We start from the raw sequence: 57,671 nt of genomic DNA, 5'->3' as shown, positions 1-57,671 counted from the left end.
TCACGGTGAACGCTGGTATTGACCTCAATCGGTCCGGCCTGTCCGGTGACTTCAGTCTTGATGAGGACAGCCTGACCAACCGGCTCGGCGGCGGGCGACGCCTGGGCGCTGCAAAACGCGATGAGAAGCGCGTGGAAGAATGAACGCTGACCCCACATGATACAAGAACCCTGGCAAGGGGGGAGAGTTAACATTTTAGTAACTGCTTGTCTTCTCGCCCTCTTGGGTGAGGGCTAGCCGGCGGCCCCGATCGATTGCAGGTTGTGCCAATGCCGGAGGAAGCGGAGCGCGTGTCCTGGAAAACAGGGCGCTTTTCGACATCATGTCGCTCAGTGTCAAAACCAAAGCTCTCGCGCGTCGCAAAAGAGCCGTTGTGCCGCATTTGGATTTGCGATTTGTATGGGCACGGAGAATAGTCCTTGCCCGAAGGAGAAGAAGGCGGATGCGGAAATATTCGGTTTTTGCCGTGGCGCGAGAGGCCCTTCGTGGCCACAGAGGCTGGGAGAAGCAGTGGACTTCACCAGAACCGCGCGCCGAATACGACGTCGTCATCATCGGCGCCGGCGGGCACGGCCTGGGAGCCGCCTATTACCTCGCCAAGGAGCATGGCATCACCAATGTTGCGGTGATCGAGAAGGGCTGGCTCGGCGGCGGCAATACGGGGCGCAACACCACCATCATCCGCTCGAACTATCTCTATGAAGAGAGCATGCACATTTACGAGCATTCGATGAAGCTCTGGGAGGGGCTTTCGCAGGAGCTCAACTACAATGTGATGTATTCGCCGCGCGGCGTGATGATGCTCTCGCACAATATTCACGACCAGCAGTCCTTCAAGCGGCATATCCACGCCAACCGGCTCTACGGCATCGACAATGAATGGCTGACGCCGGAACAGGCGAAGGCCTATTGCCCGCCGCTCGATATCTCCGCCAGCGCGCGCTACCCGATCAACGGTGCGGCACTGCAGCGGCGCGGCGGCACGGCGCGGCATGATGCGGTCGCCTGGGGTTATGCGCGTGCAGCATCGGACCGCGGTGTTCACATCATCCAGAATTGCGAAGTGACCGGGATCCGCCGTGCGCCCGATGGACGCGTGACCGGCGTCGAGACCACGCGCGGCTTCATCGGCGCCAGAAAAGTCGGCGTGTCGGCGGCCGGCCACACCACGACGATCATGAAGATGGCCGATGTGCGGGTGCCGCTGCAGTCGAGCCCGCTGCAGGCGCTGGTTTCCGAGCCGCTGAAGCCGATCTTCCCCTGTGTTGTCATGTCGAACACGGTGCACGCCTATATCTCCCAGTCCGACAAGGGAGAACTCGTCATCGGCGCCGGCACCGACCAGTACAATTCCTACTCGCAGACCGGCGGGCTGCAGATCATCACCCATACGCTTGATGCCATCTGCGAACTCTTCCCGATGTTCCGGCGCGTCAAGATGATGCGCCAATGGGGCGGCATCGTCGACAACACGCCGGATCGTTCGGCGATTCAGTCGAAGACGCCGGTTCCCGGGCTTTACGTCAATTGCGGCTGGGGCACCGGTGGCTTCAAGGCAACGCCGGGCTCGGCCAATCTTTTTGCCCATCTGATTGCCCGCGACGAACCGCACAAGTTCAATGCCGGCCTGACGCTGGAGCGTTTCCGCAGCGGCCGGCTGATCGACGAGGCTGCTGCGGCGGCGGTGGCGCACTGACGATGGGTGTTTTCGTGCTCACGCTCGCTGCTTTCGTCGCTCACCCCCTCATCCGTCTTTCAGGCACCTTCTCCCCGCTGGGGAGAAGTGGAGGAGAAGGAAATCCTACATGCTGCTGATCCATTGCCCTTACTGCCAGGAAGAGCGCTCCGAGCTCGAATTCCGCGGCGCGGGTGACGCGCATATTGCGCGGCCCGCAGATATCGCCTCGATCTCGGACGCGGAATTCGAAGCCTATTTCTTTCTGCGCGACAATCCGAAGGGGCTGATATTCGAACGCTGGCGGCACATCCATGGCTGCGGACGTTTCTTCAATGCAGTCCGCGACACGGTGAGCGACAAGTTCCTCATGACCTATCAGGCCGGTGAGCCGAAGCCTGTGGTCGGCGCTGCTGCCGAGAAGCATGCGCCTGTCGAGACATATGAAGCACTGGAAGGAGAGGCGCAATGAGCGGCGTCAATCGTATCGCCGGCAAGGGGCGCCTGACGCCGGCCAAAACCGCGCGCTTCAGCTTCGACGGCAAGACCTACACGGCGCTCGAAGGCGATAGCGTCGCCTCGGCGCTGATCGCCCACGGCGTGCACCTTGTCGGCCGTTCGTTCAAATATCACCGGCCGCGCGGCATTCTTTCAGCCGGCGCCGAGGAGCCGAACGCCCTGATCGACGTCGCTCGCGATGCAGCACGCAAGCAGCCGAACGTGCGCGCCACCGTGCAGGAAGTCTTCGACGGCATGATCGTCAGCTCGCAGAACCGCTGGCCCTCGCTTGCCCGCGATGTCGGGGCCATCAACAATCTGATGTCGCCGTTCTTCGCCGCCGGCTTTTACTACAAAACCTTCATGTGGCCGCGCGCTGCCTGGAAGCACGTCTATGAACCGCTCATCCGTCGCGCCGCCGGCCTCGGTGTTGCCCCGACGGAAGGCGATCCGGACCATTATACCAGCCGTTACGCTCATTGCGACGTGCTGGTGGTTGGCGGCGGCGTTGCCGGGCTTTCTGCGGCGCTGGCCGCGGCCCGGACTGGCGTCAGGGTGATCCTCTGCGACGAGCAGGCGGAGGCGGGTGGCGCGTTGCGCCATGATGCCGGCGCCAAGATCGATGGGCAGGACGGCTTCACCTGGGCGCAGAAGGCCGTGGCGCAGCTGAAGGCGATGGACAATGTCCAAGTGCTGTTGCGCACGACTGCCTTCGGCTACTACAACCACAATTTTGTCGGCCTGGCCGAGCGCGTCACCGACCATCTCGCCAATCCCGCCCATGATCTGCCGCGCGAACGGCTCTGGCAGGTCCGGGCCAAGCGGGTGATCCTCGCCAACGGCGCGATCGAACGGCACATGGTATTTCCGAATAACGACCGGCCGGGCATCATGCTGGCCTCGGCGGCGCGGACCTATCTCAATCATTACGGCGTCGCCGTCGGCAAGAATGTCGGCATCTACACGGCGCATGACTCGGCTTATGAAACGGCCTTCGATCTGAAGCGCGCCGGCGTTTCGATCGCCGCCATCGTCGATTGCCGGCAGGCGCCGGGCGCGGTGGTGCTGGCGGAGGCGCGCGCGCTCGGCATCGACGTGCTGGTCGGCCAGTCGGTGATCAACACCGCGGGGCGGCTGCGCATCTCGTCGATGACGGTGGCGCGCAACGGCGGCGGTTCGCCGCGCAAGATCGCCGTCGATGCGCTGCTGGTTTCGGCCGGCTGGACACCGTCCGTGCATCTGTTCTCGCAGTCGCGCGGCAAAGTGGCCTTCGACGCTGAAAGCCAGCGTTTCCTGCCCGGCTCCTACGCGCAGGATTGCCTGTCGGTCGGCGCCTGCAACGGCACTGACGACTTGCAGCGGACGATCGAGGAATCGCTTGCCGCCGGCGAACTGATGGCGCAGGCCACCGGCGGAAGCAGCGGCGAGAAGATCGCAATGTCGGCCGAGCAGGCCTTTGAATGGACGGGCGGCATGATCGGTGCCGCCGAAGGCGCCGGGCCGAAAACCAACGGCAAGGCCTTTATCGACTTCCAGCACGATGTCTGTGCCAAGGATATCCGCCTTGCCGTGCGCGAGGGCATGCATTCGATCGAGCACATCAAGCGCTTTACGACTAACGGCATGGCCTCGGACCAGGGCAAGCTTTCCAACATGCATGGCTTGGCGATCGCCGCCGAAATGCTCGGCAAGGAAATCCCGCAGGTCGGCCTCACCACCTTCCGCGCGCCCTACACGCCGGTCACCTACGGCACGCTGATCGGCCATTCGCGCGGAGAGTTGTTCGATCCGACGCGCAAAACGCCGCTGCATGGCTGGGAAGAAGCCCATGGTGCCGTTTTCGAGGATGTCGGCAACTGGAAACGCGCCTGGTTCTATCCGCGTGCCGGCGAGAACATGCATCAGGCGGTCGCGCGCGAATGCCGCACAGCCCGAGAGTCGGCCGGTATTTTCGACGCTTCGACGCTTGGCAAGATCGAGGTGGTGGGCCCGGATGCGGCGAAGTTCCTCAACCTCATCTACACCAATGCCTGGGATACGCTGAAGCCGGGCAAGGCTCGCTACGGGATCATGACCCGCGAAGACGGCTTCGTATATGACGACGGCGTCGTCGGGCGACTGGCCGAGGACCGTTTCCATGTCACGACGACGACCGGCGGAGCGCCGCGCGTTCTTCACCACATGGAAGATTACCTGCAGACGGAATTCCCGGACCTGAAGGTATGGCTGACCTCGGTCACCGAGCAATGGGCAGTCATTGCCGTACAGGGACCGAAGGCGCGCGCGATCGTCGAGCCGCTGGTCGAAGGGGTCGACCTCTCAAACGAGGCCTTCCCGCATATGAGCGTTGCCGAATGCACGGTCTGCGGCGTGCCCGCACGGCTCTTCCGCGTCTCCTTCACCGGCGAAATCGGTTTCGAAATCAACGTGCCGGCCGATTATGGCCAGTCGGTGCTGGAAGCGGTGTGGGCCAATGCCGAGCCGCTCGGCGCCTGCGTCTACGGTACCGAGACGATGCACGTGCTGCGCGCCGAAAAGGGCTACATCATTGTCGGCCAGGATACTGACGGGACGGTTACGCCTGATGACGCGGGCGTTGCCTGGGCTGTTTCGAAGAAGAAGAAGGACTTTGTCGGCATTCGCGGCCTGCAGCGGCCGGACCTCGTGAAGGAGGGACGCAAGCAGCTTGTCGGACTTGTCACTAAGGATCCGAAGCTGGTGCTCGAAGAAGGCGCGCAGGTCGTCGCGAACCCGAACGAGCCGAAGCCGATGACGATGCTCGGCCACGTCACCTCGGCCTATTGGTCGGAAAACTGCGGCCGGTCGATCGCCTTCGCGCTCGTCGCCGGTGGCCGGGCGCGGATGGGCGAGACGCTCTACGTGCCGATGCCGGACCGGACGATCGCCGTCGAGGTGACGGATCTGGTATTCTTTGACAAGGAAGGAGGCCGCATCCATGGCTGATGTCGCAATTCGCAAGCCAGTGCTTGCCGGCCGTCTCGGCGGCTCCGCAACGGTACGGCTGACGGTGGCACCGGCAGCGAGCCGGGTGGCACTGCGCGCCCCGGCGGAATCGCTTGCCGCGCTTACCAAAGCGCTCGGTCTCACCGTGCCGAACGCTCCGAAGACCTCCAGTCGGGCCGGCGTGCGCTCAGCGCTCTGGATCGGGCCGGACGAATGGCTGGTAATCGACGAGGATGGCGCCGATCTGATGGCGGTGCTTTCCGGCCTCCGTGCCGTGCATTCGGCGACCGACGTTTCCCACCGCAATGTCGCGATCATCGTCTCGGGACCGGGCGCGGAAAAGACGCTTGCCGCCGGCTGCCCGCAGGATCTGTCGCTTTCTTCGTTTCCGGTCGGGGCTGCGTCTCGCACGATCTTCGGCAAGGCGGAAATCGTGCTTCTGCGCACGGATGAACAGACGTTCCGGGTCGAATGCTGGCGGTCGTTTTCCGACTTCGTCTTCGGGCTGCTCAACGAGGCGGCTCATGATGCCGGCCATTGAGCCCGGATCAGTCCTGCCGGTATTGGGCGCTCATTCGAAGGAGGACGGATGCTGCATCATGCCTCCCTCGGCGTTTCCGATATAGAGCGGTCGGCGGCATTTTACGATGCCGCCCTCGGCGCTCTCGGTTATGTCAGGGTCTGGGATGACATCGATCCGGACAGCCACGCTCTTGAAGCGGTCTTCAATTCTGCGAAATCATAGCCGCATCTTACGCGTCCTCGGGACGATCCTTCGGGTCGAACTGGATGATGGTGATCCATTTTGCCGTCAGGGCCGGCTTCTTCTCGTTTTCGATTTCGATTGTGACGTCGTAGGTGGTCATCAGCATGCCGCCGCCACGGAAGCGGGCGTCGGAGAGCAGGAAGCGGCCGCGCACGCGGGCGCCGCTTTTGACCGGCGTCATGAAGCGGACGCGGTCGAAGCCGTAATTGATGCCCATGGTCTGCTCGCGCACTTTCGGCAGGCAGTTGTAATTCATCGCCGAGAGCAGAGACAGTGTCAGGAAGCCATGGGCGATGGTGCCGCCGAAGGGGCTTTCGGCGGCGGCGCGCTCGGGATCGACGTGAATGAACTGGTGGTCATCCGTTGCCCCCGCAAAGGCATCGATCATCGTCTGGTCGACGGTGATCCAATCCGAAAGGCCCGTTTCCATGCCGATCAATCCCCGCACGTCGGAGAGTGAAATTTCCGTGCCCATGCATTCCCTCGTCAGATAAGCCCGCCGCGCCAAAGCCTTATCGTGCATTTATGACGATTGCGACAAGGATTTGCGCCAATGGGAGGCGCCGGTCATTTTTCTATGAAAAAGGCGACGGAGCGTGGCTCGACGGTAACTCGGGGGCCGGCCTTCTTCACGCCCGCCGGCGTCAATTGACGCCAGCAAGCTTCGCCTTCCGACGGAAGCGTAAAGAGCTCGCGGGTTTCGGAACGATTGAGGAGCACGGCAAGCCGGGTGCGTTTGCCTTTCGAGGCCTGGTCGCCGGTTGCCAGCAGCATGCCGAGGACGGCGAGCGACGGCGTCTCCCATTCGGCGACCGTCATCGGTTCGCCCGAAACCGAAATCCATTCGACGTCGCCATTTCCCGACAGGAAATCCGTTTCGGAAAAGACGGTGAAGCGGCGGCGCAGCCCGGCAACGAAGGCGGTATGGGCGATGAGATCCTCATTCAATGTCTTCCAGTCGAGCCAGGTGATCTCGTTGTCCTGGCAATAGGCATTGTTGTTGCCGCGCTGGCTGCGTCCGCCTTCGTCGCCGGCCGTCAGCATGATGCTGCCGCGGGTGACAAAGAGCGTTGATATCAGCGCCATCACATCGTTTATCCGGCGCTTGCGGATCGAGGGGTAAAGGGTTTCGCCTTCGACGCCATTGTTCCACGAGTGGTTCTCATTATGGCCGTCGCGATTGTGCTCGCCATTGGCGTCGTTGTGCTTTCCGGCATAGGAGACGAGATCGATCAGCGTGAAGCCGTCATGGGCGGCAAGGAAATTGACGCTGCGCGTCCCTTTGCCGTCATTGCGGGCGAAGATGTCGGAAGAACCGGCAAGCGCGGTTGCCAGCGCGCCGGTCTTCCACTGGTCGCCGCGCCAATAGCAGCGCAAATCGTCGCGAACCCGGTCGTTCCATTCGAGGAAGGGCGGCGGGAAGTTGCCGAGCTGGTAACCGCCGGGACCGATGTCCCAGGGTTCGGCGATCATGATCCGGTCGGCGAGCACATTATCGGCCAGAATCGCGGCAAGCGTTCCGCCATCGCGCTCGAAGCCGGTCGCGGTTCGGCCGAGGACGGGCGCAAGATCGAAGCGAAAACCGTCGACGCCGGCGTTGAGCACGAAATGGCGCAGGCTGTCGATGACGAGACGGCGAACTTCGGGATGGTCGCAGGCGAGCGTGTTGCCGGTTCCCGTATCGTTGACCAGTTCGCCCGGGCCATTCTGGACATGGCGAAAATAATGTAGGTTGTCGAGGCCGCGCAGCGACAGCGTTGTGCCGTACCGGTCGCTCTCGCCGGTATGGTTGAAGACGAGGTCGAGGATAACCGCGATGCCCTCGGCATGCAGGGCGGCGACCGTCTCGCGCAGCTCGGTCATGCCGCCGGGGGCGAGCCGAGGATCGAGCGCCATGAAGGCGACCGGATTGTAGCCCCAGCCATTGGTGAGGCCGAGCGGTGGCAGGTGGCGTTCGTCGACCCAGGCGGTGATCGGCATCAGTTCGACGGCATCGACACCGATCCGCTTCAGGTGGGCGATGACCGAGGGATGGGCTAGGGCGGCGATGGTGCCGCGCTGGCGGTCCGGTATGTCGGGATGAAGAATGGTGAAGGGCCGCACCGCCACTTCGTAGATGAAGCCGCCCGGTTTGAAGAGCGGCTTGGCAATGGCGGCGCGCGTATCTGAGGTGACGATCGCCTTCGGCATCAGATCCTGGCTGTCTTCGCCGTAGATGCCGAGGCGGGGATCGTAACGGAACGGCCGGTCGATCTCCTTGGCATAGGGGTCGATCAGCAATTTCGACGGATCGAACCAGAGGCCGTTGTCCGGCGCGTAGATACCGTCGGCACGATAGCCGAAGCGGGCGCCTTGCCTGAGGCCATCGACGAAGAGGCGATGGACCTGGTTGCCGTCGCGCGCCATCGGCAGGCGCGCGAATTCCCTGTTGCCGTCATTGTCGAACAGGCAGAGCTCGACCTGCGCGGCATGATGCGACCAGACGGCAAATTCGACGCCGGTGTCGAAGACGATCGCGCCGGCCTGCGCCGCATTGTTCCCGCGCATGTTTCCCCCGGATCAGGTGATCACGGTTGGCGCGTCGCGTCCCGTGCGTTCCCGAATGCTGGCAACGCTGTCGGCTGCCGCGATGAGATCGGCGAGCGCTTCCTGCGTTTCGATGTTGTGGCGAGTCGAATCCGGCTCGTAACGCTCGATATAGACACGCAAGGTTGCGCCAGACGTGCCGGTGCCGGAGAGACGGAAGACGACGCGGGAGCCGCCTTCGAAGAGGACGCGGATGCCCTGGTGCTCGCTCACCGATTTGTCGATCGGATCGTGATAGGCGAAATCGTCGGCTTTCTCGACCTTAAGGCTGCCGAAACTCTTGCCGGGCAGGGTGGAAAGCTGGCTGCGGAGATTGTCCATCAGTCCGTTCGCCGCATCGGTGTCGAGGCCTTCGTAATCGTGGCGCGAATAATAGTTGCGGCCGTAGGTCTGCCAGTGCTGGGTGACGACATCGGCGACGCTCTCGCCGCGCACGGCAAGAATATTCAGCCAGAGCAGCACCGCCCAGAGGCCATCCTTTTCGCGGACGTGGCTGGATCCGGTGCCGGAGCTTTCCTCGCCGCAGATCGTCGCCATGCCGGCGTCGAGCAGGTTGCCGAAGAACTTCCAGCCGGTCGGCGTCTCATACATGCCGATGCCGCGTCTTTCGGCGACGCGGTCGGCAGCACCCGAGGTCGGCATCGAACGGGCGATGCCGGCGAGGCCGCCGGAGTAGCCGGGGGCGAGATTGGCGTTGGCGGCAAGAATCGCCAGGCTGTCGGAGGGAGTGACGAAGATGCCGCGGCCGATGATCAGATTGCGGTCGCCGTCGCCATCGGAAGCAGCGCCGAAATCGGGCGCGTCATCACCCATCATCTCATCGAAGAGTTCCTTGCAGTGAACCGGGTTCGGATCCGGGTGATGACCGCCGAAATCCGGCAGCGGCATGAAATTGCGCACAGATCCAGAGGGAGCGCCGAGGCGATTTTCGAAGATTTCCTTGGCATAGGGGCCGGTGACGGCGCTCATCCCATCGAAGGCGATGCGGAAGCCGAGGCTGATCAGATTGCGGATGGCGCCGAAATCGAACAGCTCTTCCATCAGTGCGGCATAGTCCTCGACCGGGTCGATGACCGAGAGGATCATACCGCCGGGAAGTTCGTCCTTGCCGATGCGATCGAGATTGACGTCGGCGAAATCAGCGATCTTGTAGCTGTCGATCGTCTTGGAACGGGCATAGATCGCGTCGGTGATCTTTTCCGGGGCCGGACCGCCATTGTTGATGTTGTACTTGATGCCGAAATCTTCCGTCGGGCCGCCGGGATTGTGGCTGGCAGACAGAATGATGCCGCCGAAAGCCTTGTATTTGCGGATGATGTGGGAGGCGGCCGGCGTCGACAGAATGCCGCCCTTGCCGACCATCACCTTGCCGAATCCATTGGCGGCGGCCATCTTGACCGCCTTCTGGATGACTTCGCGATTGTAATAGCGTCCGTCGCCGCCGATGACGAGGCACTTGCCCTGGTAGCCTTCCAGCGAATCGAAGATCGACTGGATGAAGTTCTCCGCATAATTCGGCTGCTGGAAGACCGGAACCTTCTTGCGCAGGCCCGACGTGCCGGGCTTCTGGTCCAGGTAGGGCGTGGTGGGTACGGACTTGATCATTTTAGGTCACATGCCTTTCGAGACGAGGCTTGAATAGAGGGCAGCGTAGCGTTCGGCGCTCTTCTCCCAGGAGACATCCGATTTCATGCCCTGCTTTTGCAATTGGGTCCAGAGTTTTCGGTCCGCGTAAAAATGCATCGCACGGCGGATTGCCTGCAGCATGCCCGTTTCCGTCACGGGTGAGAATTGTATGCCGGTTGCCACTTTCGCCGCAAGGGCGGCGTGATTGGCATCGATCACCGTGTCATTCAGCCCGCCGGTGCGCGCCACGATCGGCACGCAGCCATAGCGTAGACCGTAAAGCTGGGTCAGGCCGCAGGGCTCGAAGCGCGAGGGGATGATGATCGCGTCGCAGCCGGCCTGCATCAGATGAGACATCGGCTCGTTATAGCCGATCGAGACGCCGATGCGGCCGGGATGACGGCTGGCGGAAGCGAGCAGCGCGCCCTCAAGTGCGGCTTCGCCGGAGCCGAGCACGACGAGCTTGCCGCCCATGCCGACGATCTCGTCGGCGACGTTGGCGACGAGATCCATGCCCTTCTGCCAGGTGAGACGGCTGATGACGCAGAAGATCGGGGCATCGTCATTGTCGAGATGGAAGAATTCGGCGATCGAGCGGCGATTCTCGTCGCGGTTCCTCAGCGTCGTCGGGCCGTAATGGGTGTGGACGACGGGATCGGTTGCCGGATTCCAGATATCGGTGTCAATGCCGTTGACGATGCCGTGCAGATTGTCGATGCGGGTGGCAATCACGCCTTCGAGCCCCATGCCGAATTCCGGCGTCAGGATCTCGTCGGCATAGGTGGGGCTGACAGTGGTGATCGCATGGGCGGTTTGCAGGCCGCCTTTCAGAAAGCCGGTCGTGCCGTAATATTCGACGCCGTCGATGGCGAAGGCATGATCGGGCAGGCGCAGGCCTGGAAAGATCTCGGAGCCGAACTGGCCCTGGAAGGCGATGTTGTGGATCGTCAGCACGCTCGGCAGTTCCGGCGTCGGATAATAGCGCATGTAGACGGAGGTCAGCGCCGCTTGCCAATCGTGCGTGTGGACCAGATCCGGCCGCCAGCCGGGCAGCAGACCGGCGGCGATCTCGGAGGCGGCGAGCGACAGAGCGGCGAAACGGCGCCAATTGTCGGGATAGTCCTTGCCGAGCGGATCGAGATAGGGGCCGCCCGGCCTGTCGTAATAGGCCGGGGCATGGAGGACGAGAAGATCGAGGCCCTCGTGCCGGACCTCGAGCACGGTCGCCTTTTCTCCGAGCAGGTCCGCGAATTCGAGCCTGACGACCGGGTCGCGAATGACCTTCATGACGGCGGGATAGCCGGGCAGGAGAGTCTTGGTTTCGACCCCGAAGGCGTTCAGAGCAATCGGCAGGGCGCCTGACACATCGGCCAGGCCCCCTGTCTTGATCAAAGGGAAGACTTCGGACGAAACCGAAAGAACTTTCATACGTCAGATATCCAGCTTGTCGATCATCGGTTGCGTGATCAGGCAAATGCCGCTTTCCGTCCGCCGGAAGCGCTTGGCGTCGAGTTCGGCATCCTCACCGACAACAAGACCTTCCGGAATGACGACGCCGTGGTCGATCACCACATTCTTGAGCTGCGCCCTCCGGCCGATCTTCACGTTCGGCAGGATGACCGCCCCTTCCAGCTTGGAGAAGGAGTTGGCCCTGACGCCGGTAAAGAGCAGGCTGTTGTTGAGGCTGGCGCCCGAGATGATGCAGTCGCCCGACACAACGGAGGAGGTTGCCGAGCCGCGGCGGTCTTCGTCGTCATGGACGAATTTCGCCGGCGGGGTGATCTCGGCATAGGTCCAGATCGGCCAGGACTTGTCGTAGATGTCGAGTTCCGGAACGATCGCCGTAAGGTCGATATTGGCCTGCCAGTAGGCGTCGATCGTGCCGACATCGCGCCAATAGGGCTCGTGCTCGAAATCGGAGCGGACGCAGGATTTGGCGAAGCGGTGAGCGACCGCCTTACCATGCTGGACGATATAGGGGATGATGTCCTTGCCGAAATCGCGGCTCGAGGTCGGATCGGCGGCATCGCGGCGCAGCGCATCGAGCAGGAACTTGGTGTGGAAGACGTAGATGCCCATCGAGGCGAGCGCGAAATCCGGCTTGTCGGGAATGGGCGGCGGATCGGCCGGCTTCTCGACGAAGGCGATGATCTCGTCCTTCTCGTTGACATGCATGACGCCGAAGCCCACTGCCTCCATGCGCGGCACTTCCAGGCAGCCGATGGTGACGTCGGCGCCGGAATCGACGTGCTGCTGCAGCATCCACTCGTAGTCCATCTTATAGACGTGGTCGCCAGCGAGAATGACCATGTATTCGACACCGTAATCCTCGATGATGTCGATGTTCTGGTAGACGGCGTCGGCAGTGCCCTCATACCACTGCGTTTCCGAGACGCGCTGGCTGGCAGGCAGGATGTCGAAGCTTTCGTTGCGCTCAGGGCGGAAGAAGTTCCAGCCGCGCTGCATGTGACGGATCAGCGAGTGCGCCTTGTATTGCGTGGCGACGCCGATGCGACGGATGCCGGAGTTCAGGGCGTTCGACAGGGCGAAATCGATGATACGGGCCTTGCCGCCGAAATAGACGGCAGGCTTGGCACGCCGGTCGGTGAGTTCCTTGAGACGGCTCCCCCTGCCGCCGGCCAGAACATAAGCCATTGCATCGCGGGCAAGTGGCTGAACACGCTTTTCTACCATTTTCTCCTCCCACCAGTCACTAATTTTCAGGTTCAAGCATGATTGTCGCCAAGGGCGGCAAGGTGATCGAGCAGGTGATGTCGCCGCCGGCATCGACGGCCTGCACGCGCCCGCCATTGCCCTTGCCGCTGCCGCCGTAGATGTCGGCATCGGTGTTCAGGATTTCCCGCCAGCGGCCTGCGGACGGCAGGCGGATCGTATAGTTCTCGCGATAGACGGGGGTGAAATTGGTGATGACGGCAACCGGTTTCTGGCCCGGCGCCTTGCGCAGCCATGCAAAGACGGAATTCTGGTGGTCGTCGGCGACCAGCCATTCAAATCCCTCGCCCTCGCAGTCACGCTCATGCAGCGCCGGCTTGCTGCGGTAGGTGAAGTTGAGGTCGCGCACCAGGCGCCGCATGCCCTCGTGCATACGATACTGAAGCAGGTTCCAGTCGAGCGATTTCGCCTCGCTCCACTCGCTCCACTGGGCAAATTCCTGGCCCATGAACAACAGCTTCTTGCCGGGATAGCCCCACATATAGGCGTAGTAGGCACGCAGATTGGCAAATTTCTGCCAGTCGTCACCCGGCATCTTGGCGATCAGCGAGCCTTTGCCATGGACCACCTCGTCATGCGAGAGCGGCAGGACGAAATTTTCCGAATAGGCGTAGAGCAGGCCGAAGGTGAGTTCGTTGTGATGGTGCCTGCGGTGGATCGGATCGCGTTTCATGTAGCTCAGCGTGTCGTGCATGAAGCCCATGTTCCACTTGAAGCCGAAGCCGAGGCCGCCCTCGTGCACGGGCTGCGAGACCTTCGGCCAGGAGGTCGATTCTTCGGCGATGGTCATGACGTTGGAATGATTGCCGTAGAGGCGGATGTTCAAATCCTGCAGGAAGCGGACCGCTTCGAGGTTCTCGTTGCCGCCATATTCGTTCGGAATCCATTCGCCGTGCTTGCGCGAATAATCGAGGTAGAGCATCGAGGCGACGGCATCGACGCGCAGACCGTCGAGATGGAATTTCTCGGCCCAGTAGAGCGCGTTGTTGACGAGATAGGAAACGACCTCGGTGCGGCCGAAATTATAGATCGCCGTGCTCCAGTCGGGGTGGAAGCCCTTGCGCGGGTCTTCGTGCTCGTAGAGTGCGGTGCCGTCGAACCAGCCGAGGCCGTGTTCATCGGTCGGGAAATGCGCCGGCACCCAGTCGAGAATGACGCCGATGCCAACCTTGTGGCAGCCATTGACGAAACGGGCAAAACCTTCCGGCTCGCCGAAACGGGCGGTCGGGGCGTACAGACCGGTCGTCTGGTAACCCCAGGAGGGGTCGTAGGGATGCTCCGTGATCGGCAGGAATTCGATATGGGTGAAGCCCATGTCGGCGCAATAGGGGATGAGGCTGGAGGCGAGCTCATCCCAGGACAGCATCGTGCCGTCCTGACGTCGCTGCCAGGAGGCGGCATGCACCTCGTAGATCGAGATCGGCTGCCGGCGCTTGTCGGTCTCGCGCCAGTGCTTCAGATGGGCTTCGTCCTCCCAATCCTGCTCCAGAGCGGCGGCGGTGATGGAGGCGGTCTTCGGCCGGAGCTCGCTGCGGCGGGCGAAGGGATCGGCCTTCAGCGGCAGCAGTACGCCGTCCTGGCCGCGGATCTCGAATTTGTAGGCAACGCCGATCGGCACGTCGGGGGCGAAGATTTCCCAGATGCCGCTATCGGAGCGGAAGCGCATGACGTGGCGGCGGCCGTCCCAATTGTTGAAATCGCCGACGACGGAGACACGCTGCGCGTTCGGGGCCCAGACGGCGAAATGGATGCCCTGGGCGCCATCATGCTTGATGAGGTGGGCGCCCATCTTGTCGAACAGGCGCAGATGCGAGCCTTCGCGGGCGAAATAATCGTCCATCGGCCCAAGCACCGGCCCGAAGCTGTAGGGGTCGGTGACGGCCCATTCGGCATCGCCGCGCCGGGCGCGGTAGCGCACCGGCTGCAGCCTGGTCAGCGAAACGGGGCCGGCGAAGAAGCCGTCGGCATGCAACTGCTTCAGCTCGCCGATGACGCCGCCGTCGAGCGTCATGGCGGTCACGTCTTCGGCGCCCGGGATGAAACAGCGGGCGACGAAGGCGTCGCCGGCCTGGTGCACACCGAGGACGGCAAAGGGATTGGAATGCGAGCCGGCAAGGATCGCCGTGATTTCATCTGCCGAAATTTCCCAGGAAAGCTTTACTTCAGGGATGGTTTTCGGCGTTTTCATCCGGCTCTCCAGATTTCGTCTGCATATTGCCTGATCGTGCGGTCGGAAGAGAACCAGCCCATCCGCGCCGTGTTGTTGATCGTCTTGTTGTACCAGTCGGACTGGTTGGTCCAGATCTGGTCGACGTCGCGCTGAGCCTGGGCATAGGCGTCGAAATCGGCGGCGACCATGAACCAGTCGTGCGAATAGATGCCGTCGATCAGCGCCGTGTAGCGGTTGCGGTCATCGGGCGAGAAGACGCCGGAGCCGATGGCGGAGAGCGCCTGCGAGAGTTCGCGCGAGCCCTCGATGATGGCGCGGGGATTGTGGCCGTCGCTGCGGACCTTGGCAACCTCGTCGGCCCTGAGGCCGAAGATGACGATGTTGTCTTCGCCGACATTGTCGCGCATCTCGACATTGGCGCCGTCGAGCGTGCCGATCGTCAGCGCTCCGTTGAGGCCGAACTTCATGTTGCCGGTGCCGGATGCCTCCATGCCGGCGGTCGAAATCTGCTCGGAGAGGTCGGCGGCCGGAACCATGACCTCGGCGAGCGAGACATTGTAATTCGGCACGAAGACGACCTTTAAGAGGCCGCGCACCGACGGGTCGTTGTTGATGGTGCGGGCAACGTCGTTGATCAGCTTGATGATCAGCTTGGCGTTGTAGTAGCTCGGCGCCGCCTTGCCGGCGAAGAGTTTGACACGCGGCACCCAGTCCAACTCCGGATGCGAGCGGATCTGGTCGTAGAGGGCGACGGCTTCGATGATGTTCAGCAGTTGGCGCTTATATTCGTGGATGCGCTTGATCTGGATATCGAACATCGCCGACGGATCGAGCTTTACACCCATGCGGCTGGCGACGAGATTGGAGAGCGCCACCTTGTTGGCCCGCTTTATCGCCGCGAACTTCTGCTGAAAGCTCGGATCGGAAGCATGCGCCTCGAGCGGGCGCAGCTTTTCGGCATCATCGAGGAACTCGTCGCCGATCGCCTCGCGGATCAGGCCGGTGAGGCCGGGATTGCACTGCTGCAGCCAGCGGCGCGGGGTGATGCCGTTGGTCTTGTTGTTGATGCGGTCGGGATAGAGCTTGTGCAGGTCGGCAAAGACCGTGACCTTCATCAGATCGGTGTGCAGCGCCGAGACGCCGTTGATCGAATGCGAGCCGATGAAGGCGAGGTTGCCCATGCGCACGCGGCGGTCGCCGCTTTCCTCGATCAGCGAGATCGAGCGGATTTCGCTGTCGGAAAAGTTCTTGGTCTTGCGGACATCGAGCAGGATCTTGGCGTTGATCGCATAAACGATCTGCATGTGGCGCGGCAGCAGGCGCTCGAACAGCGGCACCGGCCAGCTTTCCAGCGCTTCGGGCAGAAGCGTGTGATTGGTGTAGGAGAACGTGTGGCGGGTGATCTCCCAGGCCTGCTCGAAATCCATGCCGTGCACGTCGCAGAGCAGACGCACGAGTTCGGCGACCGAGACGGCCGGATGGGTGTCGTTCAACTGGATGGCCACCTTGTCCGGCAGCGAGGTGAAATCATCATATTGCTGCAGGTGGCGGCGCAGGATGTCCTGCAGCGAAGCGGACGAGAAGAAGAACTCCTGGCGCAGGCGCAGTTCCTGGCCGGCCGGTGTGGCGTCGGCCGGATAGAGAACCCGGGTCAGGCTTTCGGCCTTGTTGCTTTCGCGCAGCGCGCCGATGTGGTCGCCGGCGTTGAAGGCATCGAGCAGGATCGGATCGATCGGCTGTGCCGACCAGAGGCGCAGCGTGTTGACGCGTTTGCCGCGCCAGCCGACGGCCGGCGTGTCGAAGGCGGCGGCGATGACGCGCTCCGCCGGTTTCCAGACGTAACGCGGCTGGTCGTCATGGGTGGTGATGAATTCGACGGAACCGCCAAAGCCGATTTCATAGGAGCTCTCGCGGCGCTCGAACTCCCAGGGATTGCCATGGGCGAGCCAGTTTTCGGGCAGTTCCACCTGCCAGCCGTCAGCAAGCTGCTGGCGAAAGAGGCCATGGACATAGCGGATACCGTAGCCATAGGCCGGGACGTCGACCGTTGCCATGCTCTCCATGAAGCAGGCGGCGAGACGCCCGAGGCCGCCATTGCCGAGCGCGGCATCCGGTTCCAGCCCGGCAATGACATTGACATCGACGCCGAGCGAGGCGAGCGCATCGCGCACCTCTTCCATCAGACCGAGATTCGAGATGGCGTCGCGCATCAGGCGGCCGATCAGGAATTCGAGGGAAAGATAATAGACGCGCTTGGCGCCGGTGGCATAGACCTCGCGGGTGGAGGCCATCCACTTGTCGATGATGCGGTCGCGCACCACCAGGATCGTCGCCGTCAGCCAGTCATGCGGCTTTGCCACCTTGGCGTCCTTGCCGATGCGGTAGGTCAGACGTTCGATGATTTCTTCAGCGAGAATTTCCGGCCTTGAACTGCGGGGAGCGGGAGAAGGGATAACCGGCTTGGAAACGGTATTCATGGTCAGATCTCGCCAATTTTAATTTGGTTTCAGGGTGTTATGCCTGATTTAATCGATTTGTCGCTTGCGCGGACCACAGTTTATGCATCGTTAGGAAGCACTTGCAACAAAGGATTTGGGCAAACGAAAAATTTGCCAAACCTTCATATTCACGGGGTTCGAGAGGATTGATTTCAAACGCTTTTCCCGATCAGATGGATGGGATAGCGATAACGAAAAGCCGCGCCGGTTTGTTCCGGCGCGGCTTTTTTGATCGGCTTTCGGTTGGCAGTATCGTCAGTTCGTCAGGCGCGTCACTTGAGTGGACGCCTTCGCTCCGATCGCTTTGAACGCGGCGAAAAGGTCTTCCATTTTTTCCGCCTGGAAATAGTGCGAGGCGTCTGAGGCGCAATACTGCAGCAGCGCCTGTCCGCCCTCGGGCGCCATGAAGGCGATCGTATAGATCACAATGCCCTTGGACTTGGCCGTGTCGCATGTCGCCTTGGTCAGCGTGTCATATGAACGGCCGCCGCTGCTGTCGTTGTTATTGTCGCCGTCCGTCATGAAGACGATGTACTTCTTGGGTATCTGCCCGCTCTTCAGCTGGTGGGCGGAGTCTTCGGCGTCGTTCCCCGCAGCATTCTTTGCCGTCAGGGACAAATAGGCAGTGCCCATCGCGCCGCTGGAATTCGTGCCGCCTCCTGCCTGAAGCGCATTGACATAGCTCGAAACACCAACAGTTCCCCAGGCGAGACTGCTGGGTGCGTATTGAACGATATCGTAAGATACCGCGCCGGTGCGGACATATTGGGCGTTGGGATCGGCGCTGCTCAACTGGACGAAGAGTTTGCCGGCGGCCATCTTCAGCCCTTCTATTTTCGTATAGTAGTTTGCGCGGCTGCCGGTGCAGGTGTCCCAGACTTCCTTGCCCTTCTTGTTATAATGGGGATTGCAGGCGTAGGTATATGATTCCGTGGGATCTTCCTCGTTGACAGTCGCCGTGTCTTCTCCCATCGATCCTGATTTGTCGAGCGCCAGATACATCGAGATGGAGCCCTGGGTCTGGGTCTGGGAATGGCCGCCGACCGTCGTGCCTGATGTCGAAAGGTGTTGCGTGGTGAAGCCGACCGCCTGCATCAGCGGATTGACCGTCAGGTCGTAGCTCGGCGAAACCGTCACCTGGTAGGATGTCGAATTTCCCGATGTGTTTGTCTGCACGGTAACGCCCGTCGTGCTTTTGATATCGACGCCGCTTTGCAGATAATTCGCCATTTGCCCTGCGACGAAATTCCGCGCGAAGGCCTCGGCCTGAGAGGTTTGGATCGTGCCATTCGCCAGCGCGGTGGCGGTGGCAAGCGCCGCCGAATCGGCGGCTTCCTGCAGTTGCTGCTTGGAGAGCAACATATCGCCGACATGGACCGCCATGCCGGCAGCGCCGAGAAGAACCGGCGCCAAAACCGCCGTCATGATACCGAAATTACCGCCTCGATCGCTGAACATGCGACGCAGGCAGGGATGCAAAAAGAAGGTGCTCATCATGTTCACCCAACTGGAAACCCTGTCAGGTAATTAACGCATGCTGGTTCTTTACGCCGACCTTACGGCGTCAATAGAATTTTAACGAATCGCCGGTTTTTTCCAGTTTTGGGATTTGGCTTATTTCAGCGGGATCACGTCGACCGCCTGGACGGCGCGCTGGCCGCCATAGCTTTTCAACACGCCGATAACGGGGACGACGTCGGAATAATCGCGCCCATAGGCGACGACGATGTGGTCGGTGCCGGCGGGGATGTCGTTGGTCGGGTCGAGCTCGATCCAGCCGATCGTCTCGCCGCACCAGATCCTGACCCAGGCATGCATGGCATCGGCCCCTTCCAGCCGTTCCTTGCCGGGCGGCGGAATGGTGCGCAGGAAGCCGGAGACGTAACCTGCCGGAATGCCGAGGCTTCGCAGCGCCAGGATCATGACGTGGGTAAAATCCTGGCAGACGCCGCGCTTCAGCTTGAAAGCCTCGAGCGGCGTGGTGTCGACCGTCGTCGCGTCGGGATCGTAGGTGAAATCCTTGTTGATGCGGGTGCAGAGCGCATGAGCGATCTGCATCGCCGTCAGATCGGGCTTGGCGCAGCTTCGTGCATAGTCGGCGATCTCGCGCGTCGGTGTCAGGCGCGGGCTGTCGCCGAGAAAGTGGTGCGGCGAATCCGGCGCCAGCGACCAGATGCCTGCTATCTCCTCGGGCAGGTCGGCAAGCAGCGGCGAGAAATCGGCGACGATGGGCTGGCTTTCGACCTGCACCCGGGCCTGCATGCGAATGTCGAGCTCCTCGTGCGGCGCGCGCAGCATGAAGGCGGTGGCAGGGTGTTGAAAGAAATCGACGAAATGCGACTGCTCGTCCGGCGTCGGCGAAATCGTGATCGAGCCGGCGACGAGGCGTTGCCGGTTGGTCAGCGACAGCGGCATCAGGCGCATGATGTGGCGAGCGCCGGAGGCCGGCACGTCGTAGATGTAACCCATGCGGAGCGAGAGGTCGTAAAGCACTGCCGTCACCCGAGATAGGTCTGGGCGAGCAGGTCGGAAAGCTGCTCCAATTCGCGTTCGAACCGCTGATAGACCTCGGGCCCCATGCCCTCCGGCGTCATCACCGCCAGGCCGGAATGAAGCCGCATCGCCTCGCGGTAGAAGGGCGACATCTGGCCGTTGATCAGGGCATTCGGCAATTGCTCGACCTCGTGGTGGATCTCGTTCACCTGGAAGAGCACCGAGCGCGGGTTGAGCGGATCGAGCGCCAGCAAATCGGTGACCGTCAGCCGCGCCGTATTGACGTTGTAGCGACGGCGGTGGGTCATGACGCTGTCGCCGATCTCCAGCAGCATGTCGAGCGCGCCGTCCGGCGCTTCCGGGCCGGACATGTGGCCGAGCAGGCGGGTCATGTGCAGGCCGCGCTCGATATAGCGGCCGAGCGAGAGGAAGCGCCAACCCATGAAGCGATACATGTTCTCGTGCACGAGGCCGGCGAAACCGGCGAGCTTGCGCAGAAGGATCGTCATCGCGTGGCTGGCGTCGTCGCCGGCAGTGACGGTGACACGGAAACGGCGGGCCGTCTTGGCCAGATCATTCAGCGCCAGCCAGCCGTCCGGCGAGAAACGGTCGCGGATGTTGCTCGCCGAATAAACGGCGCTGTCGATGTTGCGTAAGAGCGTTTCCGGCACGGCTTCGGCAGTATCGATATCGACGGCGGCGAGGTAGGCCGAGACGTCGGCGAGCAGCGGCTGGCTCGGATCGGCGGCCTCGGCATAACGCGCATGCCAGGCGCGCAGGATGCGCAACGCCCCTTCGGCGCGTTCGATATAGCGGCCGAGCCAGAACAGGTTGTCGGCCGCCCGGCTCGGCAGGCTGCCCGGCATGTTGCGGGTGAAGCTGCCTTCGGCCGGCAGCAGCGTGTGGCGCTCGACCGGCTTGTCGCTGACGATCCAGACATCGGCGGCCGCGCCGCCCGACTGCATGGCGATCGCCGCGACATCGGCGCCGGAGCCGATGCGGGCAAAACCGCCGGGCATAATCTGCCAGCCGTCGGCGGTGCGGGCGGCGAAGACGCGTAGCGACATCGGCCGCGGCACCAGCTTGCCGTCCACCCAGGCGGGCGTCGTCGAGAGTGTGACGACCTCCTGGCCGACCAGCTTGGGGCCGTCCGAACTCAGCCAATCGGTGATGGAATCCCTGGCGGTCGCCCGCAGCGACGAGCCGAGCACGGATTCGCCGTCGTCGTCGAAGAAGGGCGCCCGGGAATAGGCCGGGCCGATCACCATCTTCTCGATATTCTTGGCGACGTGCTCGCGCTCCTCCTCCTGGCCGCACCACCAGGTCGCAATCGAGGGCAGCCGCAGAGCCTGCCCCAACAGACGGCGGCAGATGGTCGGCATGAAGGCCAGAAGCGCCCGGGTTTCGAGAATGCCGGTGCCGAGCGCATTGACGATGGTGACGCTTTCGGTGCGCAAGGCTTCGACGAGGCCGGGCGTGCCGATATGCGAATTCTGGTTCAACTCCAGTGGGTCGGCGAAGGCGGAATCGAGACGGCGCCAGAGCACGCCGATCGGCTTCAGGCCGGCGACGGTGCGCACCATGACGCGGCCCTTAACGACGGTCAGATCCTCGCCCTCGAGCAGCATGAAGCCGAGATAACGGGCGATGTAGGCGTGTTCGTAATAGGTCTCGTTGGCCGGGCCCGGCGTCAGCACGGCGATGCGATCGTCGCCGGAATGTTTCATGCCCTGCAGCGCATCGCGGAAGGCGCCGAAGAAGGAGGCGAGGCGGTGGACCGGGGTTTCGGCGTAGATATCCGAGAAGGCGCGGGTGGTGGCGACGCGGCTTTCCAGCGCGAAACCGGCGCCCGACGGCGCCTGCGTCCTGTCGGCGAGCACCCACCAGTTGCCGTCAGGCCCGCGGCCGATCTCGAAAGCGCAGAAATGCAGATAGTGGCCGGATGCCGGTCTGATGCCGGAGAGCGGGCGCTGGAATTCGGGATTGGCGGCGATCAGCGCCGGCGGCAAGACCCCTTCCTCCACCAACCGGTTGTCGCCATAGATATCGGCGACGATCGCCTCCAACAGATCGGCGCGCTGGACCAGGCCCGCCGACAGCGCCTGCCATTCGCGCTCGTCGATCAGCACCGGGATATGCGAGATCGGCCAGGCGCGTTCGCCGGTGCCCTTGCTGCCGTAGGCGCGGTAGAAGACGCCGGCATCTCGGAGATAGCGGTCGGCGCGGGCGAAACGCTCGGCGAGATCCTTTTCCGGCATTGCGCCGAGATGCGAGAGGAAACGCTGCCAGACGGGGCGGACGACGCCATTATTGTCGACCATCTCGTCGGCAGTGCCGCGAAGCGGCGCATAGTCGAAGGCCGCATCCTTGCCGATGCGAACCTCTGCCTCACCCTTGCGCTCCGCTGCGGGCCTTTTACCCATCAAAACTCACATCCCAACCCCGGCCTCAGCCCTTGGCCTCGATCCCGGCTCAAATTCCGGCGGGTCGCCGCAGATCCAGCGTCAGCGGGAATTCAGGCGAACCCGTCTCGGCGCGCGGGATATAACCGCCTGCCGTATGTCCCCACGGTTCGAAGCGGGCGAGCCGCCTTGCTTCCGCCTCGTTGCCGTTGACCGGGAAGGTGTCATAGGTCCGGCCGCCCGGATGGGCAACATGATAGATGCAGCCGCCGATCGAACGCTTCGACCATGTATCATAAATGTCAAAAGTCAAAGGCGTGTTGACCGGCAGGACCGGATGCAGGCCGGAGGCCGGCTGCCATGCCTTGTAGCGGACGCCGGCGACCGATACGCCGGAGGTGCCGGTCGGCGTCAGAGGCAGGGTGCGGCCGTTGCAGGTGACGGCGTAGCGCGCTGTATTGCTGGTTTCGAACCGCACCTGGAGGCGCTCGACGGAGGAGTCGACATAGCGGACGGTGCCGCCGACCGCGCCTTCCTCGCCCATGACATGCCAAGGCTCCAGCGCCTGGCGCAGTTCCAGCTTCGAGCCCTCGTATTCGACTTCGCCGCAGAAGGGGAAGCGGAATTCGAGCTGGGCCTTGAACCATTCCGGGCTGAGGTCGAAGCCGTTTTCGCGAAGATCGGCGAGCACGTCGAGGAAATCGGCCCAGACGAAATGCGGCAGCATGAAACGATCGTGCAAGGTCGTGCCCCAGCGGACGAACTTGCCGTCGACCGGGTTCACCCAGAAGCGGGCGATCAGCGCGCGCACCAGCAATTGCTGGGCAAGCGACATGCGTGCGTTCGGCGGCATCTCGAAGCCGCGGAACTCGATGAGGCCGAGCCTGCCGGTCGGGCCGTCGGGCGAAAACAGCTTGTCGATGCAGATCTCGGCGCGGTGGGTGTTCCCGGTGACATCGGTCAAGAGATTGCGGAACAGGCGGTCGACGAGCCAGGGCAGCGGCTGCTGACCGCGGCCGGGAGCCGCGATCTGCGCCATGGCGATCTCCAGCTCGTAGAGGCTGTCGTGGCGAGCCTCGTCGATGCGCGGCGCCTGGCTGGTCGGGCCGATGAACATGCCGGAGAAGAGGTAGGAGAGCGAGGGGTGGCGCTGCCAGTGGAGGACGACGCTCTTCAACAGATCCGGACGGCGCAGGAAGGGGCTGTTGTTCGGATTGGCGCTGCCGACGACGACATGGTTGCCGCCGCCGGTGCCGGTATGACGGCCGTCGATCATGAATTTGTCGGCGCCGAGCCGGGTGGCGCGGGCCTCCTCGTAGATTGCCGTGGTGATATCGACGCAATCCTTCCAGTTGGATGCCGGATGGATGTTGACCTCGATGACGCCGGGATCCGGGGCGACGCGGATGACGTTGATGCGCTCGTCCTGCGGCGGCGGATAACCTTCGATATGAACGGGAAGCTTGAGCTCGGCGGCAGCGTTTTCGGCAGCGGCGATCAGCTCGAGATAATCCTCGATCCGCTCGACCGGCGGCATGAAAACGCAGAGCCTGCCGTCGCGCGGCTCGACCGACATGGCGGTGCGCACGGCGCCGCCGATTTCTCCGAGCGTCTGTTCGATGCGGCTGCGATTGCTCTCGCCGGCGTGGAAGGAGACTTCCGGCATGGCGCGGCCGGCCGGTACGAAAACGTCGGGCAGCGGCTCGCGCGGGATCGTCGGATCGGCGGGATGGATATAGGGATAACGCGCCGGGGGGACATAGGGCAGAGTACCGAGCGGCAGGCGGTAGCCGATCGGACTGTCGCCGGGAACGAGGAAGATTTTGCCGCGGCGGGTGCGCCATTTCTCGCTAACCCAGACCCGGCTTTCGGCGGCCCTGGCGTTCCATGCCTGGACCGGTAGGATGTAACCGGTGGGGACGGTGAGGCCACGACCGAACACGCGGGCGATGCGGTTGCGTTCCTCGGGATCCTTCAGCTTCGAATTCGCCGGATCGACATTGTCGGGAAGATTGCCTTCCTTGATGATCCAGTCGGCCGGATCCTCAAAGGCCGGCTGCACCATGTCGGGCTTGATCGCCAGTTCTTTTGCGATCGCCGTCAGCAGCTTTTCGGCATCCTCGGCCGCAACACCGGTATCCCTGCCTTCGGCGGCGACCAGATCGAGGTTCTGCCAGATCGGCTTGCCGTCGCGGCGCCAGTAGAGCGAGAAGGTCCAGCGCGGCAGGCTTTCGCCCGGATACCATTTCCCCTGGCCGTAATGCAGGAAGCCGCCGGGGGCGAAGCGCTCCTGCAGCCGGCGGATCAGGCTGTCGGCCTTTTCGCGCTTGGTCGGGCCGACGGCCGCGGTGTTCCACTCTTCGGACTGGAAGTCGTCGATCGAAACGAAGGTCGGCTCGCCGCCCATCGTCAGGTGTACGTCCTCTGCTTCGAGGACACGGTCGACCTTCTCGCCGAGTTCGTTGAGCTCCTCCCAGCTTTCGTCGGAGAAGGGCTTGGTGATACGCGGGTGTTCGGCGACGCGCGAGACCTTCATATCGAAGGCGAATTCGGTTTCGGCCTCGCCGAAGTAGCCGCCGGAGATCGGTGCGGCGTTGCGGTAATGCGGCGTGGCGGCCAGCGGAATGTGGCTTTCGCCGGTCAAGAGGCCCGATGTGGGATCGAGACCGACCCAGCCGGCGCCGGGCAGGTAAACCTCGGCCCAGGCATGCAGGTCGGTGAAATCGACCTCGGTGCCGGAGGGGCCGTCGAGCGCCTTCAGGTCCGGCGTCAGCTGGATCAAGTAACCGGAGACGAAGCGGGCGGCGAGGCCGAGATGGCGAAGGATCTGGACGAGCAGCCAACTGGTGTCGCGGCACGAGCCCTTGGCTGTTTCCAGCGTTTCCTCCGGCGTCTGCACGCCGGCTTCCATGCGGATCACATAGCCGATCTGCCGCTGCAGGCGGGCATTCAGGCCGACGACCATATCCACCGTCGCCTGTCCGGGCGACCAGTCGAGCGTCGGCAGCAGCGCTTTCAGGCGCGGGCCGGCCGGCTCGGGCGTCATGTAGATCGACAGATCCTCGCGGATCGTTTCGGGATAATCGAAGGGCCATTTGGTCGCTTCTTCTTCGACGAAGAAGTCGAACGGGTTGTAGACCGTCATGTCGGCGACGAGGTCGACCTCGATCTTGAACTCCGTTACCGGGTCCGGGAAGACGTAGCGGGCGAGATAATTGCCGTAGGGATCCTGCTGCAGATTGATGAAGTGGTTGGAGGGCGTGACCTTCAGCGAGTGGCTGAGCACCCGCGTCTTCGAATGCGACGCCGGTTTCAACCGGATAATCTGGGGGCCGAGGCGAACCGGCTTGTCATAGATATAATGGGTCAGGTGGTAGATACTGGCTTTGATCGACATATTTCTCTTTTATCCGGCGCGCATCGTCGTGCGGCTTGCTGTTCCCAAAGCCAGTCTGTGCAATGCAGCGAAAGAAAGCAAGGTGCAAAGGCCGGGGTGGCGACGGCTTTTACGACGCCCTGGCAAAGGTGACGGCCACCTTCAGCCCGCGGCCGTCGGTTCCAGGTTCCAACGTCATGACAGCATTGAAAAGATTGGCGATTTCCTCGACGATGGGGAGGCCGAGGCCGGCGCCGGGCGCGGCGGAATCATTGCCGCGCGAAAAACGGCGGCGCACCGCCTCCAGCTTCTCGCGCGCAATACCGGGGCCGTTGTCCTCGACTTCGAGGCGGATCGTCTCGGCGGCGGCGATGACGCGGACGGTGACTTCAGCCCCCTTGCCGGCATAGGCGATGGCATTGCCGGCAAGATTGCGCAGCATTTCGCCGATGAGCAGCGGCTCGGCGCGGATCATCGCCGGGCCCTCACCCTCGAAGCCGAGATCGATGCCGGCGACGGCAGCGGCCGGGATCTGTTCGCCGGTGATTTCCTGGGCGATGGCGGCGAGATCGATGGCGGAGGCGGTCAGCGCCTCCTTGGCCGTGGCGGCGTCGATCTTCGCCATCAGCAGAAGCTGGGCAAGAATGCGCTCGGCATGCGCGACGGCCTGGTCTCCCTTCAGCGCTGCCGCCTGGGCTTCAGCGAGCGAGCCGGCGCGGGCCGAAAGCGCAAGCTGGGTGCGGATAATCGCCAGCGGCGTGCGCAGCTGGTGGCTGGCATTGCCGGTGAAATTGCGCAGCGCATCGAGCGCCGACTGCAGGCGGACCATGAATGAGTTCACCGTATCGACCAGCGGCTCGACCTCGCTCGGCACGGTTTGTTCGATCGGATGCAGATCGTCAGGACTGCGTTCGCCGATGGCGTCGCCGAGCTTGTAGAGCGGGCGGAGCGCCACCGTGACCGAGATCCAGACGATGACCGCCGCTCCGGCGATCATGACGGCGAGGCGCAGTGCCGAACGCACGAGGATCGCCTGAGTCAACTGCCGGCGGGCGATTGTGGTTTCGGCGACGGTCACGACGAAGGGCACCGAGCGGATGCCGGTCGAGGCGGAACGTTCGAGCGTGGCGATGCGGATCGGCTCGCCGCGAAAGGTGTCGTCGGCGAAGGCGGCCGCACCGCTCGGCGTCTTCTGCAGGACCGGCAGAGCCTGGTAGCCGGTGATGAATTGGCCCGGCGGGCCGTCGACGCGGTAGAAGACGCGGTCCTGCGCGGCCGAGGTTAGCATTTCGAGCGCGACATAGGGGATATCGACCTGCAGCGTGCCGTCTTCGGCGACGACGACGCGTTCGGCGATCGCGAGCGCCGAGCCGGCGAGAACACGGTCGGAGACGATGTTCGAGGTTTGCACAGCCTCGCGATAGGTGTCGGCAAGTGCCAGCATGCCGATGACGGCCGTAGAGACGAGCAGCCAGAAGAGCAGCCGGCGCCGGAGAGAATAGGCGGCCTTCATGAAGCCTCGGGCAGCTTGTCGAGATAATAGCCGATACCGCGGGCAGTCTTGACCGTCAGGCCATGCGGCGAAAGGCGCTTTCTCAGCCGGCTGACATATTGCTCGATGGCGTTTGCGGAAATGTCGTCGTCGAAGGCGGTCAGCGACTGTATGATCGCCTCCTTGGCGACGACCTTGCCGGCCCGCATGAAGAGGATTTCGAGCAGGCCAAGTTCTCGGGCGGGAATGTCAAGAGGGGTGGAACCGGCGGAGAAGGTGCGGGAATTGAGGTCGAAAGAAATGCCGCCGAAGCCGACCGTCGCCGACCGCAGCCCGGCCTGGCGGCGCAGCAGCACGCGCACACGGGCCTCGAATTCGGCGATGTCGAAAGGCTTGATCAGATAATCGTCGGCGCCGAGATCAAGGCCTTTTACCCGTTCCTCCGGCGATCCACGCGCCGTCAGGATGAGGACGGCCGCCTGATTCTGCCGGGCGCGCATGGCGCGCAGCACGTCGAGCCCGTCCATCTCGGGCAGGTTGAGGTCGAGGATGACAAGGTCGAAATTTTCCGCCGCGATGACGGCATTGGCGGACGCCCCGTCATGAACGACATCGACGGCATGGCCCGTGCCGCGCAAGATCGCCGAGAGCCCGTCGGCCAGCGCGATATTGTCCTCGGTGAGCAGGATGCGCACGGATGTTCCCCTGTTTTTCAAGCGACGTTACAGGGGTGAAGACGGGTTGTCACAGCGATTTTGAAGATTGGTGAACGGGCCGCATAAAGATCGATCTCAGCTGCCCGTCCTTTCCATCTCTTCGCGCTGTGTCATCGCGGCGGCAAGCAGCTTCTGGAAGCGCGGGTCGTCGCGGATATTGTCGAGGTCGGAATCATTGTTGAACCATTTGATATGGTAGACGGAGCTGTGGGGCAGCAGCTTCTCCAAGAGGTCGATCGCCTGGTCGATGTCGCCGAGGACGGAATAGACACAGGCGAGATTATACTGGGCGACAATGTCGTCGGGGTCGATGGCGATCGCCCGCGCCGCCCAGTCGCGTGCGCGTTTGACATCGCCGAGATGGGCAAGCGCCAGCGCACCGCGATGGGCGGGACCGGAATTTTCCGGATTGAGATTCAGCGCGCGTTCGGCGCGCAGCAAGCCGAGGCGGGCCCAGTTTTCCCGGTCCACCCCACGGCCGAGTGAATGGTAGGCGGCCATCAGATGGATCGGCGAGACGTAGTCGTCAGGGCGGATTTCGGCGGCGCGGGTGAAATATTGAACGGATTCGGCAAAGTTTCCGTGCATGAAGAAGAACCTGGCATAATGGAAATTCGCCTCGAAGAGGTTCGGGTCGAGCGTCAGGGCACGCTCGAAGGCCGCCGCCGCCCGATCATCATAGCCGCTCTGATGCAGGGCCAAGCCGTGCGAGGCATGGGCCTCCGGAAGATCGGGATCGAGCGCGAGCGCGCGGGCGCTCATCTCGAGGATGCGTCTCAGCGGCACATCGTCGGGCGCCCAGTCGCGGATCGCGGCGTCGCAATCGGCGATGCCGGCATAAGCGCGGGCATAGTCCGGATCGAGCTCGACTGCTTTGCAGAACATGCGCCTGGCGAGCTGCAGGTAGGATTTCGTCCAGGTGTGGGAAAGCTGGCGGCCCCGGAGATAATAGGTATAGGCCTCGACATTGGCGGTCGGCTCGTTGGCGATCGCCTTCTTCTCCTCCGGCAGCAGGCGCACCTTCAGCTGGCCGACGATCGCATGGGTGATCTCGTCCTGGATGGCGAAGATGTCGGTGAGGTCACGGTCGTAGCGCTCGGCCCAGAGATGATCGCCATTGGCGGTGTCGATCAGCTGGCCGGAGATACGCACGCGCTTGTCGAAGATGCGCACACTGCCTTCGAGCACATAGCGCACGCCGAGTTCCTGGGCGAGCCGCTTCAACTTCACCGAGATGCCCTTGTAGGTAAAGATCGTATTGCGCGGCACGACGTGCAGGCTGGAGATCTTGGAAAGATCGGTGATGATGTCTTCGGTTATGCCGTCGGAGAAATAATCCTGGTCGGCGTCGCCGCTCATATTGGTGAAAGGCAAGACCGCGATGAAGCAGGTATTGCGGTTCTGCGCGATGAGCCTGGCGGAAGAGGGCGGCGCGAGGGAGACGGTGTAGACCTGCACGGGCTGCCGGATGTTCTTCAGCATGTGTTCGCCGATAAATTCGAAGCCGAGATTGAGGCGCGAGCCGACCTGATCGCGGACCGAAGCCGACACGGCGATGCCGCCGGGCGCGGCGATACGCTCGAGTCTCGCGGCGAGATTGACGCCGTCGCCGAAGATGTCGCCATTTTCGACGACGACGTCGCCGAGATTGATGCCGATGCGGAATTCGACGCGCTCATCCTTCGGAACGTTCTCGTTGCGGGTCGACATGCTCCGCTGGATTTCGGCGGCGCAGGCGACCGCATTCACCACACTCTGGAATTCGGCCAGGATGCCGTCGCCGGTGAGTTTGACGATCCGGCCCTTGTAGTCCGAAATCCTGATATCGACCAGCTCGCAGCGATGGCGGTTCAGCGCCTGCAGCGTGCCTGACTCATCGATGCCCATCAGTCGGCTGTAGCCGACGACATCCGCAGCGAGAATAGCGCTCAGTCGTCGTTCCATGACCCCTCCCATGGATCTTCCCGGAATAACCTAGCTATTTTTAGAGTTTTTGTCGCGCAGAGTCGTCCCCCGAAAAAGAAATTCGGGCGGCGTCGACGTTTTGACGCGGCAGCGCGACCATATATCGTCGCCGGTCTTCATCAATACTCTAAAAGGGTGAAGGACGGCCTTTGATTCCTAATCCTTTGTGGTGAAAGTTGGCGGAAATGGAATATACGGCTTGGCCAAAGCTTGCCGGTCGGCACCGAAAACGACCGGTGATCGAGTTGAGCCGGCCTCACCGAGGGCCTCGCTCCGGCGCGCCCTTGCTCCTCCAGCCGTGCTCGGGCATTGTGGCGGTATGAGGAGAATTTTCGTCTTGCTGCTGGCGTTCTGGCCGGGTTTTGCCCTGGCTGATCAGGTCTTTTTTCCGGCGAAATCGGGCAAGGCCGCGGCGCCGGTGCTGACCGTTTATTCCTCGCTCGACGAGCCGCTGGCGCAGCCGATGATCCGGGGTTTTCAGGAGGCCAATCCCGATGTAGCGGTCAGATATGAGGATATGCTGACCGGCGAAATCTATGACCGGATCGTCGGCGAGACGGATGCCGGCAAGAAGACGGCGGATTTTGCCTTCTCGTCGGCGATGGACCTGCAGGTGAAGCTTTCGAATGACGGCTATGCGCAGGTCAGCAACCTGCCGATGAGCGCCGCATGGCCGAAATGGGCGAACTGGCGCAACACCGCCTATGCGCTGACTTTCGAGCCGGCGGTCTTCGTCTATCACAAGCCGAGCTTCGCGCATGAGCCGGTGCCAAGCTCGCGGGCGGAACTCGTCGACTATCTGAAGCGCAAGGGCAATGCGGTTTATGGCCGGATCAGCACCTACGATATCGAGCGGTCCGGTGTCGGCTTTCTGTTCATGGCGCGCGACCAGGAGCAATTCGGCGACATCTGGTCGGTGATCGGCGCGATGGGCGCGGCCGGCGTCAAGCTTTACTCGACGAGCTCGGCGATCCTCGAACGCGTCGCCGACGGGCGCTTCGTGCTCGGCTACAATATCCTCGGCTCCTACGCTGCCGACTGGGCTTCGCGGCATCCTGACGTCGGGATCGTCCTGCCGAAGGATTATACGGTGGTGATGTCGCGGATCGGGCTGGTGCCGCAGGCGGCCGCCGAGCCGGAGCTCGGGCGTCGTTACCTTACCTTTTTCATGTCGAAGGAGGGCCAGACGATCATGGCGCGCGAGCTGCAGATCCCCGCGGTCAGCCCCGAGGTGGCCGGCGAGAACACGGCCAATACGCTACAGGAGCTGCTCGGCGCGCAACTTCGCCCAGTGCCTGTCAGCCCCGGGCTGATGGTCTATCTCGACCAGGTGAAGAGAGCGCGGCTGATCGCGCACTGGAACGAGGTTTTGCGGGCGCAGTGAAGGAAGGCGTGTTCTTGCGAGCGCCGGACAGCCATATCCGGAAGAGGTTGCCGGATCCGTGCTGCCAGTCTCAGCCTCGCCGAAGCAGGTCGGCGCGGCTGAAGCAACCTGCAGAACGCGAAGTCACGAAAAACCCGGATTGACAGAGGTTATACGGCCTCCGGTCCCGCAAGCAATTCAGCTTTCCGGCTGTGGTTCGTCATACCAAGCTCGGTCCACAGGTCTGCGGCCTCATTCAGTCTTCTGAGGCGCGCGTAGAGATCGCAGCTCGGTTGACGATTTCCCCATTTCAGGCAGTCCTCAAATTTTTCGCGACGCTCCTGCGTGCTCAGCGGGTCTTCCACGGAACCCTTTGCATGGAGACGTTGTCGGCGTAGCGTCGTCCCGTCCGACAGCCGCACGGTGACAATATGCGGCAAGCGTTCATTTCCTCTTTCCTCGTCCGCTGAATAGGATTCCATCGTTATGCGTTTTGCCAGCATCCTCACATCCTGGCGCGAAACGGCAGAGCGCGTGAAATCGCCAAGGCTGACGGATCCATTCAGAAAGGCCGTCGCCAGACAGTATTGCATCGAGAAGCGGGCCTGCATCTCGTCTGCGGGTTCCGCATAGGCGAGGTTGCGAAAGGCGGAGACTCCGACCTTGGTATCGATCGACACGATGTCGTCCGCCGTCAGTCCATAGTCTCGTTTAAGCTCGAGCAGCGCATCGATTGCCCGGTGGGTCGATGCGCAGCATGGATGTCGCTTGGTGACCAAGCCTCGTCTTTCGATGATGTGGGCCGGCTCCGGTCGCAGATCCGCCCATGCCCGCGGGTCGTCTCCGCCAAAAAGATCCAGAAATCCCTGCGGCCTTTCCAGGATGTCGAGCCGGCCTCTGATGCCTGCGATGGCGAGCCGCGCCGCCTCAACCGCATTTCGGGCTGCGATGCCCGCATGAAGCGGCTTGGCCAGAGTACCGAACTGACCTTTGGGGCCGCAGGCGAGCGACGCTGCAAGGCTCATCGCCTGCGCCGTCTCCTCCTCGCTTGCGCCCAGCAACTGAGCCGCGCCCGCAGCCGCGCCGATTGCGCCCACCGTCGCCGTCCCATGCCAGCCCCTGTTGTAATGCGAGGGATTGACGCCGAAACCCACGGCGGCCTGCGCTTCCAGACCTGCAAGATAGGCGCTCAGAAAAGCGCCGCCGCTCACCGGACGACCTGCTGTAACCGTGGCCAGCAATGCAGGGACGAGGACCGCGGATGCATGGGCGCGGGCGGGATGGAAATTGTCGTCGAAATCCAGTGCATGCGCTGCAGTTCCATTGACGAGCGCGGCAATGGAGGAGGGAGCGCCGCCGCCGGCTACAAGCCAGGCGGTTCCTCCGCCTGCGATTTCGCTTGCAAAAGCCGCGGTTACGCCGGTGACGGCCGGATCTCCGGCGCCGGCGACCATGCAGCCAAAAGTATCGGCGACGGCATCGATTGCCCGTTCGATGGCGGTTTCAGAGAAATGCTTTCGGGATGAAAGCTGGGCTGCGATGCGCTGCAGAACGGTGGTCATTGACGAAACTCTTTCCATGGTCTTCGGTCGAGACCGGAAATTGTTCTGCTTTTGACAGCGCTGCAATCTTATGCAGTTCTCGAATAAGGCTACCGAGGAAAGTCATCACATGGTCAGGGCAGTCAGCGCAGGGATCAGCCTCAAGCATATCGAGGCCTATGATGCGATCGCGGCAACGGGATCGACGATCGCCGCCGCGCTGGAACTCGGCATTTCACAATCCAATGCCAGCCGACTGCTGCAGCAGCTTGAAGACTATCTCGGCGTCCGTCTGTTCGAACGTGACAAGAACCGGTTGTCTCCGACCCGTGAAGGCCGGCAGCTCGGGCCGGATATCCGCGCCATTTCGGATCGGTTGCGGGAGCTGAAAACGGCGGCGGTGGAACTGGAAAGTGGTCGTTCACGCGACATGCTGCTGCGCCTTGCGTTCCCGGCCAGCCTGTCATCCACCGTGCTTCCCCGCATGATCAAGGCCTTCTTCGGCGCCCACGGTCCGGTGCGCGTGGAGCTCGCTTCCGGCAGCTATCTGGCGATCGAGAGGATGGTGGCGGACGGAGAGGCCGATATCGGTTTCGCTCGCCTGCCGCTGGCGACGCCCGGACTGCGGCAGGAGAAACAGCTTATCTCCCGTATTGTCTGCGCTCTTCATGCCGATCATCCATTGGCAAAACAGAGCGCTCTGACGATATCGGACCTCAAGGGGCAGGACCTCATCGTCCTCAACCGGGAGCGGCCTGTTCGGCACGAATTGGAGGCGCTTTTCTACCAGGGCGGCCTACGCCAGCGCCCGCTGCTCGAGGCACATTCGGTGGCCAGTGCATGTGCGCTGGCTGCGAATGGTTTGGGGATCGCGCTGGTGGGCGACATCATCGCGCGCCAATACGCTGCCCTGCCGCTGCGTTTCGTGCCATTGGCGCCGGAACTGCCGGTGACCTATTGCCTCGTCAGCGGCGAGAAATATCCCTTGGCCAAATCCGCGGGCCTTTTTCTGGAAAGCATTGCCGACTGGCGCTGGGCCGCCGGTGCAGAGGACGCTTCACGATGAACATCAGACAGCTCGAGGTCTTGCGGACGCTGATGTCCACCGGATCGACCATTGCGACGGCCAAGGCCATGGGCCTCAGCCAGTCGGGTGTGAGCCGGCTCCTGCAGCAGCTCGAGGCGGACTTGTCCATCACCCTTTTTGTACGCGACAAGGGGCGGCTGATCCCGACGCCGGAGGCGGCCATCCTCGCCCGGGATGCAGAGAATATTCTCTTGGCCGTGGATCGGATGTCCGGGCACGCCCAAGATCTGAGAAGCGGCGCCGCAGGGCCGGAAATCGTGCGGATCGGTCTGCCAAGCAGCATGTGGGAGAACTTCGCGCCGGCCATGCTGGTGGATTACGTGCGGGATTTCCCCAGTGTCCGCATCGAGACGTTTTTCGACACGACCATTGCCATCAATAAGCTGGTCGAGGAGCGTGTGCTCGATATCGGCTTCCTGCGTATGGAGGGGGAAATCGGTCCCGGCATCGAAGTCGAGCAGGTGGCGAGCGGGGAAAGCGTCTGCGTCATCCCGAGGGATCACCGGCTGGCAGAACTGGCGGAGATCTCGGCCAAGGACCTGCGCGACGTACCGCTGATCCTCATCGGCCGTCAAAGGCCCAATCGCATGGCGCTCGATCAGAGCTTCAAACAGGCGGGCGTGAAGCAGATCGTCAAGATCGAAACCCATACGAACAGTTCTGCTTGTTCCTATGTCGCCCACGGCCTCGGTGTCACGATCATTAGCAGCTTCTATGCAAATCTCTATCGCCATCTTCCCGTCGTGCATCGTCCGTTCATTCCGCATGCACGTCAGCAGTTCGGGCTTGCACGTGCTGCAGGCGTTCCCCTGTCGATTGCAGCGCAATCCCTGAGCGATGCATTGAAACGGCAGATCCAGCTTTCACAAAAAGATATTTGAATCAGTAACTTACTTCTCATGAGCAAGAGAAGAACAGCGTTTCGCGCATCCTATCATTCTGCATAAACATATGACGAATACGCATAATATTGCGGAGATTTTTTCATTCCGTCATAGTCTCCCTTAACGAAACCGATGGCGGCCAAGGCTCGGCCGCCAATCGTGGGGAACACATGATACGCTTTATTCTTAACCGCCTGTTGATGGCATTGCCGACGATCGCCCTCGTGGCCGTCACTGTTTTCGCACTCATCCGGCTCATCCCCGGCGATCCGGCCGCTTTGATGCTCGGCGACATGGCGCAGCCTGACCAGGTGGCGGCGATGCGCATCGAGCTCGGGCTCGACAAATCGATGATCCAGCAATTCGTCATCTGGGCAGGGAACGTTTTGCAGGGTGATTTCGGGCGCTCCATCGTCAACGGCGAGGCGGTGCTGCCGCTCGTCGCATCCCGCTTCTTGGTCAGCGCCGAAATTGTCGTCATTGCCGTGTTGCTGGCGAGCGTTATCGCGGTGCCCGCCGGCGTGATCGCGGCCTGGCGACAGAACAGCCTGACGGACCTGGCCCTGGTGGGCACGGCGACGGTGCTGCTTTCCATTCCGACTTTTTGGCTCGGTCTCCTGTTGCTGCTGCTTTTCGGCCTGAAGCTCGGCTGGTTGCCGGTTCTCGGTTATATCTCGGTCGGCGACAATATCGCCAGCGGGATCCTGTACCTCGTCCTGCCGATCATGACGCTGGTCATCCACGAAATGGGCGTTCTGATCCGCATGGCGCGTGCTTCGACGCTGGAAGTCCTGCGTCTCGACTACATCACGCATGCGCGCGCCAAGGGCCTTTCGGAAAGCGCGGTCCTCTGGCGCCATGCCTTCAAGAACGCTTTTGGCCCGACATGGACGGTTATCGGCCTGATCCTCGGCAACCTGCTCGGGGGCATCGCGGTGATCGAAACCGTCTTCACCATTCCGGGCCTCGGCCGTTTGATGGTCGATAGCATCTTTGCCCGGGATTACCCCGTCATCCAGGGTTGCCTGCTGTTCGTGGCGCTATCCTATGTTCTGGTCAATCTGGTGGTCGATCTCCTCTATCCCTTCTTCGATCCGCGGGTGGTTGCCGAATGAAAAAGTTCACTTTCAACGGCCTCATCGGCAGCATTCTGATTGCCATCCTGCTGATCACCGCCGCAGTCGGTCTTTTCTGGACCCCATATGACCCGATGAAACTTGGTTTTGCCGTAAGGCTTGCTGCCCCCGGCGGCGCTCATCTGCTCGGGACCGACGAGTTCGGACGCGATGTTCTCAGCCGATTGATGGTCGGCGCCCGGGCCAGCGTATGGATCGGCACGCTGACAGTCGGTTTCGCGACCGTCTTCGGCACGTTGATCGGTGTTGTCAGCGGTTATGTCCGCGGCTGGGCAGACGGCATCATCATGGCGATCAACAATGCGCTGCTGGCATTCCCCGGCATTCTGCTGGCGCTCGGTCTGCTGGCCGTATTCGGCGCCAATCAGTACGGCATCATCTTCGCACTCGGCATTGCCTACACCCCGTCCATGGCGCGCGTCGTGCGCGGCGCGGTTCTGTCGCTGCGGGAGCGGGAATTCATCGAAGCGTCCAGAATAATGGGCAATAGCGAGCTTTTCACGATGGTCCGTCACATCCTGCCCAATTGCCTTGCCCCGATCACCGTGCTTGCCACGTCGATGTTCGGTTGGGCCATCCTCTCGGAAAGCGCCCTGAGCTTCCTGGGCCTAGGTGTGCCTCCGCCGGCGCCGACCTGGGGCAACATGCTTGCCGCCGGCCGTCCGTTCATCCAGCAGGCCGTGTGGCTCGGCCTTTTTCCCGGCCTCTGCATCGCGCTAACGCTGCTCGGCATCAATCTTCTGGGCGACGCCCTTCGTGACAAGCTGGATCCGCGTATGAGGGGGCTGAAATGACCGGCGACACGCTTTTGAACGTTTGCGGTCTCTCGCTTGAGGTTGCAGGCACCGGCCTGCAGGTCGTCAAGGACGTCGGCTTCGACATAGCGCCAGGCGAGATTGTCGGCATTGTCGGCGAGAGCGGCTCAGGCAAGACGCTGGCGACCCGGGCGCTGATATCGCTGCTGCCGGCGGCGGTTCGCGTGACTGGCGGAACCGTGCGCTACAAGGGTCGCGACGTGCTTTCGATGAGCAACAGTGATCTTCGGGCGATGCGGGGCCGTGAGATCGGCGTCGTGTTCCAGGAACCGATGACATCCCTCAATCCATCCATGACCATCGGCCGTCAGCTAGAGGAGGGGCTTGTCCTGCACACGAAGCTGGCGCCGCAGGAGCGGCGTGCGCGCATCCTCGACATGCTGAAGCGCGTCGGCATTCTCAACCCTGAAGGCGCCCTCACTTCCTACCCGCATGAGTTTTCCGGCGGCATGCGCCAGCGCATCATGCTGGCCTCCGTCATGCTGCTGAAGCCGGCATTGCTGATCGCCGACGAGCCGACCACGGCGCTGGATGCCGTCATCCAGCGCGACGTGATGGAGCTGATGGTCGATCTGACGACCGCGGAAGGCACAGCCGTTCTGCTGATCAGCCATGATCTGCCGATGGTTGCCCGATACACCAGCCGTATCATCGTCATGGAGAAGGGCGCAATTGTCGAGCAGGGGAGAGCCGACAAGCTTCTCGCGGCGCCACAGCATCCCTACACATGCAAGCTCCTCTCGGCGCTCCCCTATCGCGGTGAACCGCGCGCCATCGATAAGACCAAGACCCCGATGGTGTCGGCGCAGAACATCGTCGTCGACTATCCCGGTCGTCGGTCGTTCCTGAAAAAGGCGCGGGGGAAGCGGGCCCTGCATGGGGTCAGCATCGATGTCTATGAGGGCGAAGTGGTCGCCCTCGTCGGCGGTTCCGGTTCGGGAAAGACGACGCTTGGCCGCACCATCGCCGGCCTTGTCAGGGAAAGCGACGGGACGATCGAGTTCCGGGGGCGCTCCCGCAACGAGGATTGGAAGAACTACCGGTTGGATTGCCAGATGGTGTTCCAAGACCCCTACTCCTCGCTCGATCCGCGCATGACCATTCTCGCGCTTGTCGAGGAGGCGCTGCGTCTGGTGCCGAACCTGAGCGGCGAGGCCAAGCGGCGACGGGCTTTCGAAACGCTCGAGGAAGTCGGCCTCGGGAAGGACTATGCCAGCCGCTATCCACACGAATTGTCAGGCGGCCAGCGGCAGCGCGTCGCCATTGCCCGTGCCGTTGCGCGCCGGCCGAAATTCCTGATCGCCGACGAGCCGGTGTCGGCGCTTGACGTTACCGTCCGTGCGCAGGTGCTCGACCTCTTCTCGGATCTGCAGAAACGCTACGGCTTTTCCTGCCTTTTCATCAGCCACGATCTTGGCGTGGTCGAGCAGGTGGCTGACCGGGTGGTGGTGATGCAGGAGGGCCGCATCGTCGAGCAAGGCGACCGCGGCACGATCTTCGACAATCCGAGGGAGCCCTACACGCGTCGCCTCCTCTCGGCCATTCCCGCGCTCGACCACAATGCAAGCGGTGGTGTGACACTCAAATGGCGTTTGGAGAATTAACGTGGCTATCGTGACGACATCGGCCGATACGGCCGCAAAACTTCATGCAATCTGCGATGCGCAACCATTCGTCACCCGGTTCATGGTGCGCAACCTGCGCACCGGTGAAACGATAGAGCGCGGCGCTGACGAAGAAACCCCTTCGGCCAGTACCCGGAAGACATCGATCATGATGGCGGCGCTCAAGGCCGTTCATGAAGGCCGGCTCGATCTCGACGAGCCGATCACCTACGAGGCTCGCTTTGCCGAGGAAGTGGCAAGCGGCATGTTTCGCTATCTGACGCCGGGCATCGTCATTTCGTTGCGCGATGCGATCACCGGGATGATGGTGTTGAGCGACAATGTCTGCACCAAGATGGTCTTCGAGCGGCTGACGCTCGAGGAGGTCGACGGCTATTGCAAGTCGATCGGCATGGACGCCACGCATCATCGTTTTTTAATTCCACCGCTGGCCTTATCACCTGATCATTCGCTGCGGTCGGTCACCACGACCACGGCACGCGACCAGATTTTTCTCCTGCAGGCGATCCTCGATGCACAGACTTCGGAGGAAGCGGCAGAAAGATTGCGCTGTTCGCAGGCGCTCTGCCGCTACGCGCTTCAAACTCTGAAGAACCAGATCTTGCGTTATGCGATCCCGTCGAGATTGCCGTTCGCCACCGTGGTTGCGCACAAGGGCGGCACGGGCAAGCGCGGCCGCATGAATGCCGGCATCGTTTATCTGGGCGAGGAGCCCTTCTATGCCATTGCCGTATTCACCGATGACGTGCCTCAGGCCATGGCGGACGGCACGCCGGGCTACACGATCGCGCTCGAAACCATCGGTCGGCTCTCACGCGCCTGCTGGGACAATTTTCAACCTTGATCATCGACAAAACAAAGAGGGTAGAACAATGAAGAAAATTCTTCTCGCCGGCACGATGCTGCTCGGCATGGCAGGTCTCGGGCATGCGCGCGACATCGTCGTGGCTCAGAGTTCGGATCTGCGCAGCAGCAATCCCGGGGTCAATCGTGACGGCAATACCGACGGTGTTATCCTGCACATCGTCGAGGGCCTGGTCGGCTATAACAATAGCGGCGAGGTCAAGCCGCTGCTCGCCGAGAGCGTCGACGTTTCCGGCGATGGCCTTAGCTATACATTCCGCCTTCGCGGCGACGTGAAATTCCACAATGGCAAGCCGCTGACCGCCGACGACGTCGTGTGGAACTGGAGCCGCTATCTCAAGCCCGAGACGAAATGGACGTGCCTTTCCGATTTTGCGCCCGGCGGCGCCGCCCCCGTGACCGGTGTGAAGGCGCTTGACGCATCGACCGTCCAGATCACGCTCGAAAAGCCCTCGGCCGTCTTTCTGGGTCTGATGTCGCGCCCGGAATGCGGTTACACTGCCATCATTTCCTCCGATTCCGTGGCTGCGGATGGCAGTTTCGTCAAGCCGGTCGGGACCGGTCCGTTCATGTGGGACGAATGGAAAAAAGGCGAGTACATCCGCCTCGCCAAGTTCACCGACTACGTCTCTCCCGAAAATGACGGCAAGCCGGACGGGATGGTCGGCTCGAAACGACCTATGGCCGACGGCATCAAGTTCATGGTCATTCCCGATGCTTCCACCGTCAAGGCAGGACTGGAGTCCGGCGCCCTCGATACCGCCGAGATATCGCCTGACCTTATTCCGGAGATCAAGGCGAGCGATAAGCTGCAGCTGATCGTCGCCCGCAACAACGGCAAGAACCTGTTCTACATCCAGACGCGCGACAAGGTGCTGAGCAAGCCCGGCGTGCGGCGGGCGATGGCAATGTCGCTCGACCTCGGCGAGCTTGTCGCCGCCGCCTCAAATGGAACCGGCGAGGCGAACGGCTCGATGGTGTCGCAGGATTCCGTGTATTTTGACGATATCCAGAAGCAGAGGCTGCCCTACGACATCGAGGCGGCGAAGAAGGAATTGGCCGATGCAGGCTACGAGGGCGAGCCGATCACCATCATTGCCAACAAGCGCGGCAATGTTCCAAGCTTTCCCGCCGCGGTTATGGCGCAGGCGATGATGCAGCAGGCCGGATTGAATGTGCAGATCGAAGTTCTCGATTACGCAACGCAAGTCGACCGCCGCCGGTCCGGCAACTATCAGGTGATTTCGCAATCGGTCGCCCCGCGGCTCGACCCTGCGCTGATGTACAGTTTTTATGTCGGCAACAAGGACAAGAATGCTTCACTGATGTGGGACGATCCCAAGGCCGTGGAACTGATGAAAGCGGCTTATGTCGAAGCCGATCCGGCCAAGCGGCAGAAGATCTTCGACGCGTTCCATGAGCTGATGCTGAAGGAGGCGCCGGGCATTTTCCTCTACGACATGGTCGACGTGTGGGGTGCGACGAAGACGTTGAAGGGCCAGCCGGTCTGGCAGTCGAACGCCCGCCTCTGGGAGGTCTCGGTCGACTGAAGAATCTCGCGGCGCCGAGGCGCAGACGCCGCGGCACTTCAGATTGGTAAACAACAGGACCGGCAGGCGCGCCTGCCGGACCGATATGTCATGCCTGGGGCCTTCTGGCCGCCGGGAGAAGCAAGGGTATGGGATGAGCAAGGAAGCAGTGGATGCGATCGTTTCGGCGATCGAGCGTATGCGGCCGGCCTGCGCGGTGCTGAGCGACAGGATTTGGGATCTTGCCGAACTGAAATTCGAGGAGAAGAGTTCTTCCGCTCTGCTGGCAAAGGCCCTTGAGGACGAGGGCTTTTCCGTCCGTCGCGGCGTTGCCGACATGGAGACCGCCTTCATCGCAGAAGCCGGCGCGGGCAAGCCGGTCATTGCATTTCTCGGCGAATTCGACGCACTGGCGGGCATGAGCCAGATTGCGGGCATCGCCGAGCAGCGTTCGCTTGCGGCAGGCGCGACCGGACATGGCTGCGGCCACAATCTTCTGGGTGTCGGGTCGTTGATGGCGGCCGTCGCGCTAGCCAACCATTTGAAGGATAACGGCATTTCTGGGACGGTGCGTTACTATGGCTGCCCCGGCGAAGAGGGCGGCTCGGGCAAGACCTTCATGGTGCGTGCGGGGGCGTTCGACGATGTGGACACGGCTCTCACATGGCATCCCGCACCGTTCAACGGCGTCCGCTCCACAAACAATCTCGCGGTGCTGGAATATTATTACCGGTTCAGGGGCGTTGCGGCTCACGCTTCCAATGCTGCGCATCTCGGCCGATCCGCACTCGATGCCGTGGAGCTTATGAATGTCGGCGTCAATTTCCTGCGCGAACATATGCCACAGGACTGTCGCGTGCATTATGCCATCACCGATGCCGGCGGACGGGCTGCCAATGTCGTGCAGGCGCAGGCCGAGGTGCTCTACCTCATCAGGGCGCCGGACATGCCACAGGCTCTCAATCTCGCAGCGCGGGTGGAAAAAGTCGCGCGCGGCGCCGCGATGATGACGGAGACCGACGTGGAGATCGTCTTCGATACGGCTTCCACGAACCTTCTCCCGAATATTACCCTGGAAACGGCGATGCATGAAAACATGATGGCGCTCGGCCCCGTCGCCTTCGACGAAGCCGATATCGCCTTTGCGCGTCGGATCCAGAAGACGTTTACCGACGAAGCCGTCGCCAGCAGCATCAGGCTGTATCGGATCGAGCGCGACGTCTTCTCCGCCGCCAAGATAGATGGCGCGATGCCGCTCCATCTCGGGCTGCGGCATTTCGAGGGCCATTCGCACTTTCGGGCGGGCTCGACCGATGTCGGTGATGTGAGCTGGGTGACCCCTACGGCCCAATGCTGGGCTCCTGCCTGGGCCATCGGCACCAACCCGCATACATGGCAGGTCGTTGCGCAAGGAAAGGCGCCGGCTGCGCATAAGGCCATGGCACATGCAGCCAAGGCTCTCGCCCTGACCGGTCTTTCCCTGGTGAAATCGCCGGAGCTGATGAAGGCGGCGAAGGCCGAATGGATGGAGAAGACCGGCGGAAAGCCTTACATCTGCCCGATCCCGACGGATGTGGTGCCGGGAGCGGTGAGCAGCTGAAGCAACACGGCGGATCCGCTGCGCGGGCAATTACGGCAAAAAAGTGTCCGTTCCTCCTGGATATCTTGCCGATGTCAGCTAGATGACAGCTTGTTGTGGTGGCTTTGGCTACTTCTTCTCCGTGGAGGCGGAGAACTGAAGCCTTGGGAGGCATTCCGCCCGTCATTTGGACAACTGTGTCCGCCGGCCGGCTACCCCTCCCGATTCCCTGGAGAATAACAGGCGGTGCGCTCAGCCGCTGACGGAGGACAAATCGTGAAGCATACGTTCATCGCAACCATTCTCGCAGCCGCCATCGCGCTGCCGGCCTATGCTGCCGACTATACCATCATCGCGCCGGCCGCGCCCGGCGGCGGCTGGGACCAGACCGCCCGCTCGCTGCAGACCGCGCTGCAGCAGGAGAAGATCTCCGGCAACGTGCAGGTCCAGAACGTTCCCGGCGCCGGCGGCACCATCGGGCTGGCGCAGTTCAGCAGCCAGGCTGCCGGTAACCCCAACTCGCTGATCGTCGGCGGCTATGTCATGGTCGGCGCCATCCTGACCAACAAGTCGCCGGTGACACTCAAGGACGTTACGCCGATCGCCCGGCTTACCGGCGAATACGAAGCCGTCGTCGTTCCCGCCGCGTCCGATATCAAGACCATGGCCGATCTGGTCGCGGCGCTGAAGAAGGATCCGGGCGCCGTTTCCTGGGGCGGCGGTTCGGCCGGGGGCACCGACCACATCACCGTCGGTCTGATCGCCAAGGCCTCCCGAGTCGACCCGACCAAAATCAACTATGTCGCCTTTTCCGGCGGCGGCGAGGCGCTTGCCGCCATTCTCGGCAGCCAGGTCACTGCCGGAGTCTCGAGCTATAGCGAGTTCGAATCGCAGGTGAAAGCGGGCACGCTGCGTCTTCTTGCCGTGTCGAGCGACAAGCGCATCGACGGCGTTGATGCTCCGACGCTGAAGGAAAGCGGCACCGATGTCAGCATTCAGAACTGGCGTATGGTAGCCGCTGCTCCCGGTCTGTCGGCAGAGCAGGTCGCCGCCATCACCTCCGATTTCGAGAAACTGCACGGCTCCGCCACCTGGCAGGAAATTCTGAAGACCAAGGGCTGGGCCGACACCTATCTGTCCGGCGACGCGTTCAAAGCGCAGCTTGAAAAGGATGTCGCTGCCACCGAAGGCATTCTCAAAGAGATCGGACTTGTTCAATGAGCGGGGATAACTCCTCGGCAACCACGCGCCGCCCTGATTGGGCGGCGTTCATCATTGCCGCTTTCCTCTTTGTTGTCGCCGGCGTGATGTTCTGGGATGCATCGCATCTGAAAACAATCGCGCAGTATGACCGCATCGGCCCGGCAACGATGCCCCAAGTGGTGGCCTTCGGCCTCTTCTGTCTTGGGATCTGGACCGTCGCCGAAGCTTGGCGCGGCGAGTTTCCGGAACGCGATCGGCAGGAAGTGGCGCCCGTTATCTGGATCATTGCCGGTCTTGTCGGACAGATGCTGCTTCTGCGCCTTGCCGGCTTCTCGATCGCCACCGGTCTGCTGTTTGCATTCACGGCACGCGGCTTCGGCAAACGGAAGCTCTGGATCTCGCTGCCGTTCGGCATCGTCTTCAGCTTCGTCGTCTGGGCGATCTTCTCGCAGCTGCTGCAGCTGACGCTGCCGGCCGGCCCGCTCGAACGCCTGTTCTTCTGACGGCGCGCGCGCTGTCAGCACTTTTTATTTTTGCGCAGTGCCGGATCGCGTAACGCACGGCCGGGAACGCGCTTGGGATATCAAGATGAGCACATTCGAATTCCTATGGCAGGGGATCCTGGTTGCGATGCAGCCGATGAACCTGGTTTATGCGCTGGTCGGCGTGACGCTCGGCACTGCCGTCGGCGTGCTGCCCGGCATCGGACCCGCCCTCACCGTGGCGCTGCTGCTGCCCGCCACCTACAAGCTCGACCCTGGCGGTTCGCTGATCATGTTCGCCGGCATCTATTACGGCGGCATGTATGGCGGTTCGACCACCTCGATCCTCTTGAACACGCCGGGGGAAAGCGCCTCGATCGTCACCGCGCTCGAGGGCAACAAGATGGCGCGCGCCGGGCGCGGCGGGCCGGCGCTGGCGACAGCGGCGATCGGTTCCTTCGTCGCCGGCTTGCTCGCCACACTCGGGCTCGCCTTCATCGCTCCCTATATCGTCAAGCTGGCGCTGGTCTTCGGGCCGCGCGAATATTTCGCGCTGATGGTGCTCGCCTTCGTCACCGTCTCCTCGGCTTTCGGCGATTCGGCGCTGCGCGGGCTGACCTCGCTGTTCATCGGCTTTGCCCTTGCCATGGTCGGCATCGACCAGCAGACGGGGCAGGCGCGGCTTTCCTTCGGCATACCAGACCTGCTTGACGGCATCGAGGTGACGACGCTCGCGGTGGCGATGTTCGCGATCGGCGAGACGCTTTATATCGCCGCGCAGCGCAACCGGATGGAGGATAAGGTCGAAGCCGTCAAAGGCTCGCTCTGGATGAACGCGCAGGACTGGGCGCGTTCGTGGAAGGCCTGGCTGCGCGGCACGCTGATCGGCTTTCCGATCGGCGCGATGCCGGCGGGCGGCGCCGAAATCGGCACCTTCCTCTCCTATGCGACCGAAAAGCGGCTGGCGAAGAACCCCGAGGAGTTCGGCCATGGCGCCATTGAAGGCGTGGCCGGCCCGGAGGCGGCGAACAACGCATCTGCGGCCGGCACGCTGGTGCCGCTGCTGACGCTCGGCCTGCCGACGACGGCGACGGCGGCGATCATGCTGGCCGGCTTCCAGCAATACGGGCTGCAGCCCGGACCACTGCTGTTTGCCACCAACCCGCAGCTCGTCTGGGGCCTGATCGCCAGCCTGCTCATCGCCAACGCCATGCTCCTGGTCTTGAACCTGCCGCTGATCGGCCTCTGGGTGCGGTTGCTGACCATTCCGAAGCCGTGGCTTTATGCGGGCATCCTGCTGTTTGCGACGCTCGGGACGATCGGCGCCAATCCGTCGGTGTTCGAACTCGGCATGCTGCTGGCTTTCGGCCTGCTCGGCTACGTGATGCGGCTCTTCGGCTATCCGATTGCGCCGACGGTCGTCGGCCTGATCCTCGGGCCGCTTGCCGAACAGCAGTTGCGCCGGGCACTGGCGATCAGCCAGGGCGACGTCATGACGCTTGTGATGTCACCGATCGCGGCAGGCCTTCTCATAGTTGCAGCGGCCGCCTTCCTCATCCCGCTGATCCTGCGGCTGCGCGGCCGGGGACAGGTGCTTGCGCAGCTGGCGGCAAACGAAGACTAAAAAGACAAACTTACCCCTGCCTCAAGGCCGGCCATGGAGACATGCGCCGGCCTCTTCTTTTTGCATGGCTGAGATGAGTTTACGTGCATTGTCCTGGAGGACGGGCGGCCCCATTTGCAGGTGGTCAATCATAGAACGAGAGCAAAACACAATGTCCGCTATCCGCAGTTCAATCCGCACCGGTTTCCTTGGCCGTGCATTTGCCGTGCTCGGCGCCGCAAACGCGGTCAGCGCCGCTGTCGAAGCCGGCCGCCGGCCGCGCGCCCGCGACCTCAGGGAACTCGGCATCGACCCGGCCTCCTTCGGTGAGGTTACTCGCTAAGATCTTCAAGCATGCATGAATGAAACAGCCCGCAACCGGATGGTCGCGGGCTTTATTTTGTTCAACGGGTGCCGCAACGCCAAGCGCTGCGGCTTCTTGAAGCGCGTCGCTTCAAGCCTTTGTTTTCACGCATCTCGTCACGGTAAAACCGTGCATGCTTTGCGCGATATGCTCCATCGTCAGGCGTGAAGTTCTTCCTGCCGGGACGCGTGATCTTCCACCCGCGCGCGCCTGTTGTGGCGGATGGATGACCAGAGCGACAGGCCGATCAGGGCCGCGCCGCCGAGGCCGGTGATCACCTCGGGGATGTGCACCAGGGTCTGCGCATACATGATCACCGAGAGGATCAGGATGGCATAGAAGGCGCCATGCTCGAGATAGCGGTATTCGGCAAGCGTTCCCTTCTCCACCAGCATGATCGTCATCGAGCGCACATACATGGCGCCGATGCCGAGGCCGATCGCGATGACGAAGAGGTTCTGCGTCAGAGCGAAGGCGCCGATGACGCCGTCGAAGGAAAAGCTGGCATCCAGCACCTCCAGATAGATGAAAGCGCCGAGGCCGCCCTTGGCGGCAGCGCTCATCGTCTGCTGCGAGGCATCGAGCAGCTCGCCGACGACCTCGACCGCCAGGAAGGTGAGCAGGCCGTAGATGGCGCAATGGACGAAGACGCTGGCTTCCTCGCCGCTGATCAGCCAGGAGAACACAAGCATCAGCGCCAGCACGAAGGCGATCTCGATGCCCCTGATGGTCGCTGAGCGCGCCATCACTTTCTCCAGGCCGCGAAGCCAATGGATTTTCTTCTCGTGGTCGAAGAAATAGCTGAGGCCGACCATCATCAGGAAGGTGCCGCCGAAGGCTGCGATCGGCAGATGCGCATCGTTCATGATACGGGCATATTCTGCGGGCTCGCGGGCAGCCAGCACCAGCGCGTCCCAGGGGCCGATCCGTGCCGCGATCGCGACGATCGCCAGCGGAAAGACGATGCGCATGCCGAAGACGGCAATGATGATGCCCCAGGTGAGGAAGCGTTTCTGCCAGAGCGGCGTCATCTCCTTCAGCTTGTTGGCATTGACGATGGCATTGTCGAAGGAGAGCGAGATCTCGAGTACCGCAAGCACGGTGCAGATGAAGAAGACGCTCGCCATGCCGCCGATGGTGCCGGTCGTCTGCCAGCCGAGCACGGCGCCGAGAATAAGGCCGAGAGCAGTGACGATGAAAGCCCAGCGGAAATAGCCGAGCGAGGATTCATGGGTTGCAGGTTGATTCATGGCCGCACCTCACAGCCGCAAATCTTTTTGGAGAGGCTGGAGAGCGAAAAACGCGGCATGCCGCAACGGGCATGCTGGCAAGGCATGGTGAGTTTTTTCATCGATGAAAAATCCGCCGGCTAAGCTGCAGGCGGTACCGACATCACGAGAGCGCCGTAAAAACTCTCGCCAGAGGGGCCCGGCACCAAACATTGTCCGCAGCCGATGTCTGGAAGGCTGCGGACAGGCTCTAGGTAATCAACTTCCCGGCTCAGTCAAGCCGGTCATTGCCGGGAGATTGTCAGTTTTTTTGGGAACCATCCCGACGCCCGCCCGTTAGACCCTGGTTGAGCTGAAAAGGAGGCCGATGATGCACACTTCGACCCATGTTCCCGACAAACGCACGGAGGCATCCGACCGCATGAAGCGGGCGAAGCCGAACCGCATGCAGAAGGCGCAGGTGCTGCCGCCGCATCATGTCGATCTTACGCTGACGCCTGGCGTCATTCATGACATCCACGTGCCTGCGCATGTGACCGGCGCAGATCTTTCCAAAGGCGGTCCCGACCTCAAGGGCCACGCGGAAACCAAGAAATAGCGCCTATTCCAACGGCTTCTTCGGCGCCTGGCAGCTGATTTTTCGAAACAGGATGAAAAACATATGACGATCAACTTTGTGCCCCGCGATATTGCCATCCGGCATGAAAATGAATGGCAGGCCATACGCGAGGCGGCGGATGAGCGCATCGATATCGGCAAACGTCAAACGCCGCTTGCTTCGTCCATTCAAGGCTCAGCATCGGTTGGGAAAAACGATCCTTCGGCCGCACGCTCCGAATGAGCGGCGGGCCATTGTAGCAAGACCGGCGCCCGGCATGATGTCGGGCGTTTTGCTGTCTATCGATGCTCGTCCCGAGCGGCGCGCCGCGCGGAGTTGCAGCCGAAGTGTGCTCGGGGCGTCGATGCGTTTCAGGAAAAGATCAGCTGCGCAAGCATCATCCTGTCGCCGCGCCAACCTTTCGGAAAGGATTGGCCGGCGATAATTGCGGCCTCACGGGAATCGGACAGATGGCCAAGACAGCGACACGCGGCCGCCGCAAGGCGCCGGCGAGAGGAAAGAGCAGGGCGCGCAGCGGCGGCGGCGGATTGCTGCCCTGGGCGGTGATCGGCATTGCCGCGATCGGCGGCATTCTTGCTCACGACCATTGGAAGAGCATTCAGCCGTTGCTTGCCCGCCAACCGGCGCCGGCCACGCGGGAAACGGCGGAGCCGAGGCCTGTTGCCAGGAGGGACGTACCGCCGAAGCAGGTGGCGCTTGCCGCGCCGACGCCAACGGCACCGGTCACCGCGCAGCCGCTACCGCCGGCCGCAATACCGAAGCCGGCCATCCAGCCGGCGGTTCCGATCTCTCCCGGGGCTGCGGAAACGGGAACGGCCGCCTTCGGTTATTGCGGGCAGGGCGCTCATATCAACTGCGTCGGCGACGGCGGGATCTTCTGGTACAAGGGCGAGAAGATCGTCATCGCCGATATGGCAAGTCCGATCGTCGACCGAGCGCGCTGCGATGACGAGCGCAGGATCGCCTTTGCCGCCAAGTCGCGCCTGCTGGCGCTTCTGAACGCCGGGCCCTTCACCATGAATGCGGCGGGCAAGACCGAGTCATCAGGCGCCCCGCGCGTCGTTTCGCGCGATGGCCGCTCTTTCGGAGCGCAGCTGATCAACGAGGGGCTGGCGCGCAAGCCAGGCGCGGGCGGCGCCTGGTGCGCCTGAAATTCGTTACTTGCCCTTTTTCACCAGCTTGCCGCCGGTGCGGAAGCTGCCGGCGAAGGAGGAATCCTTGCTTTCGGCCGTGCATTCGATCGCGATCGGCTTGCCGGCGTAGGGATTGCCGAAGGTGCAGAAGCCGGCGACCTTGACCTGGCCGGTCATCTTGTTGCCGACGCCTGTCGTGACGAGGCTGAGGGGCAGGCGCGCATTGCCATTGGACGCGGGCTTGATCCCGGCGCCGTCGCCCTGGAAGCCGAGCGCCTTGCCATCCGACGTGAAGATGAACGTCACCGAGCCGTTGGCCAGCGTAACGCTGGCAAGCTCGTTCTTGCAGCCCTTGGTGGCGTCGAATTTGGCGACGACAAGCTTGGCGCATTTGCCGGACAGGGTAATGACGCCGGCTGCGCCGGGAAAAGTTTCGGCGGGAGAGGCCGGCGCGGCGGTGGCCGGCAAGGCAAGGGCGGCGGACAAAAATGCGGCGGCGGCAAGCGCGGATAAGTTCATTTCGATTTCAAACCCCATGTGCTGGCGAGGCGAATCACTGCCTCATCCTCGATTCGCCATGGCATGGTTCTGTGTCCGAATTTGGTTCCGCCATTCCCGCGGGATAAGATTATCACCGGCTGTGGGTGATCAGCGATCGACGGCAATGGGTGCCAGCCGGGCTTGCTGGCCGGAAGGTCGGCAAGGGCGTAGCTGTCAGGTATCGACAACAAGCCGGCATGATTTGACGGCGGCAAGGCACTCGTCGAGCGCCTGCCGTCTTGAATGCACTGTCTGATCAGGGGGAATGGGTCCAGGCAGGGAAGTCCAGACCCATTCTTTCCCGATCGGAGGTCAGTCAGATCAGGAATTTGCGGCTGCCGGTCTAGAGCATGATGCCGAAAAGTGTAGGCGGGTTTCGGACGACATCATGCTCTAACTCTTGAATTTAGAACAGGATTCAGATTTTAGGCCGAACGGGCCTAAAATCATCCTGTTCTAGCCGGCAGCCCTTTTCATTAGAACGCGCGCTGCAGGCGGAAGTAGCCCGAGGTCACGTCGCTGGCATTGTCTGGATCGAGGTACTGAATCGAAACCTTGGCCGAGAAGTTTTCGACGATCTGGTAGTCGATCGTCACGCCGGCCTTCCAGGCGTTGACGTCATCGTTGAACTCGCCGGCAGTGATGCCGTAGTTGTCGTAGTACTGAACAGCCGGGGTGATCTTCAGCTTGTCAGTTGCCTTGATGGCGTATTCAGCAGCGATCGCCCATTCAGCCTTGTTGTAGTAGGCGTTCGGGTTGGATGCGTAGACGACTGCGAGGCCGAGCGTGCCGGGACCGACGGCAACCGTACCCATAGCGCGGACGGCGCCTTCTTCGTTGTCGACGTCATAGCCGGCAGTGATCTGGTAGCTGAAGATACCAGCCTTGCCGCCGAGACCAACGGCTACGCCGACGTTGTTGGCGGTTTCGCCGTTGTAGAACGGGCTGTCTTCGAGCTCGTCGACGCTGATGCCGGCGTAGAAGGCGTCGGTTTCGTACTGATAACGGAGCGAGTTATGCAGCGTGACCGGCGAGCCGATATCGTCGGTTTCGCCCGAGAGGCCGTCGTCCCACCAGCTGTAGAACAGACCAGCGCGGAAGCCGGCGATGTCGAGGTAAGCGGAGTCGAGCTGGGCCTTCTGGGCCGAAGCGTTGTCAGCATTGAACTGCATGACGATGACGCCGGTCAGCGGACCATACTCGGTGTCGCTCTTGGCGGTGAACTGAACCTGGCCGCGCGTACGGGCATCCCAGTCCGAGTCGTTGGCAACGGAACCGCCGCCGCCGGCGCCGATCGAGCTAGCGTTCGGAGCAACGTCAACCTGGAAGCGGACGTAGCCGTTGATCTTGAGGCAGGTTTCGGTGCCGGGGATGTAGAAATAGCCGGTGCCGTAAGCGTCGCAGACGCGGACGTATTCAACCGGTTCCGGCTCGGCGGCAACGATAGCGTCAGCCGCCTGAGCGCCGGATACTGCTGCGAGAGCAGCAGCGGAGCCGAGAAGAAGGCTCTTGATGTTCATGGAATAACCTCCAGTTCAGATGCGAGAGGATGAAGACCGTTGCCATCGGCAGTCCCTACGGATCTTCACCCCGTGTGAGCGAAGCGGCACCTTTTTGACCAGGTGCCTGCCTCGCCGCGGTAGTTACATAGGGGATATTGCGCCGCAATAACGATATCGATCATGACAGCAGGCTGGCACAGCTATGTTGCTGAAAGAACACGTATTTTGTCACGAATATGTCACGTGTCTGTCGCAAATCTCGCCGTGAACAACGGTGGGCTGAGCCAGGAAAACAATATGCAATTCGTGCTCGCGTAAGCATATCCTCATATGCGCGCACGCCATAACCGCGATCTGTGTGAATCCGGGGATGGCTAATAAGCTGCCGGGGAGAGAGGAGTGGCAACGACCAGTTTGGCGCGCTTGCCGGAAAGCGTAATGACGCCGGCGGTGCCAGGAAGTGTCTCAGGCGCGGAGGCAGGCGCGGCCAAGGCCGGCAAGGCGGGGACGGCGGAAACAAGGGCGGCGGCTGCCGGTGCGAAAGATCTCCGACCCTCTGCGCCGGCGAACCGGCCGTGCGCTGGAAGGTCAGGTACCCGCATTGTTCAGCGACGTGATTGGGGCGGTGTTCTCGGCCTGCATTGCTTCCTTGACGCGGTGGCGAAGACGTATGCCCCAAGAATTCACTCCAGGGTGGCTTCCTTGCGGGCAACGTTGCCGCTGACATCAATGTCACTGCCCAACATCGCGCTGCCGGTCAGATCGACACCGTAGTCCAGGAGGTTCTGACGCGTCAGGTGAAGCATGATCCGGCCGGCCTGCTCGACCGGTCTGCCGCGCATATGGGAGACGACGTACTCGGCAGTGACGGGGTAGCGTCCCTCAGGAAGGCTGATACCTTTTGCGAGTGAAATCTTGTCGGTGGAAACCACAAGAGTTTTGCGTCGTTTGATGACCTGGGCCAAGTCTGAAACTCCTACTGGGGCAGGTGTATCACACCCGCAAGCCGCGATGTAAAAAGGCCTCTCGATTTCTCGAAAGGCCTTCTAGGTCAAGCAATCTGGATGGTGGGCGTGACAGGGATTGAACCTGTGACCCCTACGATGTCAACGTAGTGCTCTCCCGCTGAGCTACACGCCCATCCGATGGCGGCGCATAGATCACAAAACCTTTGGAGCCGTCAATAGGCTTTTTGCAGTTTTGTGACGCGCCGCCCGGCAAGCCTTATGCGGCAAGCATTTTGTTGACCTCGTCGACGAGGTCGCGCAGGTGGAAGGGCTTGGAAAGGACCTTGGCATCCTTCGGCGCCTTCGAATCAGGGTTCAGCGCCACGGCGGCAAAACCGGTGATGAACATGACCTTCAGGTCGGGATCGAGTTCGGTGGCGCGGCGCGCCAGTTCGATGCCGTCCATCTCGGGCATGACGATATCGGTCAGCAGCAGGGAAAACGGCTCCTCGCGCAGCCGGTCGTAGGCGCTAGCGCCGTTATCATAGGAAAGGACCTTGTAACCGGCCTTTTCCAGCGCTTTCACCAAGAAGCGGCGCATGTCGTTGTCGTCTTCGGCGAGAAGTATCTTCTGAGTCATCAATCCAGACCGCTGATCAATAGGTTTTGGGTGGGTGCCAGCCGTTTACACTAGTCTTTGCCCGGTAAACAACCGGTGAATTGCCTGTGCGTGATTGCCGTCCCTTCTACATAGTATGGACTTGCGGCCGGGCAACTGGCAACATGGCCGAAGCAGTCAGTTCATGACATGGTAAAGAGGGCAGAAAGTGCCGGAAATCCGCGAATACGAGCTTTTTGAAGTCCATGAGCCCGTGTCGCAGACCATTCCCTTCGTCTACAACTCCCCCCATAGCGGCCGCATTTATCCACCGGAATTCATCGCCCAGTCGAGGCTCGAAGGCATCGCCATCCGCCGTTCCGAGGATCACTATGTCGATGAGCTCTTCGGTTCGGCCGTCACCCTCGGCGCGCCGCTTCTTGCCGCCAACTTTCCGCGCGCCTATCTCGACGTCAACCGCGAGCCCTACGAGCTTGATCCCAGGATGTTCGACGGGCTGCTGCCGCCCTATGCCAATGTCAACTCGCTGAGGGTCGCCGGCGGGCTCGGCACCATTCCGCGCATCGTCGCCGAGAACATGGAGATCTATGCGCGGCGCCTGCCGGTGCAGGAGGGGCTGGATCGGGTCGAAGCGGTCTACAAGCCTTACCATGCGGCGCTGCGCCGGCTGATCGCCCGTACCCACGTGCAGTTCGGCTTCGGCGTGCTGATCGATTGCCATTCGATGCCCGGCAATGTGCGCGTCGCCGGCTGCACCGGACGGCCCGATTTTATCATCGGCGATCGCTACGGCACCAGCGCTTCGGCCGAACTTTCGCGCGCCGCCATCGCCATCCTCGAGGAAATGGGCTTCGCGGCGATCCGCAACAAGCCCTATGCCGGCGGTTTCATCACCGAACATTACGGCCGCCCCTCGCGCGGCCTGCATGCATTGCAGATCGAGGTGAACCGGGCGATCTATGTCGACGAGGTGACGCTGGAGAAGCGCGAGGATTTTGCCGCGGTGGCCGAGGCCGTGACGGCCTTCATGCAGCAGATGGCCGATTACGTCGAAAAGTTCGCCGGCGACCGGGCGCTGGCCGCCGAATAGGCTTCTTTATCAATTTTGGCGATATTCGTGTGGCCGTCGTCTTTCGCAAGGGCCAAAAAAGAACCGCGCTGGTCAGCGCGGCTAAGTCTAGGGAGGAAACACCCAAGGAGGGTATTTACAGTCAGAAGACTGTATGACGACGCTACTTTTGCATTGCACAAATGTCAAGCAATGTATTGCGCTGCGATATCTTTGGGCAATTCATCCGAAATTGCCCGCGGCGTTTGCATTCCCGTCACGTTTCGCTATGAAACCCGTTCCCGCCAGCCAAATGGTGCCACCATGCTTCCTGACCGTTCGTTCTTCAATCGTCTGGCGGAGGCCGCCCGCGCCGAGACGCTGCCGCGCTTCCGCTCCGGCCTCGATGTCACCAACAAGCTATCCTCGGGGTTCGATCCGGTGACGGAAGGCGATCGTGCCGCCGAACTCGCCATCCGGGCGCTGATCGAGGAGAATTTCCCCGATCACGGCATTCTCGGCGAGGAGCACGGCAATGTCGGGCTCGACCGTGACTATGTCTGGGTGATTGATCCGATCGACGGAACCCGCGCCTTCATATCGGGCGTGCCGGTGTGGGGAACGCTGATCGGCCTGCAGAAGGAGGGTCGGGCGATCATGGGCATGATCGAACAACCCTTTACCGGCGAGCGTTATTTCGCCGACGAAAACGGCTCGATCTATAGCGGGCCGGAGGGCGAGCGGCGGCTGGTGACGCGCCAGTGCGACCGGCTCTCCAATGCCATTCTTTTTACCACATCGCCGCATCTCTTCGGCGGCGAGGAGATGGAGAAATATCGGGAGATAGAGGGTCAGGTGCGGCTCTTCCGCTACGGCTGCGACTGCTATGCCTATGCGCTGCTTGCTGCCGGCCATATCGATCTCGTCATCGAAAACGGGCTGAAGCCCTATGATGTCGGCGGCATCATTCCCGTCATCGAGGGGGCGGGCGGCATCATCACCACCTGGGACGGCGGCCGGCCGGAAAATGGCGGCTCGATCATCGCGGCCGGCAGCCGGGCGGTCTACGAGCAGGCGATCGCCGTGCTGCAGCGCTGATCCCCCGGTCAGCACCGCTGATCCCCCGGTCAGTTCCTGATCCGGGCTCACGTGCCGAGGGCCGCGACATCCTGGTTTTCCTCGGCATCGCTGCCAGGGATGAAGGCATGGAAGGCGGCGAGCGCGGCGGCGCGGTAGATATCCCGTTCCTGGAAAATCTCGTGGCGGGCGCCGTTGATCGGCACCAACTGACCGGCGCGGAAATAACGCGAGAGCCGCTCCTGCGCCGTATAGGGAACGACGCCGTCACGCGTCGGGGCGATGACGATGGTCGGGATAGTGATCGAAAAGAGATGGTTGGGTGAGGTGACCCGATCTATGGTCCGGAACGCCTCGGTGAGCCAACGGGCTGTCGGCGGACCAAGCGTCAGCTCCGGATGAGCCGTCATCATCGCGACATTACGGTCGAAGCGCTGTTCGTCCGAGGTCAGCGGGTTGTGGCTGAAGTCCGGCTCCTTCAATTTCGAGGTCAACGGCAGGAAACCAAGGCCGAGAGCGGTCAGCGTGCCTGCAACGGCACGGATGACACGGGGCGAGGCCGTCTGGCCGGTCAGGCCGATGAAGGGAGCGGACAGCACCATGCGGTCGATGCGGGTGGTGAGATAGGGGGCGGCCGACAGCGCGATCAGCCCACCGGTGGAATGGGCGAGCAGGTAGAAAGGCAGGCGCGTATCCGGCAGCACCACCTTTTCGAGGAAAGTGTCGAGATCGTGCTCGTAATCGACAAAGCGGCGGATGTGACCGTGATTGCGGCGTTTCATCAGCCGCTGAGAACCGCCCTGGCCGCGCAGATCGAAGGTCGCGACCCAGAGGCCTTTCGCCGTCAGGTCGCGGATGGTCTCGAAGTACTTTTCGATATATTCGTTGCGGCCATGGAGAATGACAACCGTGCCCCTGGCGACCTGGGCGCCGGAGCGAAAGACGGCGTAACGCAGCCGGTGGCCGTCATGGGTTTCAAAATAGCCTTCCGTGCGGTTTTCCGGGGCGGGATTGTCGGGCGTCGAATAGAGAACCTGATCCATGACTTTGCCAATGCGCCGCTGCTGCCTGCTTCGCTATCAGGGATAGCGCATGGCTCCCGGCTTGGAAAGCGCCGGCGCCCGCAAAGCGGCGGGAGAAAAGGGCCGGCAGGAGCATGAGGGTGCCCGCAGCCGGCCTAGGTTGAGGCTGAAGAAGAAGGGACGATGCACTTCAGCCGCCGGGACCAGATTTACCCGACGCTGCTATCTCTAGGCGCTTGCGTCTGAATGCGTTCCGAACCGGCCGTTCATGCGGGGTTCACGGGCCGTTCAAGGCGATTCCGAAAAGGTCTTGAACTCCGTAAATCCCATCACCATCTCCTTGCTGCGGGTGCCAAGAAGGGCCCGCGCAACCGTCCCGGGGCCGCCAAACATGGGGTTTCAGGGACATTTTATCGCAACACGTCGCTTCCACAGGAGGACATCATGCGTCACGTAGACTTCTCTCCCCTTTATCGTTCGACGGTCGGTTTCGACCGGCTGTTCACCATGCTCGACAGCCTTGCCCAGCCGGAGCAGGCGCAGACCTATCCGCCCTATAATATCGAGCGCACCGGTGAAAACACCTATCGCATCACCATGGCGGTCGCTGGTTTCGACGAGACCGAACTTTCGATCGAGGCCCATGCCCATGTGCTGTCCGTAAAGGGTGAAAAGAACGAGGAAACCGCCGAAGGCGGCGAATTCCTCTATCGCGGCATTGCCAAGCGCGCCTTCGAGCGCCGCTTCCAGCTCGCCGACCATGTCGAGGTGACCGCCGCTTCGCTGAAGAACGGCCTGCTGCACATCGACCTTCTGCGCAATATTCCTGAGGCCATGAAGCCCCGCAAGATCGCGATTGCCGCAGAGCCGGTCGAGGCTCCGAAGGCCATCGAGGCGCAGGTCGTCAACAGCTGATCGTTCTCCCGTGCGGATAAATGGACGGCGCTCCGCTTGGGGCGCCGTTTTTTATTGCGCTCGCAGTACTGCTGTTCAGGCGGGGCTGGCGGCATCCTTGATCTGCTGTTCGGTTGCGCGGCGGGCCGCGGCGGCGTATTTCTGGGCGATGACGGCGCAGACCATCAGCTGGATCTGGTGGAAGAGCATCAGCGGAAGCACGATCGCGCCGATCGACTGGCCGGCAAAAATGACATTTGCCATCGGCACGCCGCTTGCGAGACTTTTCTTGGAACCGCAGAAGGTGATGGTGATCTCGTCGGCCTTGCCGAAGCCGAGCCGGCGGCTGCCGAACATCGTCAGCACCAGCACTATCCCCAGAAGGACGATGTCGGCGACGATGACGACGGCGATATCGGCGATCGAGAAGGTATGCCAGAGGCCTTCGACGACCGCCGTCGAGAAGGCGAGATAGACGACCATCAGGATCGAGCCGCGATCGACGGGCATCAGAATCTTCCTCCTGGCGCGAATCCAGTCGCCGATCCAGGGCTGCAGGACCTGGCCGACGATGAAGGGGGCAAGCAGTTGCAGCAGGATCTGCTGAAGCGCGTCGAGGGAGAAGCCGCCATGGCCGCCGACGGAAAAGAGCAGGCCGACGAGCAGCGGCGTCAGAAACATGCCGAAAATATTCGAGGCGGAGGCCGAGCAGATGGCGGCAGGCACGTTGCCGCCGGCCATCGAGGTGAAGGCGATGGATGACTGCACCGTCGACGGCAGCACGCAGAGGAAGAGGATGCCGAGATAGAGCGGCTGCGGCAGGATCGCGTCCGGAATGAAGCCGAGCGCCAGGCCAAGCAGCGGGAAGATGCCGAAGGTCGTCAGCAGGATGACAAGATGCAGGCGCCAGTGCAGCAGGCCCGAGATGACGACATCACGCGAGAGGCGGGCGCCATGCAGGAAGAACAGGGCGGCGATGGCGAGATCGGTGGCGATGCCGAAATAA

Annotated in this window: 47 protein-coding genes, 1 tRNA gene and 2 pseudogenes (2 of these 50 cut by a window edge); 25 read left to right on the top strand and 25 right to left on the bottom strand. The window is 62.2% G+C overall.

The genetic code is table 11. The features are described from left to right. Window positions 1-158: the 5' portion of a FecR family protein gene (locus tag K6M89_RS10715; RefSeq protein WP_222139407.1), read on the bottom strand. 877 nt of this gene lie to the left of the window's left edge; only the first 158 of its 1,035 coding nucleotides appear in the window; the start codon lies at window positions 156-158; its stop codon lies beyond the left edge, outside the window. Between the two features lie 284 nt (window positions 159-442). Here K6M89_RS10715 and K6M89_RS10710 point away from each other — a divergent pair, with 284 nt between their 5' ends. From K6M89_RS10710 to K6M89_RS10690, 5 genes and pseudogenes are all read left to right on the top strand, one after another. Then, window positions 443-1,696: a sarcosine oxidase subunit beta family protein gene (locus K6M89_RS10710; RefSeq protein ID WP_064683204.1), complete on the top strand. Its 1,254-nt coding sequence runs from the start codon at window positions 443-445 to the stop codon at window positions 1,694-1,696. Window positions 1,697-1,805: 109 nt separating this feature from the next. Further along, window positions 1,806-2,147 carry a sarcosine oxidase subunit delta gene (locus K6M89_RS10705; protein ID WP_097580411.1) on the top strand — a complete coding sequence of 114 codons (342 nt, stop codon included), beginning with the start codon at window positions 1,806-1,808 and terminating at the stop codon, window positions 2,145-2,147. Next, window positions 2,144-5,137, top strand: a complete 2,994-nt coding sequence (locus K6M89_RS10700) for a sarcosine oxidase subunit alpha (protein ID WP_222139406.1) — start codon at window positions 2,144-2,146, stop codon at window positions 5,135-5,137. The genes K6M89_RS10705 and K6M89_RS10700 overlap by 4 nt, the downstream gene beginning before the upstream one ends. Continuing rightward, window positions 5,130-5,678: a sarcosine oxidase subunit gamma gene (locus tag K6M89_RS10695; protein ID WP_097580409.1), complete on the top strand. Its 549-nt coding sequence runs from the start codon at window positions 5,130-5,132 to the stop codon at window positions 5,676-5,678. The genes K6M89_RS10700 and K6M89_RS10695 overlap by 8 nt, the downstream gene beginning before the upstream one ends. 48 nt (window positions 5,679-5,726) lie before the next feature. Then, window positions 5,727-5,837: pseudogene (locus tag K6M89_RS10690) on the top strand (VOC family protein); the annotation flags it as partial. A 52-nt stretch (window positions 5,838-5,889) separates the two neighbouring features. Here K6M89_RS10690 and K6M89_RS10685 read toward each other — a convergent pair. The 14 genes from K6M89_RS10685 to K6M89_RS10620 form a co-directional block, all read right to left on the bottom strand. Continuing rightward, window positions 5,890-6,378, bottom strand: a complete 489-nt coding sequence (locus K6M89_RS10685) for a MaoC family dehydratase (RefSeq protein WP_222139405.1) — start codon at window positions 6,376-6,378, stop codon at window positions 5,890-5,892. Between the two features lie 92 nt (window positions 6,379-6,470). Further along, window positions 6,471-8,450, bottom strand: a complete 1,980-nt coding sequence (glgX, locus tag K6M89_RS10680; protein ID WP_222139404.1) for a glycogen debranching protein GlgX — start codon at window positions 8,448-8,450, stop codon at window positions 6,471-6,473. 12 nt (window positions 8,451-8,462) lie between these two features. Further along, window positions 8,463-10,094, bottom strand: a complete 1,632-nt coding sequence (locus tag K6M89_RS10675; protein ID WP_010031384.1) for an alpha-D-glucose phosphate-specific phosphoglucomutase — start codon at window positions 10,092-10,094, stop codon at window positions 8,463-8,465. A 6-nt stretch (window positions 10,095-10,100) separates the two neighbouring features. Beyond that, on the bottom strand, window positions 10,101-11,543 hold the full coding sequence (gene glgA / locus K6M89_RS10670) for a glycogen synthase GlgA (RefSeq protein WP_222139403.1): 1,443 nt from the start codon (window positions 11,541-11,543) through the stop codon (window positions 10,101-10,103). A gap of 3 nt (window positions 11,544-11,546) precedes the next feature. After that, window positions 11,547-12,809 (bottom strand): glucose-1-phosphate adenylyltransferase, encoded by a 1,263-nt coding sequence (gene glgC / locus K6M89_RS10665; RefSeq protein WP_097580404.1) that lies wholly within the window; start codon window positions 12,807-12,809, stop codon window positions 11,547-11,549. 19 nt (window positions 12,810-12,828) lie between these two features. Beyond that, window positions 12,829-15,036: a 1,4-alpha-glucan branching protein GlgB gene (gene glgB / locus K6M89_RS10660; protein WP_097580403.1), complete on the bottom strand. Its 2,208-nt coding sequence runs from the start codon at window positions 15,034-15,036 to the stop codon at window positions 12,829-12,831. Then, window positions 15,033-17,495, bottom strand: a complete 2,463-nt coding sequence (locus K6M89_RS10655) for a glycogen/starch/alpha-glucan phosphorylase (protein WP_097580402.1) — start codon at window positions 17,493-17,495, stop codon at window positions 15,033-15,035. Before K6M89_RS10655 ends, glgB begins: the two co-directional genes overlap by 4 nt. Before the next feature lie 276 nt (window positions 17,496-17,771). Then, window positions 17,772-19,010 (bottom strand): vWA domain-containing protein, encoded by a 1,239-nt coding sequence (locus tag K6M89_RS10650; RefSeq protein ID WP_222139402.1) that lies wholly within the window; start codon window positions 19,008-19,010, stop codon window positions 17,772-17,774. A 120-nt stretch (window positions 19,011-19,130) separates the two neighbouring features. Then, a complete protein-coding gene (locus K6M89_RS10645) occupies window positions 19,131-20,018 on the bottom strand; it encodes a transglutaminase family protein (protein WP_170964776.1) in 888 nt (295 codons plus the stop codon). Beyond that, window positions 20,015-22,432: a circularly permuted type 2 ATP-grasp protein gene (locus K6M89_RS10640; protein ID WP_222139401.1), complete on the bottom strand. Its 2,418-nt coding sequence runs from the start codon at window positions 22,430-22,432 to the stop codon at window positions 20,015-20,017. The genes K6M89_RS10645 and K6M89_RS10640 overlap by 4 nt, the downstream gene beginning before the upstream one ends. Window positions 22,433-22,481: 49 nt before the next feature. Continuing rightward, window positions 22,482-25,808, bottom strand: a complete 3,327-nt coding sequence (locus K6M89_RS10635; protein WP_222139400.1) for a transglutaminase family protein — start codon at window positions 25,806-25,808, stop codon at window positions 22,482-22,484. Between the two features lie 109 nt (window positions 25,809-25,917). Beyond that, window positions 25,918-27,300: a sensor histidine kinase gene (locus K6M89_RS10630; RefSeq protein WP_222139399.1), complete on the bottom strand. Its 1,383-nt coding sequence runs from the start codon at window positions 27,298-27,300 to the stop codon at window positions 25,918-25,920. Beyond that, entirely contained in the window at window positions 27,297-27,974 is a 678-nt protein-coding gene (locus K6M89_RS10625) for a response regulator (RefSeq protein ID WP_097580397.1), read from the bottom strand. Before K6M89_RS10625 ends, K6M89_RS10630 begins: the two co-directional genes overlap by 4 nt. Before the next feature lie 96 nt (window positions 27,975-28,070). After that, the gene (locus K6M89_RS10620) at window positions 28,071-29,939 is read right to left on the bottom strand and encodes an adenylate/guanylate cyclase domain-containing protein (RefSeq protein ID WP_222139398.1); all 1,869 of its coding nucleotides are present in this window, start codon (window positions 29,937-29,939) and stop codon (window positions 28,071-28,073) included. Window positions 29,940-30,297: 358 nt separating this feature from the next. Here K6M89_RS10620 and K6M89_RS10615 point away from each other — a divergent pair, with 358 nt between their 5' ends. Next, the gene (locus tag K6M89_RS10615) at window positions 30,298-31,344 is read left to right on the top strand and encodes an ABC transporter substrate-binding protein (protein ID WP_222139397.1); all 1,047 of its coding nucleotides are present in this window, start codon (window positions 30,298-30,300) and stop codon (window positions 31,342-31,344) included. Between the two features lie 149 nt (window positions 31,345-31,493). Here K6M89_RS10615 and K6M89_RS10610 read toward each other — a convergent pair whose 3' ends face one another. Further along, entirely contained in the window at window positions 31,494-32,885 is a 1,392-nt protein-coding gene (locus K6M89_RS10610) for an MmgE/PrpD family protein (protein WP_222139396.1), read from the bottom strand. A 109-nt stretch (window positions 32,886-32,994) separates the two neighbouring features. Here K6M89_RS10610 and K6M89_RS10605 point away from each other — a divergent pair, with 109 nt between their 5' ends. From K6M89_RS10605 to K6M89_RS10545, 13 genes are all read left to right on the top strand, one after another. After that, a complete protein-coding gene (locus K6M89_RS10605) occupies window positions 32,995-33,930 on the top strand; it encodes a LysR family transcriptional regulator (RefSeq protein ID WP_097580393.1) in 936 nt (311 codons plus the stop codon). Then, entirely contained in the window at window positions 33,927-34,832 is a 906-nt protein-coding gene (locus tag K6M89_RS10600; RefSeq protein ID WP_097580392.1) for a LysR family transcriptional regulator, read from the top strand. The genes K6M89_RS10605 and K6M89_RS10600 overlap by 4 nt, the downstream gene beginning before the upstream one ends. 173 nt (window positions 34,833-35,005) lie before the next feature. After that, window positions 35,006-35,950, top strand: a complete 945-nt coding sequence (locus tag K6M89_RS10595; RefSeq protein WP_222139395.1) for an ABC transporter permease — start codon at window positions 35,006-35,008, stop codon at window positions 35,948-35,950. Then, window positions 35,947-36,765, top strand: a complete 819-nt coding sequence (locus K6M89_RS10590; RefSeq protein ID WP_222139394.1) for an ABC transporter permease — start codon at window positions 35,947-35,949, stop codon at window positions 36,763-36,765. The genes K6M89_RS10595 and K6M89_RS10590 overlap by 4 nt, the downstream gene beginning before the upstream one ends. Then, the gene (locus tag K6M89_RS10585; RefSeq protein WP_222139393.1) at window positions 36,762-38,390 is read left to right on the top strand and encodes an ABC transporter ATP-binding protein; all 1,629 of its coding nucleotides are present in this window, start codon (window positions 36,762-36,764) and stop codon (window positions 38,388-38,390) included. The genes K6M89_RS10590 and K6M89_RS10585 overlap by 4 nt, the downstream gene beginning before the upstream one ends. A 1-nt stretch (window position 38,391) precedes the next feature. Continuing rightward, window positions 38,392-39,255, top strand: a complete 864-nt coding sequence (locus K6M89_RS10580; protein ID WP_498072970.1) for a serine hydrolase — start codon at window positions 38,392-38,394, stop codon at window positions 39,253-39,255. A 28-nt stretch (window positions 39,256-39,283) separates the two neighbouring features. Further along, window positions 39,284-40,825, top strand: coding sequence for an ABC transporter substrate-binding protein (locus K6M89_RS10575; RefSeq protein ID WP_222139392.1), 1,542 nt, complete (start codon window positions 39,284-39,286; stop codon window positions 40,823-40,825). Window positions 40,826-40,958: 133 nt separating this feature from the next. After that, window positions 40,959-42,404, top strand: a complete 1,446-nt coding sequence (locus K6M89_RS10570) for a M20 family metallopeptidase (protein ID WP_222139391.1) — start codon at window positions 40,959-40,961, stop codon at window positions 42,402-42,404. A gap of 255 nt (window positions 42,405-42,659) precedes the next feature. Then, window positions 42,660-43,604, top strand: a complete 945-nt coding sequence (locus K6M89_RS10565) for a Bug family tripartite tricarboxylate transporter substrate binding protein (protein ID WP_222139390.1) — start codon at window positions 42,660-42,662, stop codon at window positions 43,602-43,604. After that, window positions 43,601-44,089 carry a tripartite tricarboxylate transporter TctB family protein gene (locus tag K6M89_RS10560; RefSeq protein WP_010029796.1) on the top strand — a complete coding sequence of 163 codons (489 nt, stop codon included), beginning with the start codon at window positions 43,601-43,603 and terminating at the stop codon, window positions 44,087-44,089. The genes K6M89_RS10565 and K6M89_RS10560 overlap by 4 nt, the downstream gene beginning before the upstream one ends. Window positions 44,090-44,174: 85 nt before the next feature. After that, complete coding sequence (locus tag K6M89_RS10555; RefSeq protein WP_222139389.1) at window positions 44,175-45,692, top strand: tripartite tricarboxylate transporter permease; 1,518 nt, start codon at window positions 44,175-44,177, stop codon at window positions 45,690-45,692. Window positions 45,693-45,843: 151 nt separating this feature from the next. Continuing rightward, a complete protein-coding gene (locus tag K6M89_RS10550; RefSeq protein WP_097580385.1) occupies window positions 45,844-46,014 on the top strand; it encodes a hypothetical protein in 171 nt (56 codons plus the stop codon). 15 nt (window positions 46,015-46,029) lie between these two features. Next, the gene (locus K6M89_RS10545) at window positions 46,030-46,203 is read left to right on the top strand and encodes a hypothetical protein (protein ID WP_170964775.1); all 174 of its coding nucleotides are present in this window, start codon (window positions 46,030-46,032) and stop codon (window positions 46,201-46,203) included. Here the strand turns inward: K6M89_RS10545 and K6M89_RS10540 are convergent. Then, window positions 46,194-47,285: a DUF475 domain-containing protein gene (locus tag K6M89_RS10540; protein ID WP_222139388.1), complete on the bottom strand. Its 1,092-nt coding sequence runs from the start codon at window positions 47,283-47,285 to the stop codon at window positions 46,194-46,196. The genes K6M89_RS10545 and K6M89_RS10540 overlap by 10 nt on opposite strands. 346 nt (window positions 47,286-47,631) lie before the next feature. On the opposite strand from K6M89_RS10540, the gene K6M89_RS10535 reads away from it, so the two are divergent. The 3 genes from K6M89_RS10535 to K6M89_RS10525 all read left to right on the top strand — a co-directional run bounded on the left by K6M89_RS10535 (window position 47,632) and on the right by K6M89_RS10525 (window position 49,034). Beyond that, on the top strand, window positions 47,632-47,862 hold the full coding sequence (locus K6M89_RS10535; RefSeq protein WP_010032149.1) for a hypothetical protein: 231 nt from the start codon (window positions 47,632-47,634) through the stop codon (window positions 47,860-47,862). Window positions 47,863-47,925: 63 nt separating this feature from the next. Then, the gene (locus K6M89_RS10530) at window positions 47,926-48,105 is read left to right on the top strand and encodes a hypothetical protein (protein WP_010032152.1); all 180 of its coding nucleotides are present in this window, start codon (window positions 47,926-47,928) and stop codon (window positions 48,103-48,105) included. 227 nt (window positions 48,106-48,332) lie between these two features. After that, window positions 48,333-49,034: a hypothetical protein gene (locus tag K6M89_RS10525; protein WP_222139387.1), complete on the top strand. Its 702-nt coding sequence runs from the start codon at window positions 48,333-48,335 to the stop codon at window positions 49,032-49,034. A 6-nt stretch (window positions 49,035-49,040) separates the two neighbouring features. On the opposite strand, the gene K6M89_RS10520 is transcribed toward K6M89_RS10525, so the two are convergent. The 6 genes and pseudogenes from K6M89_RS10520 to cpdR1 form a co-directional block, all read right to left on the bottom strand. Next, on the bottom strand, window positions 49,041-49,535 hold the full coding sequence (locus K6M89_RS10520) for a hypothetical protein (protein WP_097580506.1): 495 nt from the start codon (window positions 49,533-49,535) through the stop codon (window positions 49,041-49,043). Window positions 49,536-50,032: 497 nt separating this feature from the next. Beyond that, window positions 50,033-51,076 (bottom strand): porin, encoded by a 1,044-nt coding sequence (locus tag K6M89_RS10515; RefSeq protein ID WP_222139386.1) that lies wholly within the window; start codon window positions 51,074-51,076, stop codon window positions 50,033-50,035. 383 nt (window positions 51,077-51,459) lie between these two features. After that, a pseudogene (locus tag K6M89_RS31000) lies at window positions 51,460-51,660 on the bottom strand (hypothetical protein); the annotation flags it as partial. Window positions 51,661-51,741: 81 nt separating this feature from the next. Further along, the gene (locus tag K6M89_RS10510; protein ID WP_239791212.1) at window positions 51,742-52,023 is read right to left on the bottom strand and encodes a hypothetical protein; all 282 of its coding nucleotides are present in this window, start codon (window positions 52,021-52,023) and stop codon (window positions 51,742-51,744) included. 100 nt (window positions 52,024-52,123) lie between these two features. Next, a tRNA-Val gene (locus tag K6M89_RS10505) sits at window positions 52,124-52,198 on the bottom strand. Window positions 52,199-52,282: 84 nt separating this feature from the next. Then, a complete protein-coding gene (gene cpdR1 / locus K6M89_RS10500) occupies window positions 52,283-52,645 on the bottom strand; it encodes a response regulator CpdR1 (RefSeq protein ID WP_003542883.1) in 363 nt (120 codons plus the stop codon). A 187-nt stretch (window positions 52,646-52,832) separates the two neighbouring features. On the opposite strand from cpdR1, the gene K6M89_RS10495 reads away from it, so the two are divergent. Next, the gene (locus K6M89_RS10495; RefSeq protein WP_010033008.1) at window positions 52,833-53,714 is read left to right on the top strand and encodes an N-formylglutamate amidohydrolase; all 882 of its coding nucleotides are present in this window, start codon (window positions 52,833-52,835) and stop codon (window positions 53,712-53,714) included. Between the two features lie 282 nt (window positions 53,715-53,996). Further along, entirely contained in the window at window positions 53,997-54,770 is a 774-nt protein-coding gene (gene hisN / locus K6M89_RS10490) for a histidinol-phosphatase (RefSeq protein ID WP_222139385.1), read from the top strand. A gap of 47 nt (window positions 54,771-54,817) precedes the next feature. On the opposite strand, the gene K6M89_RS10485 is transcribed toward hisN, so the two are convergent. Then, window positions 54,818-55,792: an alpha/beta fold hydrolase gene (locus tag K6M89_RS10485; RefSeq protein WP_222139384.1), complete on the bottom strand. Its 975-nt coding sequence runs from the start codon at window positions 55,790-55,792 to the stop codon at window positions 54,818-54,820. 423 nt (window positions 55,793-56,215) lie between these two features. Between K6M89_RS10485 and K6M89_RS10480 the strand changes: the two genes are divergently transcribed. Next, window positions 56,216-56,686 carry an Hsp20 family protein gene (locus tag K6M89_RS10480; RefSeq protein WP_064683240.1) on the top strand — a complete coding sequence of 157 codons (471 nt, stop codon included), beginning with the start codon at window positions 56,216-56,218 and terminating at the stop codon, window positions 56,684-56,686. Window positions 56,687-56,761: 75 nt separating this feature from the next. Here K6M89_RS10480 and K6M89_RS10475 read toward each other — a convergent pair whose 3' ends face one another. Next, window positions 56,762-57,671 carry the 3' portion of a bile acid:sodium symporter family protein gene (locus K6M89_RS10475; RefSeq protein ID WP_222139383.1) on the bottom strand. 92 nt of this gene lie beyond the right edge of the window, so 910 of the gene's 1,002 nt are visible here — the last part of the coding sequence; its start codon lies off the right edge, out of view; it ends in the stop codon at window positions 56,762-56,764.

Source organism: Rhizobium croatiense (assembly GCF_019793465.1).
Lineage (GTDB): Bacteria > Pseudomonadota > Alphaproteobacteria > Rhizobiales > Rhizobiaceae > Rhizobium > Rhizobium croatiense.
Note: the sequence above shows the minus strand (reverse complement) of the source record. Positions and strands in the feature narration are given on the sequence as shown.

What these genes read in the sequence shown, in the direction of transcription:
- K6M89_RS10595 (WP_222139395.1), top strand. Translation starts at nt 35,006, where the DNA reads ATGATACGCTTTATTCTTAACCGCCTGTTGATGGCATTGCCGACGATC.
- K6M89_RS10600 (WP_097580392.1), top strand. Translation starts at nt 33,927, where the DNA reads ATGAACATCAGACAGCTCGAGGTCTTGCGGACGCTGATGTCCACCGGA.
- K6M89_RS10610 (WP_222139396.1), bottom strand. Translation starts at nt 32,885, where the DNA reads ATGACCACCGTTCTGCAGCGCATCGCAGCCCAGCTTTCATCCCGAAAG.
- hisN (WP_222139385.1), top strand. Translation starts at nt 53,997, where the DNA reads ATGCTTCCTGACCGTTCGTTCTTCAATCGTCTGGCGGAGGCCGCCCGC.
- K6M89_RS10570 (WP_222139391.1), top strand. Translation starts at nt 40,959, where the DNA reads ATGAGCAAGGAAGCAGTGGATGCGATCGTTTCGGCGATCGAGCGTATG.
- K6M89_RS10525 (WP_222139387.1), top strand. Translation starts at nt 48,333, where the DNA reads ATGGCCAAGACAGCGACACGCGGCCGCCGCAAGGCGCCGGCGAGAGGA.
- K6M89_RS10695 (WP_097580409.1), top strand. Translation starts at nt 5,130, where the DNA reads ATGGCTGATGTCGCAATTCGCAAGCCAGTGCTTGCCGGCCGTCTCGGC.
- cpdR1 (WP_003542883.1), bottom strand. Translation starts at nt 52,645, where the DNA reads ATGACTCAGAAGATACTTCTCGCCGAAGACGACAACGACATGCGCCGC.
- K6M89_RS10655 (WP_097580402.1), bottom strand. Translation starts at nt 17,495, where the DNA reads ATGAATACCGTTTCCAAGCCGGTTATCCCTTCTCCCGCTCCCCGCAGT.
- K6M89_RS10700 (WP_222139406.1), top strand. Translation starts at nt 2,144, where the DNA reads ATGAGCGGCGTCAATCGTATCGCCGGCAAGGGGCGCCTGACGCCGGCC.
- K6M89_RS10675 (WP_010031384.1), bottom strand. Translation starts at nt 10,094, where the DNA reads ATGATCAAGTCCGTACCCACCACGCCCTACCTGGACCAGAAGCCCGGC.
- K6M89_RS10630 (WP_222139399.1), bottom strand. Translation starts at nt 27,300, where the DNA reads ATGAAGGCCGCCTATTCTCTCCGGCGCCGGCTGCTCTTCTGGCTGCTC.
- K6M89_RS10530 (WP_010032152.1), top strand. Translation starts at nt 47,926, where the DNA reads ATGACGATCAACTTTGTGCCCCGCGATATTGCCATCCGGCATGAAAAT.
- K6M89_RS10605 (WP_097580393.1), top strand. Translation starts at nt 32,995, where the DNA reads ATGGTCAGGGCAGTCAGCGCAGGGATCAGCCTCAAGCATATCGAGGCC.
- K6M89_RS10550 (WP_097580385.1), top strand. Translation starts at nt 45,844, where the DNA reads ATGTCCGCTATCCGCAGTTCAATCCGCACCGGTTTCCTTGGCCGTGCA.
- K6M89_RS10650 (WP_222139402.1), bottom strand. Translation starts at nt 19,010, where the DNA reads ATGAGCACCTTCTTTTTGCATCCCTGCCTGCGTCGCATGTTCAGCGAT.
- K6M89_RS10585 (WP_222139393.1), top strand. Translation starts at nt 36,762, where the DNA reads ATGACCGGCGACACGCTTTTGAACGTTTGCGGTCTCTCGCTTGAGGTT.
- K6M89_RS10540 (WP_222139388.1), bottom strand. Translation starts at nt 47,285, where the DNA reads ATGAATCAACCTGCAACCCATGAATCCTCGCTCGGCTATTTCCGCTGG.
- glgA (WP_222139403.1), bottom strand. Translation starts at nt 11,543, where the DNA reads ATGAAAGTTCTTTCGGTTTCGTCCGAAGTCTTCCCTTTGATCAAGACA.
- K6M89_RS10640 (WP_222139401.1), bottom strand. Translation starts at nt 22,432, where the DNA reads ATGGGTAAAAGGCCCGCAGCGGAGCGCAAGGGTGAGGCAGAGGTTCGC.
- glgC (WP_097580404.1), bottom strand. Translation starts at nt 12,809, where the DNA reads ATGGTAGAAAAGCGTGTTCAGCCACTTGCCCGCGATGCAATGGCTTAT.
- K6M89_RS10590 (WP_222139394.1), top strand. Translation starts at nt 35,947, where the DNA reads ATGAAAAAGTTCACTTTCAACGGCCTCATCGGCAGCATTCTGATTGCC.
- K6M89_RS10635 (WP_222139400.1), bottom strand. Translation starts at nt 25,808, where the DNA reads ATGTCGATCAAAGCCAGTATCTACCACCTGACCCATTATATCTATGAC.
- K6M89_RS10480 (WP_064683240.1), top strand. Translation starts at nt 56,216, where the DNA reads ATGCGTCACGTAGACTTCTCTCCCCTTTATCGTTCGACGGTCGGTTTC.
- K6M89_RS10520 (WP_097580506.1), bottom strand. Translation starts at nt 49,535, where the DNA reads ATGAACTTATCCGCGCTTGCCGCCGCCGCATTTTTGTCCGCCGCCCTT.
- K6M89_RS10515 (WP_222139386.1), bottom strand. Translation starts at nt 51,076, where the DNA reads ATGAACATCAAGAGCCTTCTTCTCGGCTCCGCTGCTGCTCTCGCAGCA.
- K6M89_RS10485 (WP_222139384.1), bottom strand. Translation starts at nt 55,792, where the DNA reads ATGGATCAGGTTCTCTATTCGACGCCCGACAATCCCGCCCCGGAAAAC.
- K6M89_RS10545 (WP_170964775.1), top strand. Translation starts at nt 46,030, where the DNA reads ATGAATGAAACAGCCCGCAACCGGATGGTCGCGGGCTTTATTTTGTTC.
- K6M89_RS10575 (WP_222139392.1), top strand. Translation starts at nt 39,284, where the DNA reads ATGAAGAAAATTCTTCTCGCCGGCACGATGCTGCTCGGCATGGCAGGT.
- K6M89_RS10560 (WP_010029796.1), top strand. Translation starts at nt 43,601, where the DNA reads ATGAGCGGGGATAACTCCTCGGCAACCACGCGCCGCCCTGATTGGGCG.
- glgB (WP_097580403.1), bottom strand. Translation starts at nt 15,036, where the DNA reads ATGAAAACGCCGAAAACCATCCCTGAAGTAAAGCTTTCCTGGGAAATT.
- K6M89_RS10710 (WP_064683204.1), top strand. Translation starts at nt 443, where the DNA reads ATGCGGAAATATTCGGTTTTTGCCGTGGCGCGAGAGGCCCTTCGTGGC.
- K6M89_RS10685 (WP_222139405.1), bottom strand. Translation starts at nt 6,378, where the DNA reads ATGGGCACGGAAATTTCACTCTCCGACGTGCGGGGATTGATCGGCATG.
- glgX (WP_222139404.1), bottom strand. Translation starts at nt 8,450, where the DNA reads ATGCGCGGGAACAATGCGGCGCAGGCCGGCGCGATCGTCTTCGACACC.
- K6M89_RS10535 (WP_010032149.1), top strand. Translation starts at nt 47,632, where the DNA reads ATGATGCACACTTCGACCCATGTTCCCGACAAACGCACGGAGGCATCC.
- K6M89_RS10620 (WP_222139398.1), bottom strand. Translation starts at nt 29,939, where the DNA reads ATGGAACGACGACTGAGCGCTATTCTCGCTGCGGATGTCGTCGGCTAC.
- K6M89_RS10555 (WP_222139389.1), top strand. Translation starts at nt 44,175, where the DNA reads ATGAGCACATTCGAATTCCTATGGCAGGGGATCCTGGTTGCGATGCAG.
- K6M89_RS10705 (WP_097580411.1), top strand. Translation starts at nt 1,806, where the DNA reads ATGCTGCTGATCCATTGCCCTTACTGCCAGGAAGAGCGCTCCGAGCTC.